Annotated in this window: 39 protein-coding genes and 2 tRNA genes; 27 read left to right on the forward strand and 14 right to left on the reverse strand. The window is 41.2% G+C overall.

What is annotated here, in order from left to right:
* Positions 1-242 precede the first annotated feature (242 nt).
* Positions 243-1,532 carry a DUF308 domain-containing protein gene (locus QM917_RS05215; RefSeq protein WP_414285162.1) on the forward strand — a complete coding sequence of 430 codons (1,290 nt, stop codon included), beginning with the start codon at positions 243-245 and terminating at the stop codon, positions 1,530-1,532.
* Between the two features lie 9 nt (positions 1,533-1,541).
* Complete coding sequence (locus QM917_RS05220; protein ID WP_004256071.1) at positions 1,542-2,630, forward strand: AI-2E family transporter; 1,089 nt, start codon at positions 1,542-1,544, stop codon at positions 2,628-2,630.
* Positions 2,631-2,770: 140 nt separating this feature from the next.
* On the opposite strand, the gene QM917_RS05225 is transcribed toward QM917_RS05220, so the two are convergent.
* From QM917_RS05225 to QM917_RS05245, 5 genes are all read right to left on the reverse strand, one after another.
* Positions 2,771-2,843: transfer RNA gene (locus tag QM917_RS05225), tRNA-Lys, on the reverse strand.
* Between the two features lie 61 nt (positions 2,844-2,904).
* Positions 2,905-3,420, reverse strand: a complete 516-nt coding sequence (locus QM917_RS05230) for a DUF308 domain-containing protein (RefSeq protein WP_414285163.1) — start codon at positions 3,418-3,420, stop codon at positions 2,905-2,907.
* A 218-nt stretch (positions 3,421-3,638) separates the two neighbouring features.
* Positions 3,639-4,055, reverse strand: coding sequence for a helix-turn-helix domain-containing protein (locus QM917_RS05235; protein ID WP_235084148.1), 417 nt, complete (start codon positions 4,053-4,055; stop codon positions 3,639-3,641).
* A 94-nt stretch (positions 4,056-4,149) separates the two neighbouring features.
* Positions 4,150-4,222 (reverse strand) — tRNA-Lys (locus QM917_RS05240).
* A gap of 263 nt (positions 4,223-4,485) precedes the next feature.
* The gene (locus QM917_RS05245; protein ID WP_281335498.1) at positions 4,486-5,757 is read right to left on the reverse strand and encodes a replication-associated recombination protein A; all 1,272 of its coding nucleotides are present in this window, start codon (positions 5,755-5,757) and stop codon (positions 4,486-4,488) included.
* Between the two features lie 115 nt (positions 5,758-5,872).
* On the opposite strand from QM917_RS05245, the gene QM917_RS05250 reads away from it, so the two are divergent.
* The 9 genes from QM917_RS05250 (at position 5,873) to QM917_RS05290 (ending at position 14,903) form a co-directional block, all read left to right on the forward strand.
* The gene (locus tag QM917_RS05250) at positions 5,873-6,343 is read left to right on the forward strand and encodes a DUF3013 family protein (protein WP_281335497.1); all 471 of its coding nucleotides are present in this window, start codon (positions 5,873-5,875) and stop codon (positions 6,341-6,343) included.
* 18 nt (positions 6,344-6,361) lie between these two features.
* A complete protein-coding gene (locus QM917_RS05255) occupies positions 6,362-7,429 on the forward strand; it encodes a site-2 protease family protein (protein WP_281335496.1) in 1,068 nt (355 codons plus the stop codon).
* Position 7,430: 1 nt separating this feature from the next.
* Positions 7,431-7,859: an NUDIX hydrolase gene (locus tag QM917_RS05260; protein WP_281335495.1), complete on the forward strand. Its 429-nt coding sequence runs from the start codon at positions 7,431-7,433 to the stop codon at positions 7,857-7,859.
* Positions 7,856-8,329: a GNAT family N-acetyltransferase gene (locus QM917_RS05265; RefSeq protein ID WP_153224866.1), complete on the forward strand. Its 474-nt coding sequence runs from the start codon at positions 7,856-7,858 to the stop codon at positions 8,327-8,329. Before QM917_RS05260 ends, QM917_RS05265 begins: the two co-directional genes overlap by 4 nt.
* Before the next feature lie 137 nt (positions 8,330-8,466).
* Positions 8,467-9,417 (forward strand): 50S ribosomal protein L11 methyltransferase, encoded by a 951-nt coding sequence (gene prmA, locus QM917_RS05270; protein ID WP_281335520.1) that lies wholly within the window; start codon positions 8,467-8,469, stop codon positions 9,415-9,417.
* Between the two features lies 1 nt (position 9,418).
* The gene (locus QM917_RS05275; protein ID WP_281335494.1) at positions 9,419-10,162 is read left to right on the forward strand and encodes a 16S rRNA (uracil(1498)-N(3))-methyltransferase; all 744 of its coding nucleotides are present in this window, start codon (positions 9,419-9,421) and stop codon (positions 10,160-10,162) included.
* Positions 10,163-10,172: 10 nt separating this feature from the next.
* The gene (pepF, locus tag QM917_RS05280; protein ID WP_414285164.1) at positions 10,173-11,969 is read left to right on the forward strand and encodes an oligoendopeptidase F; all 1,797 of its coding nucleotides are present in this window, start codon (positions 10,173-10,175) and stop codon (positions 11,967-11,969) included.
* Positions 11,970-12,073: 104 nt separating this feature from the next.
* On the forward strand, positions 12,074-13,882 hold the full coding sequence (locus tag QM917_RS05285) for an NACHT domain-containing protein (protein WP_414285165.1): 1,809 nt from the start codon (positions 12,074-12,076) through the stop codon (positions 13,880-13,882).
* Between the two features lie 352 nt (positions 13,883-14,234).
* Complete coding sequence (locus QM917_RS05290) at positions 14,235-14,903, forward strand: MIP/aquaporin family protein (protein WP_075231899.1); 669 nt, start codon at positions 14,235-14,237, stop codon at positions 14,901-14,903.
* A 217-nt stretch (positions 14,904-15,120) separates the two neighbouring features.
* Here the strand turns inward: QM917_RS05290 and queF are convergent, their stop codons facing one another.
* The 7 genes from queF to QM917_RS05325 form a co-directional block, all read right to left on the reverse strand.
* Complete coding sequence (queF, locus tag QM917_RS05295; RefSeq protein WP_248034826.1) at positions 15,121-15,612, reverse strand: preQ(1) synthase; 492 nt, start codon at positions 15,610-15,612, stop codon at positions 15,121-15,123.
* Between the two features lie 18 nt (positions 15,613-15,630).
* Positions 15,631-16,347, reverse strand: coding sequence for a 7-carboxy-7-deazaguanine synthase QueE (gene queE, locus QM917_RS05300; protein WP_075231901.1), 717 nt, complete (start codon positions 16,345-16,347; stop codon positions 15,631-15,633).
* A complete protein-coding gene (queD, locus tag QM917_RS05305; protein WP_125458237.1) occupies positions 16,340-16,783 on the reverse strand; it encodes a 6-carboxytetrahydropterin synthase QueD in 444 nt (147 codons plus the stop codon). Before queD ends, queE begins: the two co-directional genes overlap by 8 nt.
* Positions 16,783-17,436 (reverse strand): 7-cyano-7-deazaguanine synthase QueC, encoded by a 654-nt coding sequence (gene queC / locus QM917_RS05310; protein WP_414285166.1) that lies wholly within the window; start codon positions 17,434-17,436, stop codon positions 16,783-16,785. The genes queD and queC overlap by 1 nt, the downstream gene beginning before the upstream one ends.
* Positions 17,437-17,639: 203 nt before the next feature.
* A complete protein-coding gene (gene trxA / locus QM917_RS05315) occupies positions 17,640-17,954 on the reverse strand; it encodes a thioredoxin (protein ID WP_001029584.1) in 315 nt (104 codons plus the stop codon).
* Between the two features lie 14 nt (positions 17,955-17,968).
* Entirely contained in the window at positions 17,969-18,190 is a 222-nt protein-coding gene (locus QM917_RS05320; RefSeq protein ID WP_000570260.1) for a DUF4649 family protein, read from the reverse strand.
* 97 nt (positions 18,191-18,287) lie between these two features.
* Positions 18,288-18,668: a MarR family winged helix-turn-helix transcriptional regulator gene (locus QM917_RS05325; protein WP_060955241.1), complete on the reverse strand. Its 381-nt coding sequence runs from the start codon at positions 18,666-18,668 to the stop codon at positions 18,288-18,290.
* A 181-nt stretch (positions 18,669-18,849) separates the two neighbouring features.
* Between QM917_RS05325 and QM917_RS05330 the strand changes: the two genes are divergently transcribed.
* The 3 genes from QM917_RS05330 (at position 18,850) to QM917_RS05340 (ending at position 20,765) form a co-directional block, all read left to right on the forward strand.
* Positions 18,850-19,224, forward strand: a complete 375-nt coding sequence (locus tag QM917_RS05330; protein ID WP_414285167.1) for a CidA/LrgA family protein — start codon at positions 18,850-18,852, stop codon at positions 19,222-19,224.
* Positions 19,221-19,916 (forward strand): LrgB family protein, encoded by a 696-nt coding sequence (locus tag QM917_RS05335; protein WP_414285168.1) that lies wholly within the window; start codon positions 19,221-19,223, stop codon positions 19,914-19,916. The genes QM917_RS05330 and QM917_RS05335 overlap by 4 nt, the downstream gene beginning before the upstream one ends.
* Before the next feature lie 201 nt (positions 19,917-20,117).
* Entirely contained in the window at positions 20,118-20,765 is a 648-nt protein-coding gene (locus tag QM917_RS05340) for a hypothetical protein (protein WP_153224874.1), read from the forward strand.
* A gap of 111 nt (positions 20,766-20,876) precedes the next feature.
* Here QM917_RS05340 and QM917_RS05345 read toward each other — a convergent pair whose 3' ends face one another.
* Positions 20,877-26,390 (reverse strand): SIALI-17 repeat-containing surface protein, encoded by a 5,514-nt coding sequence (locus QM917_RS05345; protein WP_414285169.1) that lies wholly within the window; start codon positions 26,388-26,390, stop codon positions 20,877-20,879.
* 315 nt (positions 26,391-26,705) lie between these two features.
* On the opposite strand from QM917_RS05345, the gene QM917_RS05350 reads away from it, so the two are divergent.
* The 12 genes from QM917_RS05350 to QM917_RS05405 all read left to right on the forward strand — a co-directional run bounded on the left by QM917_RS05350 (position 26,706) and on the right by QM917_RS05405 (position 34,376).
* Positions 26,706-26,951 carry a YneF family protein gene (locus tag QM917_RS05350; RefSeq protein WP_001048970.1) on the forward strand — a complete coding sequence of 82 codons (246 nt, stop codon included), beginning with the start codon at positions 26,706-26,708 and terminating at the stop codon, positions 26,949-26,951.
* Between the two features lie 205 nt (positions 26,952-27,156).
* Positions 27,157-27,951, forward strand: a complete 795-nt coding sequence (gene racE / locus QM917_RS05355) for a glutamate racemase (RefSeq protein WP_049503242.1) — start codon at positions 27,157-27,159, stop codon at positions 27,949-27,951.
* Entirely contained in the window at positions 27,948-28,919 is a 972-nt protein-coding gene (locus QM917_RS05360) for a nucleoside-triphosphate diphosphatase (RefSeq protein ID WP_061863415.1), read from the forward strand. Before racE ends, QM917_RS05360 begins: the two co-directional genes overlap by 4 nt.
* On the forward strand, positions 28,895-29,416 hold the full coding sequence (locus QM917_RS05365; protein WP_004251713.1) for a metallophosphoesterase: 522 nt from the start codon (positions 28,895-28,897) through the stop codon (positions 29,414-29,416). Before QM917_RS05360 ends, QM917_RS05365 begins: the two co-directional genes overlap by 25 nt.
* On the forward strand, positions 29,413-29,874 hold the full coding sequence (gene cbpB, locus QM917_RS05370) for a cyclic-di-AMP-binding protein CbpB (RefSeq protein WP_371608211.1): 462 nt from the start codon (positions 29,413-29,415) through the stop codon (positions 29,872-29,874). Before QM917_RS05365 ends, cbpB begins: the two co-directional genes overlap by 4 nt.
* Positions 29,871-30,605 carry a site-specific tyrosine recombinase XerD gene (gene xerD / locus QM917_RS05375; protein ID WP_371608210.1) on the forward strand — a complete coding sequence of 245 codons (735 nt, stop codon included), beginning with the start codon at positions 29,871-29,873 and terminating at the stop codon, positions 30,603-30,605. The genes cbpB and xerD overlap by 4 nt, the downstream gene beginning before the upstream one ends.
* A complete protein-coding gene (locus tag QM917_RS05380) occupies positions 30,605-31,339 on the forward strand; it encodes a segregation/condensation protein A (protein WP_371608209.1) in 735 nt (244 codons plus the stop codon). The genes xerD and QM917_RS05380 overlap by 1 nt, the downstream gene beginning before the upstream one ends.
* Before the next feature lie 12 nt (positions 31,340-31,351).
* Entirely contained in the window at positions 31,352-31,921 is a 570-nt protein-coding gene (gene scpB / locus QM917_RS05385; protein WP_371608208.1) for an SMC-Scp complex subunit ScpB, read from the forward strand.
* Positions 31,908-32,633: a pseudouridine synthase gene (locus tag QM917_RS05390; RefSeq protein WP_016466836.1), complete on the forward strand. Its 726-nt coding sequence runs from the start codon at positions 31,908-31,910 to the stop codon at positions 32,631-32,633. Before scpB ends, QM917_RS05390 begins: the two co-directional genes overlap by 14 nt.
* The gene (gene yidD, locus QM917_RS05395) at positions 32,633-32,887 is read left to right on the forward strand and encodes a membrane protein insertion efficiency factor YidD (protein ID WP_049510280.1); all 255 of its coding nucleotides are present in this window, start codon (positions 32,633-32,635) and stop codon (positions 32,885-32,887) included. Before QM917_RS05390 ends, yidD begins: the two co-directional genes overlap by 1 nt.
* A gap of 103 nt (positions 32,888-32,990) precedes the next feature.
* A complete protein-coding gene (pepA, locus tag QM917_RS05400; RefSeq protein ID WP_153224885.1) occupies positions 32,991-34,055 on the forward strand; it encodes a glutamyl aminopeptidase in 1,065 nt (354 codons plus the stop codon).
* A gap of 24 nt (positions 34,056-34,079) precedes the next feature.
* Positions 34,080-34,376: a bacteriocin immunity protein gene (locus QM917_RS05405; protein WP_371608207.1), complete on the forward strand. Its 297-nt coding sequence runs from the start codon at positions 34,080-34,082 to the stop codon at positions 34,374-34,376.
* A gap of 134 nt (positions 34,377-34,510) precedes the next feature.
* Here the strand turns inward: QM917_RS05405 and QM917_RS05410 are convergent, their stop codons facing one another.
* On the reverse strand, positions 34,511-36,142 hold the full coding sequence (locus tag QM917_RS05410; RefSeq protein WP_371608206.1) for a Na/Pi cotransporter family protein: 1,632 nt from the start codon (positions 36,140-36,142) through the stop codon (positions 34,511-34,513).
* 304 nt (positions 36,143-36,446) lie between these two features.
* On the opposite strand from QM917_RS05410, the gene QM917_RS05415 reads away from it, so the two are divergent.
* Positions 36,447-41,432: an endo-beta-N-acetylglucosaminidase gene (locus QM917_RS05415; protein WP_414285170.1), complete on the forward strand. Its 4,986-nt coding sequence runs from the start codon at positions 36,447-36,449 to the stop codon at positions 41,430-41,432.
* Positions 41,433-41,678: the final 246 nt, after the last annotated feature.

Here is a 41,678-nt window from a genome sequence, read left to right on the forward strand (position 1 = left end):
AAGTTGAATTGGTTATACATTTTTTCGTCGCAATTGTGTCTATCTCTCGAGTTTAGCTAGTTTTTATAAGCTCTGGCTTCTAATCAATATAACAAATTTTAGAAGTGCATAAGACAAGATGGTGACATTACTACAGTCATTTCTAGTCACCATATGTTGCTGGCACAGGCTGTTTGTAGTGTTGGCTATTTACTAGTCAGTTTAATCGGAGTGTTTAATTTTTATTGTTGAAAGGTTTTTATATGGCGAAAATTCTATCTTTAGGTCTGACAGGTAAGAAATTACTTGCTCAGGGGTTCTTGTTTGTTCTGCTAGGTCTCATCTTGATGGTCACGGGGACTTGGTTGCCAGTAAAGGTTATTCGACTGGTTCTGTTTTTAGCTTGGATAGCAACGGTCTTAGATTTAGTATTACGTATTTTCAAAAAAAGTCAGTCAACGGACACCTTGGGAGTTGCACTGGTTAAATTGTTAGTGCTGGGATATTTGCTTGGCTCCAATCTTGCGACGGATGTGCCGATTTATATTTTGGCTCTTGTGATTGGAGTTTATCAGATTTTTCATGCTAGTATTAACCTTGTCACCTATGTTCTCTACCGCAAAAACAAAATTCGACCTCGTTTTCGTCTCTTACTAGATGGACTCGTACTAGTTTTTCTTGGTGGGACTAGTCTTTTGTCCTCTACAGGAAATTCTGTCTTTCAACTCTTTGTATTAGGGGCTTATTTTTTCCTTTATGGTCTGTCCAATATCCGTGATGGTTTCTTGTTTGAGGAGGAAATTGGGAAAAACCATCTCAAACGTCGCATTAGAATTAGCTTACCTATTGTCCTAGCCGCTCTCATCCCTGCAAGAACTTTAGCAAAAATCAACAAATTCATGCAGGAAAATGCTGATGAGAGAGAGGATATCCATCTTGGAATGGTGAAGTCTGGTAAGACAGCGGAGCTTGAAATTTTTGTTCATACAGCTGAGACCTCTCTGTTTTCGGCAATTGGTCATGTGGATATCTGCTATCAAGGCCGTGTTATTTCTTATGGCAACTATGATCCGTCTTCTGAGACCTTATTTGGCATGGTAGGAGATGGTGTCTTATATTTCTGTGATCGTGACAAGTACATTGACCTATGTAAACGTGAGAGTCAAAAAACGCTTTTTGGTTATGGGATAGATTTGACGCCTGAAATGGAAAAAGCAGTTCAGAAAAAGTTGGCTGAATTGAAACAACTGACGATTCCATGGGAGCCAAGTGCAGATAAAATCATGACAGGTGATGGTAAGGAAGACTACACCTACGCTTATAAAATCAGACATGAGACAGATGGGGAACTTTATAAATTTATCAAATCTAAGTTTAAATCCTACTTTGTCTTATCTACAAACTGTGTGCTCTTGGCTGATACCATAGTCGGTCAGGCTGGCACCGATATCCTCTCACCCAAAGGATTTATCGCTCCAGGAACTTACCAAGCCTACCTTAATCGAGAGTTTGAAAAACCAAATAGTATAGTCGTATCTAAACATGTTTATTAAGGAGAATTTATGAACTTAGTAAAAAAATACACCCCGTTAATACTTTTTATAGGGCTGGTTGCTCTTGTAATTCTGAATGCATCGAGCTTTATATCAGGAGCAATCTCTCTCTTTGATGTAATATCAACCTTGATTTATGGTGCTGTTATTGCTTTTGTGCTTAATGTTCCTATGAAAAAAATTGAACAGTACTTAGTTAAATTGAAGGTAAAGGCAGAGTTGCGTCGTCCGATTGCCATGGTACTTGTTTTCCTAGCTCTTATCTTAATCGTGATTGCTCTTTTGGTTTTGGTGCTGCCAACCCTAGCCCAGACTATTAGTCAGCTGGGAACAGTCCTTTCAACAGTCCTTACTCAACTTGGGAAATTGCTAGGCAGCTCGGAATTTGTAACCAAAGACATGTTGTCAACTATCGTATCAGGCATACAGGGACAATCTAGTTCTATTAGCCAAGCTTTGATAGGTTTTTTATCAGGTCTGACTAGTAATATCGGCAATATTTTTTCAAGTTTGATGAATGCCTTTTTGATTATAGTCTTCACCTTTTTATTTTTATCCAGTAAGGAACATTTGGCAGCGATGACGAGTCGACTTCTAAAAGTTTTTCTTCCAGAGAAGGTGGTGATAAAGTTGACTTACATTGGACAAGTAGCACTAGAGACTTATGACCAATTTTTGATGAGTCAGCTGATTGAAGCAGTTATCATAGGAGTTATGATAGCGGTTGGTTACAGCGTGTTTGGGATACCCTATGGAGTAATGACAGGTATCTTTGCAGGAGTGCTATCGTTCATTCCTTATGTAGGGCCTATGATTGCTTGTGTTGTGGGAGCGATTTTTATCTTCACAGTGAGTCCTACTCAAGCCTTACTTTCTCTTCTTCTATATCAAGTTATACAGCTGATTGAAGGAAACCTTATTTATCCTAGAGTTGTAGGTCAGTCTATTGGTTTGCCAGCTATTTTCACGCTTGCGGCTGCTAGTATTGGAGGCAATCTCTTTGGCTTACTTGGGATGATATTCTTTACACCGATATTTGCTGTTATCTATCGATTGGTTAAGGAATTTGTCGTTGCAAAGGAAAATCAGCTAGATTAAGAAAAACTAAATTTAATAAGATATACTGAGAAGAGAGTGAGAGATTCTCTTCTCTTTTATTTCTAAATACTTTTCTACAAAAAGCTATTAGACGTTAAAAAAAGCCTTGGTTTCAAGGCTTATTTCTGTTGATTTAGATGTGCCCCCTGCAGGGCTCGAACCTGCGACCCATAGATTAAGAGTCTACTGCTCTACCAACTGATCTAAGAAGGCAAATAAAAAGCTGAGAATGTAACTTCCCAGCTTTTTTAATATGCCCAAAATGGCAGCTAGATTATTTACGAAAGGCATCAAGGATATAGGTGAAACCAACAATTAAAAATGCAAAGGCAACGACATAAACGACAAAGACACTTGTAGCTACTGGATTGAACAAAATCACTAGACCTAGTAAAAATGCAAGCAACGCTATCCACATGATATGGTTGCCAATAATAGGGAAAATCAATCCCAGACGATTGCCTTTAAAGAAAGCTATAATGGCTTCTACAATTAACCAAATTCCTAAAATAGTTGGAATGACAACTGGCAGCGTCACAAAGCCATAGGCAACGAGGTAAAGAGCTAAGAGAAGATTAACAATCCCTTGGAAAAGATGAGCTGGTGAGCGAAGCTCTTTTGGTACAGAGAAATAGCCTAAAATAGCTGCTATGGAAGCAACCAGTAAACCAAATGCAATCCACCAGCTGTAAGCAACAAGATTAGCTACTGGGTCTGTAAATAGAAAGAGTGCTAAAAGGACAAAAATAACTCCTGCAAGGAATAGCGATAAACGATTAGAAAATTTCATTTCAAGACCCCCTATATAGTATAGTTTTCTAATAAAACTATTGTACTTATTTTTATAGAAAATGTCAATAAAATAAATAAACAATTTGGAAGTTTCAGTCTGACTTACAAAAAGAAAAGGAGTTTTCACTCCTTTTCACAGATTGAAGACAAAGTCCTTATAAAAGTGTCTTCTAAAGATTTTAACTTCAATCTGAAGCGAGGTTATCCTCGCTTTTTCTATTTATCAAACAATTCCTTATTTTCAATTAAGAGCTCTAGTGGAGATTTATCTCTTGCTTCAATAAAACCAGGTTCATATTGGGTATGAAGTGTTCTTTTCTGAGAAGTTGGATCAATATACAACTCTTTTCCATCTTCTGTGTATAGTTGGTTGCCTCTTGTTAGGTAAAGTAAATCCTCTAAGTACTGTCCATCAGTATGTAGGAAATGCTCGATGTATTTGACAGCTTTTAAGATTTCACTTACTTTATCAGAGTATTCATTAGATTCAAGAACACTCTTTTCTAACTCAATCTCTTTACTCGTTCCAAAGAGTTGGGTTGGAGTTGCATTAAAATATTCCGCTATCTTATCCAAATTTGCAAAGGTAGGATAGCTTTTTTGTTTTTCATAATCAGAGATGTCTGGAAAGATTGCTCATAAAAAAATGTGGGGCAAATGATGGGGCAAATCAGTTATAGACAAGCAAAAAAGCCTTGAAATCAAGGCTTTTTCCTGTTGATTTAGATGCCCCCTGCAGGGCTCGAACCTGCGACCCATAGATTAAGAGTCTACTGCTCTACCAACTGAGCTAAGGAGGCAAATAAAAAGCTGTATTGGTGCCGAAACTTCACGGTTTGTATTGAACCCGCGCAATTAAGCAGGTGGGCAACTCGCTCTAACTGAAGCTGTTTCCGTGTGAGACGGCCTACATGCTGTTAGAAGACTTTTGTTTCCCTAATAATACAAAAAATAGTCGGTCAACACTTAAGTGTGAGGTCGTACACCACAGCGTTTCTATGTTTATATAATACCACTTTTTCAAAAAAAATCAAGAGGAAAATGCAATTTTTTGAAAAGGATTTCACAAGTTTCGTAATTTATCAATGGTTTCCTTGCGTTGAGCCAGGGCCCGTTCGTATTTTCCACTATCTTCTGGAGAAAAGTAGTGATGGTCACGGATTTTTTCTGGCAAATAATCTTGCTTGACCCAGTGACCAGGATAGTTATGGGGATAAAGATAGTTTTGGGCGTTTCCCAATTCCTTGCTACCGCCATAGTGGCCATCTCGCAAGTGACGTGGAATCGACAGATGCCCCGATGTTTTAAGGTCAGACAAGGCCTTATCTATAGCCACGTAGGCTGAGTTAGACTTAGGTGAAAGTGCCAGATCAATGACGACATTGGCAATGAGAATACGAGCTTCGGGGAAGCCGATTCTTTGCGCAGCATCCAAAGCAGTTACGGTATGGATCTGGGCATCGGGATTAGCCAAGCCGATATCTTCATAAGCAATCACCGTCAAACGGCGTGCCAAACTAGGAAGGTCACCAGCTTCTATCAAGCGAGCAGCATAGTGGAGACTAGCATCGACATCGGATCCACGGATGGATTTTTGCAGGGCAGATAGAACATCATAGTGTCCGTCTCCATCCTTGTCCATAGTGATGTAGCTTCTCTGAAGACTATTTTCCATGATGTCAAGCGTGATATGACGGATACCGTCATCATTTTCTGGAGTGGAGAGAACTGCCAAATCAAGTGAGTTAAAGGCAGAACGGAGGTCACCGTTGGTAGATGTTGCGATAAAATCAAGGGCATCATCATCTAACTCAACAGGGAAATCAAAGCCTCGTTCAGGGTCAGTCAAGGCGATTTGAATGGCTTTTTTGACATCTTGGTTAGACAGAGGTTCCAATTCAAAAATCTGAACACGGCTACGGATGGCTGGAGTGACAGAAAAGAAAGGATTTTCAGTTGTCGCACCAATCATGATGACCAGGCCACTTTCCAAAAGTGGCAGGAGAAAGTCTTGCTTGGTCTTGTCTAAGCGGTGGATCTCGTCTAGGAGTAGTACAAGACCACCTGAAAACTTGGCTTCTTCGGCGATTTCTTGGAGACGTTTTTTACTATCAACTGTCGCATTAAAGGTCCGAAAGGCATACTTGGTCGTTCCAGCGATGGCTGAGGCGATACTGGTTTTTCCGATACCCGGAGGTCCATAGAGAATCATAGACGATAGGCGGTTAGCCTCCACCATGCGACGGATGATTTTTCCTGGGCCGACCAGATGCTCCTGACCGATAACCTGGTCGATGGTTTTGGGGCGCATACGAAGTGCGAGATTGTCTGGCATAGCAGTCCTTTCTAACATGGATTTTCTGATGTATATGTGGTAATATGGTAGTATCTATTTTAGCATATTTCCGAGTATTCGGGGCGATTAAAGAATCGTATAGAAAGAGGACAAAATGGCAACATATGGATTTTTAGATGTTTTACAAGAAGAGTTGGACAAGAACTTTCCTTTTGACTATGAGATTAGTTGGGACAAGCGCAATCATGCGGTTGAAGTGAGCTTTTTACTAGAAGCACAAAATCCTGCAGGAGTTGAGATGGTGGATGAAGACGGAGAGGTGTCATCAGACGATATCCTCTTTGAGGAAGCAGTGCTCTTTTACAACCCTGCCAAGTCAACTGTTAATGAGGAAGACTATTTGACAGTCATTCCTTACTTACCTAAGAAAGGTTTTTCTCGTGAATTCTTAGCTTATTTCGCCCTATTTCTCAAAGATACTGCAGAGGTTGGGCTAGATGCCCTCATGGACTTTTTGGAAGACCCAGAAGCAGAAGAATTCGTTATGGAATGGAACCAAGAAGTCTTTGAAGAAGGAAAAGCAGGCTTGGAAGAAGGAGAATTTTACCCTTATCCGAGATATTAGGAGTTGGTTGGAGATTTTATGAAGAAAATTGGGACTTATTTGGTTTATGTGCTAGCTTTTGCCTTTATTATGCTAGCTTTTGCTTGTGGAACCATCGCATTTGCAGAGTTGGGATATTCCGCAGTTTTAGCCTTTACTTTTGGTTATGCCTTCGCTCTTCTAAGCATGTATGTGATATTTATTCTTCATGAGTTGGGTCATGCTTTTTGTGGCTACTTGACAGGCTATCGGCTGGTGGCTTTTGGATTAGGACATTTTCTTTTGACCAAAAAGTCAGACAGATTTCATCTTAGTCGAACAGCAGTTTTGAAAAATGTTGGTGCTCAGTATATTGGATTGAAAGAAGATGAAAGCGATCAAAGAATCATCCTGATGCTTTCAGGAGGCTTGCTGGTTCATATCAGCTTGATGTTATTGGCGATATTGTTTGGATTTTTGACAAGAAGTTGGTATTTTGCTGGTACTTGGATTTTTTTGAATTTGTCTTTCTTCCTAAACAATGCTTTGCCAGTCGGCATAACCGATGGAGCGAAAATTTGGGAATTGAGACAACACCCTGAAAATACCAAATACGCCTACTTGGTATTGAGACATTCTGCTCAAACTTTGCTGGCTCCTCAAGAATATGATTTAAAAGACTTTATCATGCCTGTTGCTGAGGATGCGAGAGGGAGTTTTGCAGAAAGTGTTCAGACTCTTCAGGGATTGGTATTCATATTGGATGATAATATAGAGCTTGCAAAGCAACAGCTTCAGTCTGTGTTAGAGAAAACAGATAATCCAATGTCTAAAACTATTTCTCAATTATACCTTCTTCAAATTGCTCTGATAGAAGGAGATAATAAGAAAGCGGAAGAATATGCAAGTATTCGAGGGGTCAAATCCTTTTTATCTCTAAAAACAGCAGATATGCAAGTCATTCAAGCTTGGTATCAATTTAAGGTAAAGAAAGATGTAGTTCAAACTCACAAGGCTATGAAGATTGCTAGACAGAAAATGAATAGCAGCCGAATGCTGCGGGATGAGAAAAGATATTATGAAAACTGGTTAGCCGAGCTGGAAAAGGAATTAGCCGAAGGAGTCTAATATGGAAATAGAAATTTCTGATTTTACAGGCTCTAAAATTGCCTTGATTTGTGGGGATAAGGTCTTGACTATCTTACGTGATGACAAGGACGATATCCCTTGTCCCAACATGTGGGAGTTGCCAGGTGGTGGTCGTGAAGGAAACGAACGCCCTTTCGAGTGCGCAGCGCGTGAAGTTTATGAGGAATTGGGAATTCATTTAGATGAAGACTGTCTGCTTTGGAGCAAGATTTATCCTAGCGTAATCTTTAAAGACAAGCAATCGGTCTTTATGGTTGGTCAGCTAAGACAAGAACAATTTGACAATATCATCTTCGGAGATGAAGGACAAGGCTATAAATTGATGCCTATTGAGGAGTTTTTGAAGTCTAAACAGGCAGTACCTCAGCTCCAGGGGAGATTGAGGGATTATTTGGAGGAAAGTTTATGATAAGACTTGAGAGAGCAGGAGCAGAAGATTTAGAAACGATTATTGCCATTCAAAGAGCTAGTTTTAAAGCAGTTTATGACAAATACCAAGATGAATACGATCCTTATCTGGAGGACCACGAACGAATTAAGTGGAAATTAGTAGAGCGTCCCAATAGCTATTACTACTTTGTAAAAGAAAACGAAGATAAAATCGGATTTCTACGAATTCAGACTAATGAAGAGTTAACGAAAGCTTGGTTGGGAACAGCAGCGATTTTGCCTCCGTATCAGGGAAAAGGGTATGGATCTGAAGGATTGCGCTTGCTAGAAGAGGAATTTTCAACCGTTAGACAATGGGATTTGTGTACGGTATTACAGGATGCAGGCATGGTCGCCTTCTACGAGAAGAATGGCTACCAACAAACCCATATCGAACCTGAAAAAGAAGGCATGGATATGGTCTACATGAAAAAATTGATAGAGAAATAGAAAGGATGGTTCAGTTAAATTTCTAAACTGAATCCGCCCTAAACACTGTGCCAAAAAGATAAACTTTTCTTAGACACAAGCGTCTTCAGAGAGTTTCCTATTTTGGCTTTGTGTTTTACGGGCTTGGTATCTTAATGATGGAAACGTGGCAAGAGTTAAAAGTTACAGTGAAGCGTGAGGGGGAGGAATTAGTTTCCAACCTCTTGATTGAGTTAGGTGCCCAAGGGGTAGCAATCGAAGACAGCATGGACTATGTGGGAAATGTGGACCGCTTCGGTGAGATTTTTCCAGAAGTCGAGCAACAAGAGGAAATCGTGGTGACCGCCTACTACCCTGATACGGTTGATGTGGCAGTGGTGGAAGCGGACTTGCAAACTCGTCTCTCAGAATTGACCGACTTTATGGACTTAGGAGAAATCAAGATTGGCACGACTGCCTTGGCTGAGGAAGACTGGGCTGACAATTGGAAGAAATACTATGAGCCAGCTCGTATCACTCATGACTTGACCATCGTGCCGTCATGGACGGACTATGAGGCGACAGCTGGCGAGAAGATTATCAAGCTAGATCCAGGGATGGCCTTTGGGACTGGAACACACCCGACAACTAAGATGAGTCTCTTTGCCTTGGAGCAGGTTCTTCGTGGTGGAGAAACAGTGCTAGATGTGGGGACTGGATCAGGCGTCCTCTCTATTGCTAGCTCGCTACTTGGTGCTAAGGAAATTTTCGCCTATGACCTAGATGATGTGGCAGTTAGAGTTGCTCAGGAAAATATTGAGCTAAACCCTGGTATGGAAAACATCCATGTAGCAGCAGGAGACTTGCTTAAGGGAGTTGAGATTGAGGCAGATGTGATTGTAGCTAATATCTTGGCGGATATCCTCGTTCATCTGACGGATGATGCTTACCGCTTGGTCAAGGATGAAGGCTACCTCATCATGAGTGGCATTATTAAGGACAAGTGGGATATGGTGCGCGAATCGGCTGAGTCAGCTGGATTTTTCCTTGAAACTCACATGGTTCAAGGGGAATGGAATGCCTGTGTCTTTAAGAAAACCAAGGATATTTCCGGTGTGATTGGAGGCTAGGATGCAGCAGTATTTTGTCAAAGGCAGTGCTATCTCTCCTATCACCATCGAGGACAAGGAAACCAGCAAGCATATGTTTCAGGTTATGCGCTTGAAAGAAGATGATGAGGTGACCTTAGTATTTGATGATGGAATTAAGCGCTTGGCGCGCGTGCTAGATGTGGAAAATCGTCAGTTTGAGTTGGTAGAAGAACTAGATGACAATGTGGAACTGCCCGTTCAAGTGACCATTGCATCCGGCTTTCCCAAGGGGGACAAGCTTGAGTTTATCACTCAAAAAGTAACAGAACTCGGTGCCAGTCAAATCTGGGCCTTTCCTGCCGATTGGTCGGTTGCCAAGTGGGATGGCAAGAAGTTGGGTAAAAAGGTCGAGAAACTAGAAAAAATCGCCCTCGGAGCAGCCGAACAAAGCAAGCGTAACTTCGTTCCAAGTATCAAGCTGTTTGAGAAAAAATCAGACTTTCTAGCACAACTGGACCAGTTTGATCGCATCGTGGTGGCCTATGAAGAGTCGGCTAAAGAAGGAGAATCCGCTGCCCTTATACAGGCAGCCTCGGGTCTTGAAAAAGGAGCAAAACTGCTCTTTATCTTTGGACCAGAAGGTGGTCTTTCACCTGCGGAAATTGAAAGTTTTGAAGCTAAAGGAGCTGTTCTGGCAGGACTTGGGCCTCGGATTCTAAGAGCAGAAACAGCACCGCTTTATGCCTTATCTGCTATAAGTGTTTTATTAGAATTAGAGAAATAAGAGGAAGAAAATGGAACAAAAACACCGTTCAGAATTTCCCGAAAAGGAACTTTGGGACTTGACAGCCCTATACCAAGATCGTGAGGATTTCTTGCGTGCCATTGAAAAGGCGCGTGAAGACATCAATCAATTTAGCCGTGACTACAAGGGCAATCTTCACACTTTTGAAGATTTCGAGAAGGCCTTTGCGGAATTGGAACAAATCTACATTCAGATGAGTCATATTGGCAATTACAGCTTTATGCCTCAGACGACAGACTATGGTAATGAAGATTTTGCTAATATCGCTCAGGCTGGGATGGACTTTGAGACAGATGCTAGCGTAGCTTTGACCTTCTTTGATGACGCCTTGGTAGCAGCAGATGAAGAAGTCTTGGACCGTTTGGGTGACTTGCCACATTTGACGGCAGCTATTCGTCAAGCCAAAATCAAAAAAGCCCACTATCTTGGGGCTGATGTGGAGAAGGCCTTGACCAATCTGGGTGAAGTTTTCTACAGTCCACAGGATATCTATACTAAAATGCGAGCTGGGGACTTTGAAATGGCTGATTTTGAAGCCCATGGAAAAACCTACAAAAACAGCTTTGTGACCTATGAAAACTTCTACCAAAACCACGAGGACGCTGAGGTTCGTGAGAAATCCTTCCGTTCTTTCTCAGAAGGACTACGTAAGCACCAAAATACGGCAGCTGCAGCCTACCTTGCTCAAGTCAAGTCTGAAAAACTATTGGCAGATATGAAGGGATACGGCTCAGTTTTTGATTATCTTCTGGCTGAACAAGAAGTAGACCGTGCCATGTTTGATCGTCAGATTGACCTCATCATGAAGGACTTTGCGCCAGTTGCTCAGCGATATCTCAAGCATGTTGCCAAGGTGAATGGTCTTGAAAAGATGACCTTTGCGGATTGGAAATTGGACTTGGACAGTGCTCTCAATCCAGAGGTTAGCATTGATGATGCCTATGATTTGGTCATGAAGTCAGTAGAACCTTTGGGACAAGAATATTGTCAGGAAGTTGCTCGCTATCAAGAAGAACGCTGGGTGGACTTTGCTGCCAATAGTGGCAAGGATTCTGGTGGCTATGCAGCTGATCCATACCGTGTGCATCCATACGTTCTCATGAGCTGGACAGGTCGTTTGAGCGATGTTTATACCTTGATTCATGAAATCGGGCATTCTGGTCAATTTATCTTTTCAGACAATTACCAAAGCTATTTTAATGCCCACATGTCGACCTACTATGTCGAAGCGCCGTCAACCTTCAATGAATTGCTTCTCAGTGATTATTTGGAGCATCAGTCTGATGATCCTCGTCAAAAACGCTTCGCTCTTGCTCACCGCTTGACAGATACCTACTTCCATAATTTCATCACCCACCTCTTGGAAGCAGCCTTTCAGCGTAAGGTTTATACACTGATTGAAGAAGGGGAAACCTTTGGAGCAAGCAAACTCAACAGCATTATGAAGGAAGTCTTGACAGAGTTCTGGGGGGATGCCATTGAGATTGATGATGATGCAGCTCTGACTTGGATGCGCCAAGCTCACTACTACATGGGCTTGTATAGCTACACCTACTCAGCGGGACTAGTCATCTCGACAGCAGGTTATCTTCATCTGAAACATTCTGAGAACGGAGCTGAAGATTGGCTCAATCTCCTCAAGTCTGGAGGTAGCAAGACACCACTTGAGTCAGCTATGATTATCGGAGCCGATATTTCAACAGACAAACCACTCCGTGATACTATTCAGTTCTTGTCTGACACAGTTGACCAGATTATCGCCTACAGTGCCCAGTTGGGGGAATAAGAGGATAAGGAAAATACTCTATAATAAAGTTGATCTTTTTGAAAATCCAATATACAATATGTCATTGTTTATTTAATATTTACAGAAGATGATAGGAGAATATGATGCCAGTTACCAGTGAAAAATCTATTACAAATGCATTAGTAAAAATGCTTCCCAAATTATGGGCGAGGAGTAAAAAATTTTATAATGATAAACAGTTTAAAGTCGAAAGTGAATTAGGAGTTGTTTTCAAAGATTACTTGGAATATTCATATGAAAAATATTCTACTGTAAAGACATTATTATATAAAAATGAAGGTAAATTTTTATATAATTTTTATGAACCACAGTTTTTAGAATCTGGAAATGGAGAGGTTGTTGACACTACAAATTCAAGTTTGATTTTTCAGAAAAATAATAAAATAATTGTTACTGGAACTGGTGGTGTAGGTAAATCTATGCTTATGAAGCATATATTTATAAACCAAATAGACACTGCAAGTAGCATTCCAATTTTCATAGAATTAAAATCTATAAATGAGAAACCATTGGATGATTTTGATTTTGAATTATTTATTTTTGAAGAGATTAAATGTCATCATTTGAATATAGAGAGAGAACATTTTCAAGAAACACTAAAATCTGGGGTATACACTATAATATTTGATGGACTTGATGAAATTATATCTACTCATAGAAATGTGTTAGACAAATCCTTAAAAGAATTTGTAGATATACATAATAAAAACAGCTATATTCTTAGCTCTCGCCCGTCCGATGATTTTATAGGTTGGTCTAATTTTTTAGAATATGAGATTAAGTTATTGACTAAAGAGCAGGCTGTTTCTCTCATTTTAAAATTAGAGTATGAATCAAAATTAAAAAATAAGTTTGCAAAAGAATTAAAAGATACATTATATGATAACCATGAATCTTTTGCTTCAATCCCTCTGTTGTTAACTATTATGTTAATGACATATGAAGATGGTGCATCTATTCCCAATAATCTAACTGATTTTTACAACCTAGCATTCTATACTCTCTATCAAAAACATGATGCATCGAAATCTGGTTATAAAAGAGAATTGAATTCTAATTTATCTCCTGAACAATTTAAAGAAGCTTTATCTTATCTAGCAATGAAAACATTTTTTAAAGGACAGATAACCTTTAATACTGACAGTTTTAATTCTTATCTTGATTCTTTTAAAGAAAAAAATACTGTGAAATTTGTAAATTCAGATTTCATTAGGGATTCTATTTCTAATGTTTGTATGATTTTACAAGATGGTATTTCTTATAAGTTTTCTCACAGGTCGTTTCAAGAGTATTTTGCTGGTGTCGGAGTGAGTAAATTAGATGATCAAACACAAAAGAAACTTTTAACTTCATGGGCAATAGAAGATGGAAACCACATTTCATATAATAAAACATTTCTTACAACTTTATTGACAGTCCAACAAAACCGAACATATTTAAATTTATATGTTGAGCTAATAAAAAAAGTAAAAGTACTATATAAAAGTTCACAGGATTTAGGAGAGTTTATAAGTATTTTCTTTAGAGTATTTAAGCTAGGTAATAATCCATTTAAAAAAAATTCAGAAAGAATAGCTTTTATTATCAATGAAGATTTTAGGGCGTTCTATCGTATACATTTTAAGGTTATTGAAGATTCTGGTTTGAATATAAATGATATAGACGATATAGAAATAGGAGATGAGTGCTCTAAGAAATTAATTAAATTCTTAGAAAAAAAGGGAGATGTAAATTATACTCAATTCCCAGAAGAATATAAAGAAGCTTTATGTAAGTGGATTGAATCATGGTTTGTTAAAAGATTGAATTTTATCTTTGATTGGTCTTTCAAGATTATAGAAAATAATAAAACTAAGAAGAGAACAACAGCTTCTATAATTGATGATATTTGATTTTTATCATATCGTTGGCTTGTAAAAGAAAAAATCCAATTGTTCCCTAAAGAATACTCTTTATCAAAATTGGTCTAGTCTTATTGTGAATTATTTTATTGATTGCTTTACCTACTCTCTTTCTTGTTTTGAGTTGATACGATAGAATTCTATGCAATTGCTGGAGGGAAAGCTCCATCTAAAAAATAATAGGAAGTCATCTACGGATGGCTTTTTAATGTTAACAACTTCCCTAAAAGCTTGACTATGTCTCCTTATGTATATCTCCTTATGTATATTTCCAAGCACATTTCTTGAAACCCTTTCCTTCTTCTGATAGACTAATACATAGTTTGAAAAAAGGAGATTTAACATGAAAAAATTTGTTGCTGAATTAATCGGTACTTTTATGCTTGTGTTCATCGGAACAGGAGCTGTTGTTTTTGGAAATGGTATTGAAGGACTTGGACACCTTGGAATTGCTCTTGCTTTTGGTTTGGCAATCGTAGTCGCAGCTTTCTCAGTTGGAACTGTTTCAGGTGCTCACTTGAACCCAGCTGTTTCTATCGCTATGTTTGTTAACAAACGTTTGTCATCTTCAGAGCTTGTAAACTACATCCTCGGTCAAGTGGTTGGTGCTTTCCTTGCATCAGGATCTGTCTTCTTCCTCTTGGCAAATTCAGGTATGTCAACTGCAAGTCTTGGTGAAAATGCCTTGGCAAATGGTGTAACTGTTTTTGGTGGTTTCTTGTTTGAAACAATTGCAACTTTCTTATTTGTTTTGGTCATCATGACTGTAACTTCAGCAAGCAAAGGTAATGGCGCAATCGCTGGTTTGGTGATTGGTTTGTCATTGACAGCTTTGATTCTAGCTGGCTTGAACATCACTGGACTTTCAGTAAACCCAGCTCGTAGCTTGGCTCCAGCTGTCTTGGTGGGTGGCGCAGCTCTTCAACAAGTTTGGATTTTCATCCTTGCACCAATCGTTGGTGGAGTTCTTGCAGCTCTTGTTGCTAAAAACTTCCTTGGAACTGAAGAATAATTGAAACTCAAAAAGCCTTGCTCCTCAGCTTGAGGAACAGGGCTTTTTCGTATGATACTCTTCGAAAATCTCTTCAAACTACGTCAGCGTCCATCTGCAACCTCAAAACAGTGTTTTGAGCTGACTTCGTCAGTTTTATCTACAACCTCAGAGCAGTGCTTTGAGCAACCTGCGGCTAGCTTCCTAGTTTGCTATTTGATTTTCATTGAGTATGAGTTTAGCGGTTGTCAATTTTCTCTGGATAAAGGTCGTGTTGGAAGAGGCGTTGTTCTGCCAATCCTTCATACTTGGTTCTAGGTCTACCGTAGTTGTAGTAAGGGTCGATTGAAATGCCACCGCGTGGAGTGAATTTTCCCCAGACCTCTAAATAGCGAGGGTCTAGCAAGTTGACCAAGTCTTTCCCGATGGTATTGATACAGTTTTCGTGAAAATCCCCATGATTTCGGTAACTAAAGAGGTAGAGTTTGAGGGATTTTGACTCGACGCAGAGCTTGTCAGGAATGTAGGAAATATAAATAGTTGCAAAATCTGGCTGAGCAGTGATAGGGCACAGGGAGGTAAATTCAGGACAGTTGAATTTGATGAAATAGTCATTTTCCACATGACGATTGTCAAAAGATTCGAGGACTTCTGGTTGATAGTCGAAAATGTAGTTGGTTTCTTTATTGCCTAGTAGGCTAAGGTTTTTCATTTCTTCTTGTTGTGACATGATTTTTTCTTTCTAATCTTAAACACCACGTTGGTTATCGTATAGGAGGGTATGGAGTTGAGGAAGGACGCGGACATTGCCCCAGCTATCGTCAGTAGCAACGCGTTCCCAGAGTTCTTTGAGGCGGTCCAGTTGGTCTTGGACAATATTTCCTGTAGCCTTGGGTTCAGGATTTCCAGCCGATAAGAAGAGGACATCTGGTTGGTAGCGTTCTTGTATCCCTTTAGCAAAGGTCAAATCTGCATCGTCAAAGACAGGGATTTTAAAGGTGACCTTGTTTGGATCCAGTTGGGAAACAATGAAGTCCAAGGTCTCAAAGTTGACTTCCATCTTGGATGAAGGAGGTTTGGGACTGAGAGTGACCTGGTCGATATCTTTCAACCAATTTTGCCAGCGGGAGCCTTGAGTTTCAACAGCTAGAGTGACACCGCGTTCCTTGAGCTTGGTGACCAGTTCAGCCATGTTAGCTGCTAGGATAGCAGGATTTCCGCCAGACAAGGTAACGTAGTCGTAGCTCCCCAATTTATCTAATTCAGCAATGACCTCATCAGCTGTCATGCGAGTTGGTTTTTCAGAACCATCCCAAGTAAAGGCAGAATCGCACCAGTCGCAGTGGTAGTCGCAACCTGCAGTGCGGACAAACATGGTTTTCTGCCCAATAGCACGACCTTCACCTTGAAAGGTTGGGCCAAAAATTTCCAGAACTGGTAGTTTGAGGACACGTTCCCTAGTCATCTAACCACTCCCGTCTAAATTCCGCAAAGGCAGTCGGAGTCTCATAGAGGCGAACGTATTCCAAACGGAGACCACGTTCGTCTGGTAACTCTTGGTTCATAGTTTGAAAAATCCAGTAAACCATATTTTCAGCAGTCGTGTTCATATAGGGAAGAGTTTCATTGAGATAGCGATGATCCAAGTGGGGTTCTAAGAAGTTCTTGTAGATCGCTTTGATGTCTCCAAAATCGTAGGTCATGCCACGTTCATCTAAAAATCCACTGACAGCAATTTGCAAATGGTAGGTGTGGCCGTGCAGGGACTTACATTTTCCCTCATAGTGAAAGAGGTGGTGGGCAGCATCAAAGGTAAACTCTTTTGAGACTAAGGTTCTGTGAGGATTGTAGACAAGGGACTCCCCAGTTTCTTGTTTGATTTCTTTGGGTGCAAAAAACATTAGTCCTCTCCTTTCTGTGAGAGATAAACCTCTAAACCATGTTGCCGTAGGTGGCAGGCTGGGCAATCTCCACAGCCACTTCCGATAATCCCATTGTAGCAGGTCAAGGTCTTTTCACGAACATAGTCAAAGGCACCGAGTTGGTCGGCTAATTCCCAAGTTTCTGCCTTGTCTAGCCACATGAGAGGCGTTTGGATCACAAAGTCGTAATCCATAGCAAGGTTGAGGGTCACATTGAGCGATTTGACAAAGACATCACGACAGTCAGGATAGCCTGAGAAGTCTGTTTCACATACTCCTGTCACAATATCCGTAATTCCACGCTGCTTGGCAAGGACTGCAGCAAAGGACAGAAAGAGGTGATTGCGACCGTCAACGAAGGTATTGGGAATCTCTCCTTCTTTTTGATCAATCTCCATATCAGAGGTCAGCGCATTTTCAGTAATTTGTCCTAGCAGAGACATATCTAGGATATGGTGACGAATTCCTTGTTCCTCAGCGATTTCTTTGGCCACTTGAATTTCGAGATGGTGACGTTGGCCATAGGCAAAGGTAACGGCTTCGACCTTTTCATAGTGTTGCTTGGCCCAGAAAAGGCAGGTTGTTGAATCTTGACCGCCACTAAAGACGACCAAGGCTGATTGACGTTTCATAGTACTCCTTCCAAAATGGGAAATGTTCAGAGCACGCAAAAAGCTCCCTAGAGGGAGCTAAAAAATACCAAGTAGAGGTTTTTTTTTAGCGATGGCATGTCCCAAACATCGTGATATTCTAGTTACAGTCTAGCATATTTTTTGAAAAATGGCAAAGGACAAGAAAAAAGAGACCAACTGAATGCACTTGGTCTCTAGTATGATTAACTCAATTCAGCAACGATTGCCTTGATTTGTTCTGCAGTGTGAACACCAGCAACTTGTTTCACCACTTGTCCATCTTTTTTGAAAAGAAGAGTAGGGATAGACATGATACCGAATGAACGAGCTGTATTTGGGTTTTCATCAACGTCCATTTTAACGATTTTCAAGACATCTTCTGAAAGTTCTTCAGACAATTTGTCCAAGATTGGACCTTGCATACGACATGGGCCACACCAAGTTGCCCAGAAGTCTACCAAGACCAATCCGTCTTTAGTTTCTTGTTCGAATGTTGCGTCTGTAATTGCTTTTGCCATAGTATTTCTCCTTTTTAATTATATTGGCTTAAATCTTGTTTCATGAGATAGAAGAAAACATCTCCATAAGTCCCATGGTAGTCCAAATCATGCCCCTTGTAGGTTACTTTTTGGACGGGGTAATAGTCTGCGACACCAATCAGGCAGGCTTGTTGAGAACGTTCAAATTCTTCGTATGACTCAAAGGTCATGGTTCTCTCTTGCTTGCTGGCATCAAGATAAGTGATTTCAATCATAGGATTCTCCTTTGCTAAATCATGTTTTCATTTTACTCCTTGAAAAAAGGAATGTCAAGAAAAATGATTGCGCACGCAAGTTTTTTAAAAAAATATGTTAGGCTAACCAATTAGCTTTTGTCTCTAAGCTCTCTTCGACAGCTGTTTGTAAATAAGCCAAGGTAGTCTGTCCTTCGCTTGTCAGGCAGATAAAACTAGCTCGCTTGTCCTGGTCGCAGCATCTCCGACTAAGTAAACCGCAGTTTTTTGCTTCTAAGCGAGCCACCATCCGTGAAACAGCACTAGGACTCAGGTGGAGTTTGTCTGGCAAGTCGATTTGTCGTAGGGATTTGCCTTCAGCCTGATTTAGAAAGTGCAAGAGGTAAAATTCCTTGAGTGTCAAGGTTTGTTCACTCTGCTCAGCGATGGTCTCTTCTAAAATAGCTTCTAGCTCTACTTGCCTACGGTTGAAGTCAAACCATTTTTCTAAGTAAGTCATGTCCATCTCCTTTCCCTCTATAATAGTGTAATCATACTAGTGCATCTATGATGCTTGCGCACGCAATTAGTATACACCTTTTTGGCTTAGATAGCAAGAAGGATGTTTCTTATATATTTCCTTGAAATTTTCTGAAAAAAGAGTAAACTGGTATGCAGAAAGTCTATTTGTGGAGTTTACAATGAAGTTATATGTTCAGTTAATGATTCTCTTTGTGATTTCTTTAATCGGTGAAGGAATCTCCAGTTTTTTTCATTTGCCCATACCAGGAAGTATCATCGGCTTGATTATTCTTTTTCTTGCCTTGCAGTTCAAGTGGCTGCGTATCCGCCATGTCAATATGGTGGGGAACTTTTTGCTGGCCAACATGACCATCCTCTTTCTACCTCCTGCGGTTGGAATTATGGAAAAGTTTGATGTGATTGCTCCCTATCTCCTACCTATTGTCTTGATTGTCTTTTTTGCAGCAGTGATTAATATCATCTTGATTGCGCTTGTGGTTCAATTTATCAAAAAAAACTATGAAGGTGACTACGAAGAAAGAGGTGCCAAATGAGCGAATTTGTATCCAATCCCCTATTTGGGATTGCTTTGTCAATCTTAGCCTATCTTGGGGGAATGATGATTTTCAGACGCTATCCTCATCCCTTAACGACTCCCTTGTTGCTGTCAGCTATTTTTATTATCATCTTTCTAAAGGTAACTGGCATTTCCTACCAAGATTACTACCAAGGTGGGGTTTATCTTAATAACTTGATTGTTCCTTCAACAGTGGCTCTAGGAATTCCCCTCTATAAGAGTTTCCACTTGATGAAGCATCATGTCAGAAGTATCTTGCTGGGGAGCTTCCTAGCTGTCGTCGTCAATACGATTTTTACCGCTCTAGTCGCAAAAATCTTTGGCATGGACTTTTTCCTAGCCATTTCCCTCTTTCCTAAGTCAGTAACGACCGCTATGGCAGTAGGAATCACAGAAAAGTTGCAAGGCTTGACTACAGTGACCCTAGTAGTTGTCGTAGCGACTGGTATTTTGACCAGCGTTATCGGCCCAACACTTCTAAAGTGGCTAAAAATAGACGATCCAGTAGCTGCTGGACTAGCCCTAGGTGGAACAGGTCACGCCGTTGGAACTGGAACGGCCTTTCGCTATGGACCAGTTGCAGGTGCTATGGGCGGACTAGCTATTGGTGTTACAGGAATTCTCTATGTATTTGTCAGTCCGATCGTAGCCAATTTGATCTTGAGTTAAAAAGCAAGGATTAAGAATTTGGAGAACATCGGTTTTATTTTAGGGTGAGGATGAAAAAGATTGTCCTGTGACCCGAAACTATATCTATCTAGGACTTAAGAGTTGAAGAAAAGTGGCATCAAGGGGATTTTACAGAAATGAATAGAGATAGTTTATGAATGAAAAATTAAATTTTTAAAGAAATATGTGCCATCTGGAGAGATGGTCGAGATTTTATCTAATTTTGAAAATCTGTCCAATCATCCTATTCCACAATATTGGCGGGATGCGTTTCAAACATCAGATTTTTCTAAAAGAAAACAAATCATCCTAGGAGAATGGAAAAAATATCTAGCTGAAGAACTCAGCAATACGATCTCTTATCTAGAAGAGTTTCTGGAGGCTATAGACCTTATCAAAATTGGACCTACCTATTCCTTGCTTTATTCCATTAGAACTTATCAGAGCAAGAGTCTAGTATTTTATGAGGGTAAAATGCCGATTTCGGACCAAGAGTTTACAGACCACTTTAATCAGTCAAAACTAAAACTTGACGGAAGTATCCGTGATTTCTATACACACATTCATGCAGGTTTTAATGATTATACGAGTAAAAGTATGGGATTAGACGATTTAGATATGATTGAACCAATAGCAGATTATGATTGGGAATTTGAGGAGCAGTTAACAGATGATATTTCCTGTTATTACAATTTTTTTAACAATGGTATGGGAAAGTATCTCGTTTTGGACTTGTCTAAACCAATAGATGAAGGAGGTGTGTTTTGGTCAAAGGATGAGTTGCCAGAATATCCGATACCTTTTTGGGATTATGTTGATGAATGGATTATTCTGGGGCTTGATTTCTAGGTGTTTGATTGTCAGTGACTTTATTGATAAGGTTAAAACAGAAAAAGGATGGAATGATTTTCCATCCTTTTTTATCTAGGAATAAATTTTTATTCCTTTGGGGGACAATTTTTAATCTTTCTTACCTTTTAGTAAGAAGGCAGCCGAGAGGGCTAGGCTGAGGCTTGCCATAAAGAGGAGAGGACTAGTCTGTTCACCAGTAGCTGGAAGTTGTTTTTCCTTCGTAGAGGCTTTGTCATTGACATCATTACTTTCAACCAATGGTTTTGTAGTTTCTAGGTTTCTTTCTTCCATATGAGCTGGGATAGGTTTAATAGTTGATCCTTCTGTCTTGTAAACAATAGCATAGGTGTTCAGGTCAAGAGCGATAAACTCAAGATACCCATCTCGGATGGTGAACTCTTGTGATTTTAAGTCTTTTGTCGGAGTCAACTGATAGAGTTCTTGGACAGCACCTGAAACTGGTAAACGAACGAGTACAGCACCTTTTGGTTGAACTAATTTGCCATCTTTATCCTTGAGTTGAAGGGCATAAGCATCGTATATCTTGCCTAAGAGTTCTTTGTTTTCAACTTTTTGACTGTCAAGATAACTTGCTCCTTCGAGTTCAGTTGTTCCACTAATAACTTGAGCTCTTGTGGTCTTATCTTTCATTACTTTGAGTTTAAACTCAGGAAGTGTGATGCTTGGTGCTTCTTGGTCTCCTGCAGTCCCTATAGGCTCAGTGTATTCAGGGATAACCACAGAAGGCGCTTCTTGATCTCCTGCAGTTCCAATAGGCTCAGTGTATTCAGGAATTACAACGGAAGGTGCTTCTTGGTCTCCTGCAGTCCCGATAGATTCAGTATATTCAGGGATTATCACGGAAGGTGCTTCTTGGTCTCCTGCAGTCCCGATAGGTTTGGTATATTCAGGAATTACAACGGAAGGTGCTTCCTGGTCTCCCGCTGTGCCGATAGGCTCAGTGTATTCGGGGATTTCCACAGTAGGTGCTTCCTGATTTCCCACAGTTCCAATAGGTTTGGTATATTCAGGTCTTTCCACAGTAGGTGCTTTCTGATCCCCAGCAGTTCCGATAGGACCAGTGTATTCAGGTCTTTCCACAGTAGGTGCTTTCTGATCCCCAGCAGTTCCGATAGGACCAGTGTATTCAGGTCTTTCCACGGAAGGTGCTTCTTGATCCCCAGCAGTTCCGATAGGACCGGTGTATTCAGGAATTTCCACAGAAGGTGCCTCCTGATCCCCAGCAGTTCCGATAGGACCAGTGTATTCAGGTCTTTCCACGGAAGGTGCTTCTTGCTCCCCAGCAGTTCCGATAGGACCAGTGTATTCAGGTCTTTCCACAGTAGGTGCTTCTTGATCTCCCGCTGTTCCAATAGGCTCTGTGTACTCAGGAATGGTTACAACTGGAGCAGGCTCATCCCCTTTACTTGTAAGGATTTTTTCTTCAACTGGAGCAGTTTCGTCTTTAGGAAAGACTGCTACAACAGGACTAGTAGTTGTTGTATCTTGGATGGCATAAGCTTCTATCGAATTGCCAGCTTTACGATCTGTAGCCTCAGGAATATCTAGTTGAACCTTGTTGTCCTTAATGGTTAATACTGTTTGTTCGCCCGATGTGACAAGATGGTCATCATCGACTTTTCTGAGTAGAAGAGGACCTTTGATACCAGGGAAGGTGACAGCGACTCCATCCCAATTACCAGTTGGTAGGGTTAAGGTAACAGTCTTATCTTTGGACTTAATAGGATCAAGGCTTGGACTATCGAGAGACACGGACGGAGCTTTTAAGATATCAAAGGAATCAAGAGAAACTTTCTTTCGTCCTTGTGGAGAATTTGGATCTACTTTCAAAGTGAGAACATGGTCGCCATCTGTTAGATTGGTGAATTCACCAATCAAAGCTCCTTTTTCAGTTGCTCCTGGAGTGTAGAAGTCAAGGGCTGGCATCTCTTTTCCATCCAGTGTGACAAGTGCCTTGCCTAGTGATGCTGTTTTTAATCCATAGATTCTGATACCTGTTCCAGAGAATGGAATGGTTGCAGTGGCTTCAGAAGCAAGGCTATCATCAGCGTTGATGTCAGCGTATTTTTCTGTAGAAGCATAGAGTTCTGCATCGCTCCAATCCTTAAACATGGAACCATACTGGATACGAGGGTCACGGTCGTCGATTTTCTCAACAGTTGCTCCTTGTCCTGGGAAGACTTTGAAGTAATCGAGAGAAATTTTTGCACGCTCATTTGCACGTCCTTTGTGCTCGCGCTTAACAGTGATGGTCATCAAATGAGGACCTGAGGATAGATTTGTGTAACGTCCTATCAATACACCTTTTTCAGTTGCTCCTGCTGTATAGAAGTCAAGTTCTCCAACAGACTTGCCATCGATTTTAACGTCAGCAAGTCCTAATTGAGAAGACTTGAGTCCGTAAATTTCAATACCAGGTCCATTGAAAGGAATGGTTGCTGTTGTATCCTTATCGGAATAATTCCCATTTGAGATATCGGCGTATTTCTCTGTTCCACCAAAGAGTTCTGAGTCAGCCCAGTTTCCATAAGCAGAGCCGTATTGGATGCGCTTGTCACGGTCATCCATCAACTCACTGAAGGCATCGATAGAAGCAGAATCTGAAACTGGTGTTGTACGGTCCCCTAGCATAGCCTTAACGCTATAAGTATAGGCATGACTAGAATCAATTGAGCGATCGATAAAGTGAGTTTGGTTGGTGATGAACTCACGAACGCTAGGAGTTTGGCTGTTTTCATCCTTGCTTTCTCGTCGGATGACATAATGACTTGCTCCCTCAACTGTGTTAAAGTCGAGTTCAGCTGTGACGGAATCTTTTCGAAGGGCTGATAAGCGAGTCACTCGTCCAGGGAAGTTTTCAAAGGTAATGACATCACCCTTTTGAGTCGCAAGTTGGATACGGTTATCTTTGAGGCGACTAGCTTGAACTTCCTTGCCATTAATCTTGATGATACTAGATTCGATATTTGGATAGTCTACGACTAAGTCTCCACCAACATTAGAAAGGAAAGATAGCGTTTCAAGATTTTTCTCTTTCCATTTCATGCTGACTTCAAAGTTACCACGAGCGACTAAGCCTGAGACTTGCCCGTCTTTCCATGCATCTGGAAGGGCTGGTAATGGGGCAATGTAGCCTGTGTGAGACTGAAGGAGCATTTCTGCCATACCGCTGGTTGCACCAAAGTTCCCATCGATTTGGAAAGGCGCGTGCGTATCCCAGAGGTTTTCTAGAGTTGAAGATCTGAGCTGTTCTGCCAACAAACGGTGGGCGCGATTTCCATCTAAGAGACGAGCCCAGAGGTTGATTTTATTGGCTTTAGACCAACCAGTTCCACCATCTCCACGGTGGTTTAGGGTTGCGCGTGCAGCTTCTAGATATTCAGGCTGATCCTTGCCAAATAGAGTACCTGGGAAGAGTCCAACCAAATGAGAAACGTGGCGGTGATGGTTTTCGATGCCTTCGTTAGTGAATTGCGGGCTGTCTTCTTCGTACCATTCCTTGATACGGCCGTCTTGGTTGATATGAAGTGGTTTGAGCTTGTCAAATTTAGCCTTCACTTCTGTCACCAAATCTTGGTCGACCTTCAGATGATTGGCTGCTTCCATATAGTCGTGGAATAACTGCCAAACTAGAGATTGGTCAAAGGTATTCCCAATCGTGATAGTTCCATGTTCTGGCGAGTAGGATGGAGAAGAAACCCAACGGTCACTAGCCTTGTCGTAGTGCAAGAAGGAATTCCAGAACTTAGCAGTTTCCTTGAGCATTGGATAAATCTTTTCCTTAAGATAAGTTTCATCCTTGGTGAATTTGTAGTAGTCATAGACGTTCTGCATCATCCAAGCATTGGCAGCAGGAGACCAACCCCAATAGTAGTTCCAACCAGGAGTAGTCCAGCCAAATGGTGTCGCCTGAGTATGAACCAACCAACCGTTTTCTTGACCTTCTTTGGATTCGATACCTGCGTATTCTTTAGCAGCGATACGACCATAATAGCGCATGTCGTCGATATAATTGATCATTGGCTTAGCCGTTTCTGCGAGATTACTCATGTAGGCAGGCCAGTAGTTCATTTGTAGGTTGACATTGAGGTGGTAGTCTGAGTTCCAAGGTGGATTATCTACAGCATTCCAGACTCCTTGCAAGTTGGCAGGGAGGGCATCTGTCCGGTTACGAGAAGAACTGATCAGTAGGTAACGTCCGTATTGGAAGAAGAGCTCTTCTAGTTTTTGCCCTTTTGTTGGATTATAGGTTTGGAGAGCTTCTTTTGTAGTTTGATTAGACTTGCTACCGCCGAGGTTTAGTTGAACACGATTGAAAAGACTTTGGTAATCCTTGATGTGGTCATTTTTCAGAGTCTCATAGTCTTTGGCTTTGGCAGTTTCGACGATAGATTTGACAGTTTTTTCTACATCAATATCCTTGCGGTAGTTGGTTTTCGGATTTTGAGCAAAATTAGTCTTGGCGCTGAGTAGCAGTGTTGCATAACTTGCTCCTGTAACAGTCAAATAACCATCTTGAGCAGTGACTTGTCCATCTGTCTTGATACCAAGATAAGAGGCAAATTTCAGACCGTTGTCTTTGACAGTTCCCTTGAGTAAAATACCATTAGAATCAACGCTAACAGTCCCTTGTTTGTATTTAGAATTCTCCCAAGAATAATCTCCATTAGCAATCAAATCTTCAGTCAAGCTGTTCCAAAGGGTAAAATCAAGCGTCTTATCTCCCTTTTTAGTCAAATGGGTAACAGTGACGTCATCTGGATAACTAGAGAAGGTTTCTCGTTTGAAACTTGTCCCATCTTGGGTATAGGAGGTAGTTGTGATAGCTTCAGAAATATCTAAGCCACGATGATAGTCAGTAACATTTTCCAAGCCCTTCTTCTGGTTATTAAAGACCATGAAGATATCACCGAAGGCTAGGTAGCGACCGTATTGGGCATTGTTTGGCCCAACCAAATTTCTCTCTGCTAGTTGTTTGGCTTTTTGACGGTTACCGTCTTCTAAGGCCTTACGAATTTCGGCTAAGACTTTGTAGCGGTCCTTGTAGTTTCCTCCGTTGTAGTCTTGACTATCTGGCTGTGGGCCTCCAGACCAAAGTGTTTTTTCGTTGTATTGGATTCTTTCTTCACCGATGAGTCCGAAAACCTTGGCACCCATTTCCCCATTTCCGACTGGGAGGGCTTGTTTTTCCCATCCGTCATAGGAAGGAGCAGTTGGCTGGTTGTAATGTAATTCGTAATGTTCTTGCTTGTTCACAGGAAGTTCTGGTTTCTCGCTCTCCTTATTGTCAGCAGGTGCGGTAGTAGCACTTGTCTCTGACTGACTACTAGTTTGAGGTAGTTCTGCCTCAGGGTTTGTTTGCTTTTCAGCTGATTCAGCTACAGGCTGAGTCTCTGTGTTAGAAGCAACAACTTCCTCTACCTTCGTATCCGGTTTAGCAGAGGTTTCAGTAATTGTTGCCTCACTTTCCGTAATCTCGACACCATCAGCAGCAACACCCTGTGCTGCTAAAAACACAGCTCCAAGTAAAACAGAGGCAGCTCCGACACTTAGCTTGCGGATGCTATACTTGCAGGATTTTTCCCAATATCTCTTATCCACAAAATTCTCCTTTCTTAATTCTGTAAGCGCATACATTATCTTTTAAAAAAATAAGTCTTGCAGAAATATGTGTGATTTTTTCAGATAATCTTAATATAACAAATAAACAAAACTATTGCAAGGGCTTTCAAGAGAAATGGCCTTATTTTACCAAATTTTAGTGCTTCTATTTTTTTTATAAAAATCGAACTTAAAAATGATTAGATATGAAATGAAATATGAGGAATTAGCCATCTGAAAGCGTAACTCAAACTAGTCAGGCGTAGGACTTTATGGTATAATATAGAAGATTCAAAAAGAAACAGGAGAAATGTTATGAACCTTATTTTAGCAATTGTATTGATTCTTTTGGCTTTTCTAGGAGGAGCTCTTGGAGGTATGTACTTGGTGCGCAAGCAAATCGAAAAAGAATTTGCGGATAACCCACGTTTGAACGCAGAAGCAGTTCGTACTCTCTTGAGTGCAAACGGTCAAAAGCCAAGTGAAGCTAAAGTACAACAAGTTTACCACCAAATCATTCGCCAACAAAAAGCAGCCCTTGCTAACAATAAAAAGAAATAAATAGGAAAAGTCTGGGATGAAAGTTCCAGACTTCTCACTATGTTTGACTGATATTTAGAGATAAGACTTTTTCCTTGCATTCTATTGATAATTGATTATGATTAAGAGGGAGACAGTGGGGAGCTACCCAGTCTGTCAGCAATTTCAGGAAGAAATGAATAATAATGAACTATCAATCAGAAAAAAATACTAGAAAGAAGACTGTATGGATAATCGACCGATTGGTTTTTTGGATTCGGGCGTTGGAGGCTTGACCGTTGTACGTGAACTCATGCGCCAGCTTCCCCATGAAGAAATCGTCTATATTGGAGATTCGGCACGGGCTCCTTATGGTCCCCGTCCTGCTGAGCAGATTCGTGAATATACTTGGCAACTGGTCAACTTTCTTTTGACCAAGGATGTTAAGATGATTGTTATTGCTTGTAATACAGCAACGGCAGTCGTCTGGGAAGAGATTAAAGCCAAGTTGGATATTCCGGTATTGGGTGTGATTTTGCCTGGTGCATCAGCAGCCATCAAAGCGAGTCAAGGTGGGAAGATCGGTGTGATTGGAACCCCGATGACGGTAAAATCAGATATTTATCGACAAAAGATTCATGATCTAGACCCAGATTTACAAGTGGAAAGCTTGGCCTGCCCTAAGTTTGCTCCCTTGGTCGAGTCAGGTGCTCTATCGACCAGTGTGACCAAGAAAGTTGTCTATGAAACTTTGCGTCCCTTAGTCGGAAAAGTGGATAGCTTGATTTTAGGCTGTACTCATTATCCACTCCTCAGACCTATCATCCAAAATGTCATGGGGCCTAAGGTTCAGCTGATCGATAGTGGAGCTGAGTGTGTGCGCGATATCTCAGTCTTACTCAATTACTTTGAGATTAACCGTAGTCGAGATGCAGCGCCCCTTCAACACCGTTTTTATACAACAGCTAATAGTCAGAGTTTTGCCCAGATTGGTGCAGAATGGCTGGAAAAAGAGATTCATGTGGAGCATGTAACATTATGACAAACAAAATTTATGAATACAAGGATGACCAGGACTGGTATGTTGGATCCTACAGTGTTTTTGGTGGCATTCGGACTTTGACGGATGATGAGTTAGAGTTTCCGCTATTTGATTTGGCCAAAATCTTTCGAGATGAGGAGCGAGGATTTCCGCTTTCAGTCACTGTTTTACGATATGGTTCAGCCTACCGCTTACTCTCTTTTGTGGTAGATATTCTCAACCAAGAAGCGAACCGAAACTTAGAAGTCATCCAACGTCAGGGTGCCTTGCTCTTAGTTGAAAATGGACAACTTCTGCATGTAGAATTGCCTAAAGAAGGAGTCAATGTTCAAGACTTTTTCGAGACAAATAAAGTCAGAGAAACCTTGTTGATTGCAACTCGTAACGAAGGTAAAACCAAGGAATTTCGTGCTATCTTTGACAAACTAGGTTATGACGTAGAAAATCTCAATGATTATCCAGACCTACCTGAAGTAGCCGAAACAGGTATGACATTTGAAGAAAATGCCCGCCTTAAGGCAGAAACCATCTCTAAATTAACAGGCAAGATGGTTTTAGCTGATGACTCTGGTCTTAAAGTCGATGTTCTCGGTGGATTACCAGGTGTCTGGTCAGCTCGATTTGCAGGAGTAGGGGCTACTGACCAAGAAAATAATGCTAAACTCTTGCACGAGTTGGCTATGGTCTTTGAACTAAAGGACCGTTCAGCTCAATTCCATACAACCTTGGTCGTAGCTAGCCCAGGTAAGGAAAGCTTGGTTGTCGAAGCTGATTGGCCAGGTTACATTAACTTTGAACCTAAGGGGGAAAATGGTTTTGGTTATGATCCACTCTTCTTAGTAGGAGAAACTGGTAAATCATCAGCTGAATTAACCCTTGAAGAAAAAAATAGTCAATCCCACCGTGCCTTAGCCGTTAAGAAACTTTTGGAGGTATTTCCATCATGGCAAAGCAAACCATCATTGTAATGAGTGACTCCCACGGAGATAGCTTGATTGTAGAAGAAATACGTGACCGCTATCTTGGGAAAGTTGATGCCATTTTTCACGATGGTGACTCGGAACTTCGCCCAGACTCACCACTCTGGGAAGGAATCCAAGTAGTCAGAGGAAACATGGACTTTTATTCAGACTATCCAGAACGTTTGGTGACTCAACTGGGTCCTACCAAGATTATCCAGACTCATGGACATTTGTTTGATATTAACTTCAATTTCCAAAAGCTTGATTTTTGGGCTCAAGAGGAAGATGCAGATATCTGTCTTTATGGGCACTTGCATGTTCCAAATGCTTGGATGGAAGGGAAGACCCTTTTCCTAAATCCTGGTTCTATTAGTCAACCACGTGGGACCATCAGAGAATGTCTCTATGCCCGTGTAGAGATTGATGATAGCTACTTTAAAGTGGACTTTTTGACACGTAACCATGAGGTCTATCCAGGCTTATCCAAGGAGTTCGCTCGATGATTGCCAAAGAGTTTGAACAGTTTTTACTGGAGCAAGAGGAAACCTTTTTAACTCCTGCTGGAAATTTGGCTGTGCTCATTGATACCCACAATGCAGATCATGCAATTCTCCTCCTTAGCCAGATGACCTATACCAGAGTGCCAGTAGTGACTGATGAGAAAGGATTTGTCGGAACCATTGGACTTAGAGACATTCTGGCCTACCAGATGGAGCAGGGCTTGAGTCAGGAAGCCATGTCAGATACGGATATCGTACACATGACTAAGAAGGACGTAGCAGTTGTCAGTCCAGACTATACACTGACGGATGTTTTACATAAGTTAGTGGATGAGTCTTTCCTACCAGTCGTTGACAAGGATGGTATCTTCCAAGGCATTATCACACGGAAGTCTATCCTTAAGGCTGTCAATGCCCTTCTGCATGATTTTAGTAAGGAATATGAGATTCGAAGCAAATGAGAGAAGGAATTTCAGTATTTTTAGAAGAAAAACAAGGTTTGTCTGTAAATTCTAAGCAATCCTATAAGTATGACTTGGAGCAGTTTTTAGATCTTGTGGGAGAACGAATCTCTGAGACAAGTTTAAAAATCTACCAAGCTCAGCTATCTCAGTTTAAAATCAGTGCCCAAAAGCGTAAGGTTTCTGCTTGCAATCAATTTCTTTACTTTTTATACCAGAAGGGGAAAATTGCTACCTTTTATCGTTTAGAATTGCCGAAACAGGCTGAGAAAAAGCAAGTTCAGTCAGAACTTTTAGATCTCAGTTCTTTCTGGCAAGAAAGTGCCTATCCAGAGGGACGCTTGTTGGCCTTACTGATAGTTGAATTGGGCCTCTTACCAAGTGAAATTCTAGCCTTAAAAACAAGTGATGTGAACCTAGATTTTCAAGTGTTGAGAGTCAATAAAGCTTCTCAACAAAGAATCTTGAGCCTTCCCACAAACCTGCTTGCGGAGTTAGAACCTTTGATGGGACAGAGCTACCTCTTTGAAAAAGCTGGGAAGCCCTATTCTCGTCAGTGGGCCTTTCGTCAGTTAGAAGCCTTTCTAAAGGAAAAAGGTTTTTCAGCCTTATCTGCCCAAGGATTGAGAGAACAGTTTATATTAAGACAAATCGAAGAAAAGGTTGACTTGTACGAAATTGCTAAAAAATTAGGATTAAAGACAGTCATGACCTTGGAAAAATATAGATAATGGATATTAAATTAAAAGATTTTGAAGGGCCTTTGGACTTGCTCCTACACTTGGTTTCAAAGTACCAGATGGATATCTATGATGTGCCGATTACAGAGGTTATCGAGCAATATCTAGCTTATATCTCGACCTTACAAGCCATGCGTTTAGAGGTGGCAGGTGAATACATGGTCATGGCTAGTCAACTCATGCTAATCAAGAGTCGCAAGCTCTTGCCAAAGGTTGCAGAAGTGACGGATTTAGAGGATGACCTAGAGCAGGATCTCCTTTCTCAAATCGAAGAATACCGTAAGTTTAAACTTTTGGGAGAGCAGTTGGAAGTGAAGCATCAAGAACGAGCTCGATATTACTCAAAAGCGCCGACAGAGTTGATTTATGAGGATGCTGAACTTGTGCATGATAAGACGACGATTGATCTTTTCTTAGCCTTTTCAACCTTACTGACCAAGAAAAAGGAAGAATTCTCGAAAAGTCACACAACAATCTTACGAGATGAGTATAAGATTGAGGATATGATGGTTATCGTCCGAGAAGCCTTGGTTGAAGGTGAGCAATTATGCTTGCAGGATTTGTTTAAAGAAACCAAGGATTTACAAGAGGTCATCACACTATTTTTAGCAACCTTGGAGTTGATTAAAACCCAAGAAATTCTCTTGATTCAAAAAGAGAGCTTTGGAGATATCTATCTCCTGAAAAAGAATGAGGAAAATCAAGTAGAGCAGAGTCAAGCTTGATAGAGAGGGAATATGAGTACTTTAGCAGAAATAGAAGCGCTCTTGTTTGTAGCGGGTGAAGAGGGGATTAGGATTCGCCAGTTGGCTGAGCTCCTTTCTTTGCCACCGACTGGTATCCAGCAAAGCTTAGAAAAATTAGCCAAAAAGTATGAAAAAGACCAGGATTCCAGTTTAGCCTTGATTGAGACAGGTGGTGCCTACAGATTGGTAACCAAGCCTCAATTCGCAGCCGTTTTGAAAGAATACTCTAAGGCACCTATCAATCAGAGCCTGTCTCGGGCTGCCCTTGAAACCTTGTCCATCATTGCTTATAAGCAGCCTATCACACGGATAGAGATCGATGCTATTCGGGGGGTTAATTCAAGTGGAGCGCTAGCTAAGTTGCAAGCCTTTGACTTGATAAAAGAAGACGGGAAAAAAGAAGTTCTTGGACGCCCTAATCTCTATGTAACGACGGATTATTTTCTGGATTATATGGGCATTAACCATTTGGAAGAGTTGCCCGTGATTGATGAGCTTGACATTCAAGCACAAGAAAGCCAATTATTTGGTGAAAGGATAGAAGAAGATGAGAATCAATAAATATATTGCCCACGCAGGTGTGGCCAGTAGGAGAAAAGCAGAAGAGTTGATCAAGCAAGGCTTGGTAACTGTCAATGGCCAAGTGGTTCGTGAACTAGCAACGACTATCAAGTCAGGCGACAAGGTCGAAGTTGAAGGACAACCAATCTATAACGAAGAAAAGGTCTACTATCTGCTCAATAAACCACGCGGTGTGATTTCCAGTGTGACAGATGACAAGGGTCGTAAGACTGTTGTCGACCTTTTGCCCAATGTTAAAGAGCGTATCTACCCTGTGGGACGTTTGGACTGGGATACGTCTGGAGTTTTGATTTTGACCAATGATGGAGACTTTACAGATGAGATGATTCACCCTCGTAATGAGATTGACAAGGTCTATGTTGCGCGTGTGAAAGGAATTGCCAACAAAGAAAATCTTCGTCCCTTGACTCGAGGAGTAGAAATTGATGGCAAGAAAACCAAGCCAGCTGTTTACGAGATTCTCAAAGTGGATCCAGTCAAAAACCGTTCAGTTGTTCAATTGACTATCCATGAAGGACGCAATCACCAGGTCAAAAAAATGTTTGAAGCTGTTGGCCTCCAAGTAGATAAACTCTCTCGAACTCGTTTTGGTCATCTAGACTTGACAGGACTTCGTCCAGGAGAATCACGACGTCTCAATAAAAAAGAAATCAGCCAACTACACACCATGGCTGTAACCAATAATAAATAATGAAAAAAATCTTAATTGCGCCAGTGCGCTTTTACCAACGCTTTATCTCGCCAGCCTTTCCACCTTCTTGCAGATTTGAGCCCAGCTGTTCAAACTATATGATTCAAGCTATTGATAAACATGGATTCAAGGGAGTTTTGATGGGCTTGGCTAGGATATTACGTTGCCATCCTTGGTCTGAAACGGGTAAAGATCCAGTACCAGACTACTTTTCATTAAAGCGAAATACAAGAGAAGAAGGATCACATTTGTGATTCTTTTATTGTTATAAGAGTAAGTTACTTGGTAAAATGTTGATTTCCACTACCTTTCTCCTATAAAAAGTGGTAAAATGGTTGAAAGAAAGAAGGGATAGAAATGACAACATTATTTTCTAAAATCAAAGAAGTAACAGAACTTTCCGCTATCTCAGGTCATGAAGCACCTGTTCGCGCTTATCTTCGTGAAAAATTAACACCTCACGTGGATGAAGTTGTGACTGATGGCTTGGGTGGTATTTTTGGGGTTAAACACTCAGAAGTTGAAAATGCACCTCGTGTTTTGGTAGCCTCTCACATGGATGAAGTTGGTTTCATGGTTAGTGAAATCAAAGCAGACGGTACCTTCCGAGTAGTCAGCATTGGTGGTTGGAACCCTATGGTTGTTAGCAGCCAACGCTTTAAACTCTTTACACGTGAAGGCCGTGAGATTCCAGTAATTTCAGGTTCAGTTCCTCCACATTTGACTCGTAGCACAGGTGGACCAACTATGCCAGCTATTTCAGATATCGTTTTTGACGGTGGTTTTGCGGATAAGGCTGAGGCTGAAAGTTTTGGTATCCGTCCTGGAGATACAATTGTTCCAGATAGTAGCGCAATCCTCACTGCCAATGAAAAAAATATCATCTCAAAAGCATGGGATAACCGTTATGGTGTGCTCATGGTTAGCGAGTTGGCTGAAAACTTGTCAGGCCAAAAACTAGGAAATGAACTTTACCTTGGAGCTAACGTCCAAGAAGAAGTTGGACTTCGTGGTGCCCATGCCTCTACAACAAAATTTGATCCAGAAGTATTTCTTGCAGTTGACTGTTCACCAGCTGGTGATGTTTATGGTGGCCAAGGTAAGATTGGTGATGGAACCTTGATTCGTTTCTATGATCCAGGTCACTTGCTTCTCCCAGGAATGAAGGATTTCCTTTTGACAACTGCTGAAGAAGCTGGAATCAAGTACCAATACTACTGCGGAAAAGGTGGAACTGACGCAGGTGCAGCTCATCTGAAAAATGCTGGTGTACCTTCTACTACAATCGGTGTCTGCGCTCGTTATATCCATTCTCACCAAACACTTTATGCCATGGATGACTTCTTAGAAGCTCAAGCTTTCTTACAAGCCTTGGTTAAAAAATTAGATCGCTCTACTGTAGATTTGATCAAAAATTATTAAACTGAAAAGATGGAGGTGATGGGTATGGAAGAACCAAACCTAGAAACCTTGATACGGGATCTTTACAATCATGCCCGTCAAAACTTGAGTGAAGATCTAGTGATCGCACTTGTAGAGACTGCTAAGAAATTACCTAGCACCAATGAGCGATTGCTAGCAGTACGGCTATCAGGTCTGGTCACTCTTGAACTTCTCAAGAATCCCAAGACCCCAGCGCCAGAGTTAGTCAATCTGGCCAGCTTTATCCAAAAGGAAGAAGCTAGGTACAAGGGCGCAGCTGCCTCTTCCATTATGATTGGAGAGCTATTTAAAATGCTTTGATTCGTTCGAATCAAAGCATTTTTTTATCTTATACTCTTCGAAAATCAAATTCAAACCACGTCAGCTTCACCTTGCCGTACTCAAGTACAGCCTGCGGCTAGCTTCCTAGTTTGCTCTTTGATTTTCATTGAGTATTAAATTTGTTCAGCCAAAACTTTTTCAGCAAGGTTCATAGCGTGGTCTGACACGCGAGTATAGTGTGAAATAATGTCGATAAAGTTGACACCAGCTTGGGTAGAACATTCGCCGTTGTTGAGGCGTTTGATGTGTGTCTTACGAAGGACGCGTTCCATCTTGTTGATGGCTTCATGGCGTTCAATAAGTGATTGAGCTTTTTCAAGGTCATTGTTTTCAACACTCTCAAGAGCATCTTTAACGAAATCGCTTGTTTGACGGTAAATATCTTCCAACTCTTCTAGGGCTGAGTTAGAGAATTGAACATTCTTGCGTTGCAAGTAGTCGTTAAGATTAATCAAAGCTTCAGCGTGGTCACCGATACGTTCCAAGTCTCGAGAAGAGTCAAGGATGTTGGTTAAGACTTCACTCTCTTTTTGACTCAATGCTTCACTAGAAAGGCTGATGAGGTAACGTGTTAATTTCTCATCGATTGTATTGATAGCTTCTTCAGTCTTGTGCCCTTTTTCAGCTACTTTCTCGTCAGAATTGATGATGTAGTCATAAGAAAGGTCAAATGCTTTAACCGCATAGTTTCCTAAGTGCAAGAGTTCTTTCTTGGCATTTCCTAGGGCGATAGAAGGAGCTTGCTTGATGAGTTGTTCATCCAAGTAAAGAGGTTCGTATTTAACAACTTCGTCTTCACCAGGGATTAGCTTAGTAACAAAGTAAGCCAAGGCACCGATGAATGGGAATTGTACAATGGTGTTACTTACGTTAAAGGCACCGTGTGAGAAGGCAATCGTCATCTCAGGTGAGAGGTGAAGTAGTGCCTGGAAGTACTCGATCATCGCAGTGAATGGGCCTAATAAGATTAAGCAGAGGATGGTTCCTAAAACGTTAAAGGTAACGTGTGTTGCTGCAACCCGTTTAGCAGAAACATTTGCTCCGGCTGCTGCGATAATAACGGTTAAGGTTGTACCGATATTATCTCCGAATAGGACTGGTAGTGCCCCTTTGAGGTCGAGGAATCCACCTGCATAGAGACCTTGTAGAATCCCGATGGTTGCAGAAGATGCCTGAATCAAAACGGTAATGACAGCACCAGCCACAACTCCCAAGATAGGATTTTGCCCCAAGGTAACCATGTATTCCTTGAACTGAGGCAAGTCTTTAAGAGGGCTCATCCCAGCACTAATGAGGTTGAGGGCGTAGAAGATACCACCCACACCAAAAAGGATACGTCCAATATTATTTGCAGTACGGTTTTTTGTAAAGAATAAGAACATGGTTCCAAGGAAAATCAAGGGTAGGGCATACTCGCCAAGTTTGAAACCGATAATGAAGGACGTTACGGTCGTTCCAATATTGGCTCCCATGATAATCCCGATGGCCTGTCTAAGGGTGAGGAGACTAGCACTGACCAGTCCAACTGTAATAACCGTTACACCTGTACTTGACTGGATTAGGGCAGTGACGACAATCCCCACTAAAACCCCTAAGAAGGGATTACTTGTGTACTTGTCAATGTAATATCGAAGGCGGTCTCCAGCAGCTTGTTGCAAACCGTCTCCCATGGTCTTGATACTATATAAAAATAGACCCAGACCACCTAAAAAGTGAAAAATAATTTCCTGCCAATTAATGGACATTTTCTTTTTCCTCCGAAAAATAATCGCGGAATTTCTCCCATTCTATTTTAAAGGATAAAAGTAAATCTAACAAGTAGTAAATGCTCTTTTTTGAGAAAAATGTTGATTTTATTCGAAAAATGGTCAATGATTGTCTAATTTATATTAATTCTTCACTTCTTTATAGTTCTTGAAGGGCTAGTGTTGACTCTTTTTCTAAATATCGTAAAATAAAAATGACCTGTTCTGTGTGTTTTTGGAACAGCTACTTTTTTAATTCAAAAATAAAGCGCTTACTTTTTGTGGAAAGTCAAAGGAGAAAAAGATGAAGAATCCATTTTTTGAAAAACATTGTCGCTATAGTATTCGGAAATTGTCAGTGGGTGCCTGCTCATTGATGATTGGTTCAGTTCTATTTGCAGGTCCAGCTTTGGCTGAAGAGTCTGTCGTTCCAGAAAATGGGGCAACAACTACAGCAGTAGCTTCAGAGCAACCGTCAACCACTACATCAGCAGAAGCAACTACACCAGCACCAGAAGTATTGAAAGAGCTAGAAGCAAGGGAAGACAAGGAAAGTGAGCAACCAGTTTCAGAAGAAAAACCAACCTTGGACCAGTTGAATGCAGGTGATAAAGAAGCGACAAGTCCAACTGCTGAAACTCCTAAGGCTGAAGAAGCACCTGTGGCTACAGAAAATAAGGCTGAAGAGAAAGCAACTGTCTCAGACGTTCCTAAGAATGAAGAAAAAAGTCTTCGACCAAAAGAAATTAAATTTGACACTTGGGAAGATTTGTTGAAATGGGAACCAGGTGCTCGCGAAGACGATGCTATTAACCGCTCTTCAGTAGAACTAGCCAAGCGCTATCGTGGATATGTGGTTAACGAAAAAGCTAATAAGGACGCTAAGGTTGAAGCTCTTGCTAACACTAACTCTAAGGCTAAAGACCACGCTTCTGTAGGTGGTGAAGAGTTTAAAGCCTATGCTTTTGACTACTGGCAATACTTGAATTCAATGGTCTTCTGGGAAGGGCTCGTTCCAACTCCGGACGTGATTGATGCTGGTCACCGTAATGGTGTCCCTGTATTGGGTACACTCTTCTTCAACTGGTCTAACAGTATTGCAGACCAAGAAAAATTCGCTGCAGCCCTTCAACAAGACGAAGACGGAACTTTCCCTATCGCTCGCAAGTTGGTTGATTTAGCTAAATATTATGGATTTGATGGATATTTTATCAACCAAGAAACAACAGGTGATATCGTAACGCCTCTTGGTAAGAAAATGCGTGACTTCATGCTCTATACCAAGGAATATGCTGCTAAAGTCAACCATCCTGTCAAGTATTCTTGGTACGATGCTATGACCTATGAATATGGTCGTTATCACGAAGACGGACTAGGCGAGTATAACTATCCATTCATGCAAAAAGAAGGAGACAAGGTTCCTGCAGATCACTTCTTTGCCAACTTTAACTGGACTAAAGAGAAAAATGATTACTCTGTAGCTATGGCTAAATGGCTAGAACGCAGTCAGTATGATGTTTTTGCAGGTTTGGAATTGCAACAAGGTGGTTCTTATAAGACAAAAGTAAAATGGGATGCCCTTTTTGATGAGAATGGCAAACTTCGCTTATCACTTGGACTTTTTGCCCCAGATACTATCACGAGCCTTGGGAAAACAGGTGAAGACTATCATAAGAATGAAAATATTTTCTTCACAGGTTACCAAGGAGATCCAACTGGTCAAAAACCAGATGACAAGGACTGGTACGGGATTGCCAACCTCGTAGCTGACCGCACACCAGCAGTAGGCCGTACTTTTACAACATCCTTTAACACAGGACATGGTAAAAAATGGTTTGTGGACGGTAAAGTTTCCAAGGATTCTGAGTGGAACTATCGTTCTGTATCAGGTATCTTGCCTACATGGCGTTGGTGGCAAACATCATCAGGAGCTAAGCTCCAAGCTGATTACGATTTTGAAGATGCCTACAATGGCGGAAATTCACTCAAGTTTGCGGGTGATTTAGCCGAAAATACCAACCAAGATGTTCGTCTTTACTCTACAAAACTGGAAGTGACGGATAAAACAAAACTTCGGGTTGCCCATAAGGGTGGTAAGGGAAGCAAGGTTTATGTAGAGTTTGCCACTCAGAAAAACTATACCTATGGTGGTGAGAATGCTCGTAAAGAACTGACTCTATCCGACGATTGGACAAAAGACGAATTTGACTTGAGTGCCTTGGCAGGTCAGACCATTTACGGTATCAAACTTACTTTCGAAAATACTGCTGCTCTTAAGGGTTATCAATTTAACTTGGGTGAGTTGACTGTGACAGATAATCAAGAGGCTCCTCAAGCACCAACAGCTCTTAAAGTAGCCAAGCAATCTCTCAAAAATGCCCAAGAAGCGGAAGCTATTGTTCAATTTACAGGTAATAAAGACGCTGATTTCTATGAAGTTTATGAAAAGGATGGCGATGCTTGGCGCCTATTGACAGGCTCATCTGCCACTACTATCTACCTACCAAAAGTTAGCCGTTCAGCTAGTGCAACTGGAACCAGTCAAGAGTTGAAGGTTGTTGCAGTCGGTAAGAATGGCCTTCGCTCTGAAGCTGCAACTACAAACTTCGAATGGGGCATGACGGTTCAAGATACAAGTCTCCCAAGACCATTAGCAGAAAATATCGTTCCAGGAGCGACTGTTATTGGAAGTACCTTCCCAAATACAGAAGGCGGAGAAGGCATCGAAGGTATGTTGAATGGTACAATCACCAGCCTATCTGACAAATGGTCTTCTGCTCAGTTGAGTGGTAGTGTTGATATCCGTTTGACACAACCACGCCGTGTTGTTAGATGGGTCATGGACCATGCCGGTGCTGGTGGAGAATCTGTTAATGACGGATTGATGAATACTAAGGATTTCGACCTCTACTACAAGGATGAAGCTGGAGAATGGAAACTAGCTAAAGCAGTTCGTGGCAATAAAGCCCATGTTTCAGATATTACTCTTGATAGTCCAATTACGGCCCAAGACTGGCGTTTGAATGTTATCACATCTGACAATGGAACACCATGGAAAGCCATTCGTATCTACAACTGGAGGATGTATGAAACTCTAGATACGGAGAGCCAAAACATTCCAATGGCTAAAGTGGCAGCGCGTGTTCTAACGGACAATAAGATTCAGCTTGGATTCTCAGAAGTTCCTGCTGGAGCAACAATTACAGTCTATGACAAGGCAGATTCACAAACTCCAATCGCTACCTTAAACACAGTAGTTGGAGGGGATTTAGCAACAGAACCATTGAGCTTTGAAAAACGTCCAAGCCTTCTTTACTACCGTACACAATTGCCAGGGAAAGAAATCAGTAATACTCTTGCTGTAACGATTCCTCAGGATGAGAGAAAGATTAAGGCTGTCAGTCTAGAAGCAGCACCTAAAAAGGCAAGTTACCAAAACGGCGAGGAATTGAATCTTAAAGGTGGTCTTCTCCGTGTCAAATATGAGGGTGAAGAAGCAGATGAAGTCATCAACCTCAGTCATGCAGGTGTAGTTGTTAACGGCTATGATGCTCACCATCATGGTGAACAAGAGTTAACAGTAACTTATCTTGGTCTTCCAGTTGCAGGAAGCTTCAAGGTTCAAGTGACTGGTGAAGAAGCTGGTCCAAAAGAAGTCGCAGCCTTGTATATTAGCAAACAACCGAAAATTGATTACTTGGTAGGCGATGCTCTTGACTTATCAGAGGGACGCTTCAAGGTCTTGTATGATGATGAAACTGAGACAGAACATAGCTTTACAGACGAGGGTGTCGAAATTACAGGTTATGATGCTCAAAAAACAGGCCGTCAAAAACTTGAGTTGCACTATCAAGGACAAACTGTCGAATTTGATGTTCTAGTATCACCTAAGGCAGCCATTAACGACGAATATTTGAAACAAGAAATCACATCTGCTCAAGGACGCAAAGGAACGACAGCTTATACATTTGCGGATGCTGAAAAACAAGCAGCTCTCGTTGAGAAGATTGAAGCAGCAAAAGCTGTCCTAGAAAACCACGACGCTAGTCAAGAAGCAGTCAACCAAGCCTTGAACGACTTGAAACAAGCAGGTTCTGACTTGAATGGTGTACAGCTTTATCAAACAGCTAAGGAAGAGCTTGAAACTCTTCTAGGAAAAGTTCGTGAGAAAAATGCAGACGATCCAATCATCGCTCAAGCAGAAACTCTTATTGGCTCAACAAATCCAAGTCCAGAAGCATTTGCCAACCTCAAGGAAGAACTCAATAAAAAACTCCTTGTTAAAGAAAGCCATCATGTGGGTAGCTTAGAAGAAGGTGAAACTGCGCCAACAGTTGAAGCTCTACCTGAGCTAGTGGTTGAAACAGAAACTCAAGCCTTCGAACGCCAAGAACGTCCGTCAGGAGACCTCTTGTTAGGTGAACGCCGTGTGGTTCAAGCAGGTGAGGCAGGGCGAGTCCGTCACTTGATTGAGGTAGATGCTAAGGGTAACCGTACTCTTCTTAAGACAGAGGTAGTCAAGGAAGCAGTTGCAGAAATCACTGAAGTTGGTACTAAGGTAGAAAGCCGTGTTCAACCATTGGACGGTTCTGGAGATCTTGTTCTCGAAAAACCAGAATTGGAAGTGAAGGAAGAAGCCCTAGCCTTCAAACACCAAGAGCGTCCGACAGGAGAGCTTTTACTAGGTGAACGCCGTCTGGTTCAAGCTGGTGAGGCTGGTCAAATCCGTCACTTGATTGAGGTAGATGCTAAAGGCCATCGCACACTTCTTAAGACAGAAGTCGTCAAGGAAGCAGTGACTGAGATTATTGAAGTTGGTACCAAAGTAGAAAGCCGTGTTCAGCCACTAGAAGGACCAAAAGTCTTGGAAGTTAAGAAACCAAGCTTGGTAGTTGAAGAAGAAGTACTTGCATTTGGACGTGAGGAAAGAGAAAACGCAAACCTTTCAGCAGGTGAACGTCGTCTGGTTCAAGCTGGAATGGAAGGACTTCGTAGAAATCTTGTAGAGGTTGATTCAGAAGGCAACCGCAGTCTTAAGGGGACAGAAGTAGTCAAAGAAACCGTAACTGAGATTGTTGAAGTTGGTACAAAAGTGGCTGAAATTCCAACTGAAAAACTAGTCGCACCTGTTCAAGTGATTCAAACGACTAAGCAGGAAGTAGCACAAGCTGAAAAAACTGAAGGAAAACAACTTCCAAGTACGGGTGAAGAAGTAGATGCAAATCTCCTTGCTTTAGGCTTGGTTGGAGTTCTAGGTGGCTTTGGACTACTCGCTCAAAAGAAAAAATAAGATTGAGTTGAACTTCTAAATTACCGTCTGACAAGATAATAGTATTAAAAGGCAAGAGCCATTTTTGGCTCCTGCCTTTTTGCATTCTTAGAATGTTTGTGTTAAGATTTTTATTATTTTATAGTTATTTAGTTTTAAAAAAGCACTCTAATGATTCAAAGATATTGGGGACTTCCCTTAATAAATCTGTCACTTTCTTTTTCAAGATAGCCCAAGCCTGCTCAATAGGATTCAAATCTGGTGAAT

The organism is Streptococcus infantis, assembly GCF_047460685.1.
Classification (GTDB): domain Bacteria; phylum Bacillota; class Bacilli; order Lactobacillales; family Streptococcaceae; genus Streptococcus; species Streptococcus infantis_AD.

Coding starts and splice junctions, on each gene's coding strand:
- QM917_RS05415 (WP_414285170.1), top strand. CDS start 36,447: ATGAAGAATCCATTTTTTGAAAAACATTGTCGCTATAGTATTCGGAAA.
- QM917_RS05260 (WP_281335495.1), top strand. CDS start 7,431: ATGGAAATAGAAATTTCTGATTTTACAGGCTCTAAAATTGCCTTGATT.
- QM917_RS05350 (WP_001048970.1), top strand. CDS start 26,706: ATGAACCTTATTTTAGCAATTGTATTGATTCTTTTGGCTTTTCTAGGA.
- QM917_RS05335 (WP_414285168.1), top strand. CDS start 19,221: ATGAGCGAATTTGTATCCAATCCCCTATTTGGGATTGCTTTGTCAATC.
- QM917_RS05410 (WP_371608206.1), bottom strand. CDS start 36,142: ATGTCCATTAATTGGCAGGAAATTATTTTTCACTTTTTAGGTGGTCTG.
- QM917_RS05380 (WP_371608209.1), top strand. CDS start 30,605: ATGGATATTAAATTAAAAGATTTTGAAGGGCCTTTGGACTTGCTCCTA.
- QM917_RS05360 (WP_061863415.1), top strand. CDS start 27,948: ATGACAAACAAAATTTATGAATACAAGGATGACCAGGACTGGTATGTT.
- QM917_RS05250 (WP_281335497.1), top strand. CDS start 5,873: ATGGCAACATATGGATTTTTAGATGTTTTACAAGAAGAGTTGGACAAG.
- prmA (WP_281335520.1), top strand. CDS start 8,467: ATGGAAACGTGGCAAGAGTTAAAAGTTACAGTGAAGCGTGAGGGGGAG.
- trxA (WP_001029584.1), bottom strand. CDS start 17,954: ATGGCAAAAGCAATTACAGACGCAACATTCGAACAAGAAACTAAAGAC.
- QM917_RS05390 (WP_016466836.1), top strand. CDS start 31,908: ATGAGAATCAATAAATATATTGCCCACGCAGGTGTGGCCAGTAGGAGA.
- QM917_RS05265 (WP_153224866.1), top strand. CDS start 7,856: ATGATAAGACTTGAGAGAGCAGGAGCAGAAGATTTAGAAACGATTATT.
- QM917_RS05230 (WP_414285163.1), bottom strand. CDS start 3,420: ATGAAATTTTCTAATCGTTTATCGCTATTCCTTGCAGGAGTTATTTTT.
- xerD (WP_371608210.1), top strand. CDS start 29,871: ATGAGAGAAGGAATTTCAGTATTTTTAGAAGAAAAACAAGGTTTGTCT.
- queC (WP_414285166.1), bottom strand. CDS start 17,436: ATGAAACGTCAATCAGCCTTGGTCGTCTTTAGTGGCGGTCAAGATTCA.
- QM917_RS05285 (WP_414285165.1), top strand. CDS start 12,074: ATGCCAGTTACCAGTGAAAAATCTATTACAAATGCATTAGTAAAAATG.
- QM917_RS05330 (WP_414285167.1), top strand. CDS start 18,850: ATGAAGTTATATGTTCAGTTAATGATTCTCTTTGTGATTTCTTTAATC.
- pepA (WP_153224885.1), top strand. CDS start 32,991: ATGACAACATTATTTTCTAAAATCAAAGAAGTAACAGAACTTTCCGCT.
- QM917_RS05365 (WP_004251713.1), top strand. CDS start 28,895: ATGGCAAAGCAAACCATCATTGTAATGAGTGACTCCCACGGAGATAGC.
- QM917_RS05325 (WP_060955241.1), bottom strand. CDS start 18,668: ATGACTTACTTAGAAAAATGGTTTGACTTCAACCGTAGGCAAGTAGAG.
- queF (WP_248034826.1), bottom strand. CDS start 15,612: ATGTCACAACAAGAAGAAATGAAAAACCTTAGCCTACTAGGCAATAAA.
- queE (WP_075231901.1), bottom strand. CDS start 16,347: ATGACTAGGGAACGTGTCCTCAAACTACCAGTTCTGGAAATTTTTGGC.
- QM917_RS05245 (WP_281335498.1), bottom strand. CDS start 5,757: ATGCCAGACAATCTCGCACTTCGTATGCGCCCCAAAACCATCGACCAG.
- QM917_RS05340 (WP_153224874.1), top strand. CDS start 20,118: ATGGTCGAGATTTTATCTAATTTTGAAAATCTGTCCAATCATCCTATT.
- QM917_RS05215 (WP_414285162.1), top strand. CDS start 243: ATGGCGAAAATTCTATCTTTAGGTCTGACAGGTAAGAAATTACTTGCT.
- pepF (WP_414285164.1), top strand. CDS start 10,173: ATGGAACAAAAACACCGTTCAGAATTTCCCGAAAAGGAACTTTGGGAC.
- QM917_RS05320 (WP_000570260.1), bottom strand. CDS start 18,190: ATGATTGAAATCACTTATCTTGATGCCAGCAAGCAAGAGAGAACCATG.
- racE (WP_049503242.1), top strand. CDS start 27,157: ATGGATAATCGACCGATTGGTTTTTTGGATTCGGGCGTTGGAGGCTTG.
- cbpB (WP_371608211.1), top strand. CDS start 29,413: ATGATTGCCAAAGAGTTTGAACAGTTTTTACTGGAGCAAGAGGAAACC.
- QM917_RS05290 (WP_075231899.1), top strand. CDS start 14,235: ATGAAAAAATTTGTTGCTGAATTAATCGGTACTTTTATGCTTGTGTTC.
- QM917_RS05405 (WP_371608207.1), top strand. CDS start 34,080: ATGGAAGAACCAAACCTAGAAACCTTGATACGGGATCTTTACAATCAT.
- QM917_RS05255 (WP_281335496.1), top strand. CDS start 6,362: ATGAAGAAAATTGGGACTTATTTGGTTTATGTGCTAGCTTTTGCCTTT.
- QM917_RS05275 (WP_281335494.1), top strand. CDS start 9,419: ATGCAGCAGTATTTTGTCAAAGGCAGTGCTATCTCTCCTATCACCATC.
- queD (WP_125458237.1), bottom strand. CDS start 16,783: ATGTTTTTTGCACCCAAAGAAATCAAACAAGAAACTGGGGAGTCCCTT.
- yidD (WP_049510280.1), top strand. CDS start 32,633: ATGAAAAAAATCTTAATTGCGCCAGTGCGCTTTTACCAACGCTTTATC.
- QM917_RS05220 (WP_004256071.1), top strand. CDS start 1,542: ATGAACTTAGTAAAAAAATACACCCCGTTAATACTTTTTATAGGGCTG.
- scpB (WP_371608208.1), top strand. CDS start 31,352: ATGAGTACTTTAGCAGAAATAGAAGCGCTCTTGTTTGTAGCGGGTGAA.